This is a genomic window from Streptomyces sp. NPDC043726, from assembly GCF_056436565.1.
In genome coordinates, this window is the sequence record NZ_JBWKCI010000003.1 from 1 (window position 1) to 55,776 (window position 55,776).

The 55,776-nt window shown below is 71.7% G+C and carries 54 protein-coding genes (1 of these 54 only partly in view); 20 read left to right on the plus strand and 34 right to left on the minus strand.

The window, feature by feature from the left end; genetic code table 11:
• Nucleotides 1–605: 605 nt before the first annotated feature.
• Nucleotides 606–1,625, plus strand: coding sequence for a tryptophan--tRNA ligase (gene trpS, locus AC068Z_RS08955; protein WP_478553794.1), 1,020 nt, complete (start codon nucleotides 606–608; stop codon nucleotides 1,623–1,625).
• A gap of 49 nt (nucleotides 1,626–1,674) precedes the next feature.
• Here trpS and proC read toward each other — a convergent pair whose 3' ends face one another.
• The 3 genes from proC to AC068Z_RS08970 form a co-directional block, all read right to left on the minus strand.
• Complete coding sequence (gene proC / locus AC068Z_RS08960; RefSeq protein WP_478553796.1) at nucleotides 1,675–2,487, minus strand: pyrroline-5-carboxylate reductase; 813 nt, start codon at nucleotides 2,485–2,487, stop codon at nucleotides 1,675–1,677.
• A 120-nt stretch (nucleotides 2,488–2,607) separates the two neighbouring features.
• Complete coding sequence (locus AC068Z_RS08965; protein ID WP_478553797.1) at nucleotides 2,608–3,408, minus strand: ABC transporter permease; 801 nt, start codon at nucleotides 3,406–3,408, stop codon at nucleotides 2,608–2,610.
• Nucleotides 3,405–4,223 carry an ABC transporter ATP-binding protein gene (locus AC068Z_RS08970; protein WP_478553799.1) on the minus strand — a complete coding sequence of 273 codons (819 nt, stop codon included), beginning with the start codon at nucleotides 4,221–4,223 and terminating at the stop codon, nucleotides 3,405–3,407. The genes AC068Z_RS08965 and AC068Z_RS08970 overlap by 4 nt, the downstream gene beginning before the upstream one ends.
• Before the next feature lie 191 nt (nucleotides 4,224–4,414).
• Here AC068Z_RS08970 and AC068Z_RS08975 point away from each other — a divergent pair, with 191 nt between their 5' ends.
• The gene (locus AC068Z_RS08975) at nucleotides 4,415–4,648 is read left to right on the plus strand and encodes an STAS domain-containing protein (RefSeq protein WP_478553801.1); all 234 of its coding nucleotides are present in this window, start codon (nucleotides 4,415–4,417) and stop codon (nucleotides 4,646–4,648) included.
• Here AC068Z_RS08975 and AC068Z_RS08980 read toward each other — a convergent pair.
• The 5 genes from AC068Z_RS08980 to AC068Z_RS09000 form a co-directional block, all read right to left on the minus strand.
• Nucleotides 4,612–5,379 (minus strand): class I SAM-dependent methyltransferase, encoded by a 768-nt coding sequence (locus AC068Z_RS08980; RefSeq protein WP_478553803.1) that lies wholly within the window; start codon nucleotides 5,377–5,379, stop codon nucleotides 4,612–4,614. The two genes, AC068Z_RS08975 and AC068Z_RS08980, sit on opposite strands and share 37 nt — an antisense overlap.
• 57 nt (nucleotides 5,380–5,436) lie before the next feature.
• Nucleotides 5,437–5,949, minus strand: coding sequence for an EamA/RhaT family transporter (locus AC068Z_RS08985; protein WP_478553805.1), 513 nt, complete (start codon nucleotides 5,947–5,949; stop codon nucleotides 5,437–5,439).
• Nucleotides 5,950–5,990: 41 nt separating this feature from the next.
• Entirely contained in the window at nucleotides 5,991–6,332 is a 342-nt protein-coding gene (locus AC068Z_RS08990; protein WP_478553807.1) for an SH3 domain-containing protein, read from the minus strand.
• 26 nt (nucleotides 6,333–6,358) lie between these two features.
• Nucleotides 6,359–6,574 (minus strand): peptidase, encoded by a 216-nt coding sequence (locus AC068Z_RS08995; protein ID WP_478554528.1) that lies wholly within the window; start codon nucleotides 6,572–6,574, stop codon nucleotides 6,359–6,361.
• A gap of 106 nt (nucleotides 6,575–6,680) precedes the next feature.
• Complete coding sequence (locus AC068Z_RS09000; protein ID WP_478553809.1) at nucleotides 6,681–7,016, minus strand: SH3 domain-containing protein; 336 nt, start codon at nucleotides 7,014–7,016, stop codon at nucleotides 6,681–6,683.
• A gap of 181 nt (nucleotides 7,017–7,197) precedes the next feature.
• On the opposite strand from AC068Z_RS09000, the gene AC068Z_RS09005 reads away from it, so the two are divergent.
• Nucleotides 7,198–9,297 carry a serine/threonine-protein kinase gene (locus AC068Z_RS09005; protein WP_478553811.1) on the plus strand — a complete coding sequence of 700 codons (2,100 nt, stop codon included), beginning with the start codon at nucleotides 7,198–7,200 and terminating at the stop codon, nucleotides 9,295–9,297.
• A gap of 60 nt (nucleotides 9,298–9,357) precedes the next feature.
• Here the strand turns inward: AC068Z_RS09005 and ilvD are convergent, their stop codons facing one another.
• The 4 genes from ilvD to AC068Z_RS09025 all read right to left on the minus strand — a co-directional run bounded on the left by ilvD (nucleotide 9,358) and on the right by AC068Z_RS09025 (nucleotide 14,015).
• Nucleotides 9,358–11,211, minus strand: coding sequence for a dihydroxy-acid dehydratase (ilvD, locus tag AC068Z_RS09010; protein ID WP_478553813.1), 1,854 nt, complete (start codon nucleotides 11,209–11,211; stop codon nucleotides 9,358–9,360).
• Between the two features lie 121 nt (nucleotides 11,212–11,332).
• Nucleotides 11,333–11,947, minus strand: a complete 615-nt coding sequence (locus AC068Z_RS09015) for a TetR/AcrR family transcriptional regulator (RefSeq protein ID WP_478553814.1) — start codon at nucleotides 11,945–11,947, stop codon at nucleotides 11,333–11,335.
• Nucleotides 11,944–12,768 (minus strand): sugar phosphate isomerase/epimerase family protein, encoded by an 825-nt coding sequence (locus tag AC068Z_RS09020; protein WP_451722938.1) that lies wholly within the window; start codon nucleotides 12,766–12,768, stop codon nucleotides 11,944–11,946. The genes AC068Z_RS09015 and AC068Z_RS09020 overlap by 4 nt, the downstream gene beginning before the upstream one ends.
• Nucleotides 12,769–13,082: 314 nt before the next feature.
• Nucleotides 13,083–14,015 (minus strand): Ppx/GppA family phosphatase, encoded by a 933-nt coding sequence (locus AC068Z_RS09025; RefSeq protein ID WP_478553817.1) that lies wholly within the window; start codon nucleotides 14,013–14,015, stop codon nucleotides 13,083–13,085.
• 83 nt (nucleotides 14,016–14,098) lie between these two features.
• On the opposite strand from AC068Z_RS09025, the gene AC068Z_RS09030 reads away from it, so the two are divergent.
• A complete protein-coding gene (locus AC068Z_RS09030) occupies nucleotides 14,099–14,947 on the plus strand; it encodes a DUF3109 family protein (protein ID WP_478553819.1) in 849 nt (282 codons plus the stop codon).
• 12 nt (nucleotides 14,948–14,959) lie between these two features.
• Here the strand turns inward: AC068Z_RS09030 and AC068Z_RS09035 are convergent, their stop codons facing one another.
• Nucleotides 14,960–16,708, minus strand: coding sequence for a BACON domain-containing protein (locus AC068Z_RS09035; protein WP_478553821.1), 1,749 nt, complete (start codon nucleotides 16,706–16,708; stop codon nucleotides 14,960–14,962).
• A 248-nt stretch (nucleotides 16,709–16,956) separates the two neighbouring features.
• Between AC068Z_RS09035 and radA the strand changes: the two genes are divergently transcribed.
• Together radA and disA are read left to right on the plus strand one after the other, a co-directional pair.
• A complete protein-coding gene (gene radA, locus AC068Z_RS09040; RefSeq protein WP_478553823.1) occupies nucleotides 16,957–18,366 on the plus strand; it encodes a DNA repair protein RadA in 1,410 nt (469 codons plus the stop codon).
• 81 nt (nucleotides 18,367–18,447) lie between these two features.
• Nucleotides 18,448–19,572 (plus strand): DNA integrity scanning diadenylate cyclase DisA, encoded by a 1,125-nt coding sequence (gene disA / locus AC068Z_RS09045; RefSeq protein WP_451722929.1) that lies wholly within the window; start codon nucleotides 18,448–18,450, stop codon nucleotides 19,570–19,572.
• A 108-nt stretch (nucleotides 19,573–19,680) separates the two neighbouring features.
• Here disA and AC068Z_RS09050 read toward each other — a convergent pair whose 3' ends face one another.
• Nucleotides 19,681–20,505 carry a hypothetical protein gene (locus tag AC068Z_RS09050; protein ID WP_478553824.1) on the minus strand — a complete coding sequence of 275 codons (825 nt, stop codon included), beginning with the start codon at nucleotides 20,503–20,505 and terminating at the stop codon, nucleotides 19,681–19,683.
• Between the two features lie 226 nt (nucleotides 20,506–20,731).
• Between AC068Z_RS09050 and AC068Z_RS09055 the strand changes: the two genes are divergently transcribed.
• The 5 genes from AC068Z_RS09055 to cseC all read left to right on the plus strand — a co-directional run bounded on the left by AC068Z_RS09055 (nucleotide 20,732) and on the right by cseC (nucleotide 25,268).
• A complete protein-coding gene (locus AC068Z_RS09055) occupies nucleotides 20,732–21,658 on the plus strand; it encodes an HhH-GPD family protein (protein ID WP_478553825.1) in 927 nt (308 codons plus the stop codon).
• Between the two features lie 237 nt (nucleotides 21,659–21,895).
• Nucleotides 21,896–22,435: a SigE family RNA polymerase sigma factor gene (locus AC068Z_RS09060; RefSeq protein WP_478554529.1), complete on the plus strand. Its 540-nt coding sequence runs from the start codon at nucleotides 21,896–21,898 to the stop codon at nucleotides 22,433–22,435.
• Nucleotides 22,423–23,094, plus strand: a complete 672-nt coding sequence (locus AC068Z_RS09065; protein WP_478553826.1) for a hypothetical protein — start codon at nucleotides 22,423–22,425, stop codon at nucleotides 23,092–23,094. Before AC068Z_RS09060 ends, AC068Z_RS09065 begins: the two co-directional genes overlap by 13 nt.
• A gap of 120 nt (nucleotides 23,095–23,214) precedes the next feature.
• The gene (cseB, locus tag AC068Z_RS09070) at nucleotides 23,215–23,919 is read left to right on the plus strand and encodes a two-component system response regulator CseB (RefSeq protein WP_478553827.1); all 705 of its coding nucleotides are present in this window, start codon (nucleotides 23,215–23,217) and stop codon (nucleotides 23,917–23,919) included.
• Nucleotides 23,920–23,930: 11 nt separating this feature from the next.
• A complete protein-coding gene (gene cseC, locus AC068Z_RS09075) occupies nucleotides 23,931–25,268 on the plus strand; it encodes a two-component system sensor histidine kinase CseC (RefSeq protein ID WP_478553829.1) in 1,338 nt (445 codons plus the stop codon).
• A gap of 18 nt (nucleotides 25,269–25,286) precedes the next feature.
• On the opposite strand, the gene AC068Z_RS09080 is transcribed toward cseC, so the two are convergent.
• From AC068Z_RS09080 to AC068Z_RS09090, 3 genes are all read right to left on the minus strand, one after another.
• Nucleotides 25,287–25,718: a VOC family protein gene (locus AC068Z_RS09080; RefSeq protein ID WP_478553830.1), complete on the minus strand. Its 432-nt coding sequence runs from the start codon at nucleotides 25,716–25,718 to the stop codon at nucleotides 25,287–25,289.
• A complete protein-coding gene (locus AC068Z_RS09085) occupies nucleotides 25,715–26,197 on the minus strand; it encodes a helix-turn-helix transcriptional regulator (protein WP_478553832.1) in 483 nt (160 codons plus the stop codon). Before AC068Z_RS09085 ends, AC068Z_RS09080 begins: the two co-directional genes overlap by 4 nt.
• A gap of 82 nt (nucleotides 26,198–26,279) precedes the next feature.
• Entirely contained in the window at nucleotides 26,280–27,851 is a 1,572-nt protein-coding gene (locus tag AC068Z_RS09090) for an MDR family MFS transporter (RefSeq protein ID WP_478553834.1), read from the minus strand.
• A gap of 128 nt (nucleotides 27,852–27,979) precedes the next feature.
• Here AC068Z_RS09090 and AC068Z_RS09095 point away from each other — a divergent pair, with 128 nt between their 5' ends.
• Complete coding sequence (locus tag AC068Z_RS09095; RefSeq protein WP_478553835.1) at nucleotides 27,980–28,573, plus strand: TetR/AcrR family transcriptional regulator; 594 nt, start codon at nucleotides 27,980–27,982, stop codon at nucleotides 28,571–28,573.
• Here AC068Z_RS09095 and AC068Z_RS09100 read toward each other — a convergent pair.
• Nucleotides 28,570–29,184: a M23 family metallopeptidase gene (locus tag AC068Z_RS09100; protein WP_478553837.1), complete on the minus strand. Its 615-nt coding sequence runs from the start codon at nucleotides 29,182–29,184 to the stop codon at nucleotides 28,570–28,572. The genes AC068Z_RS09095 and AC068Z_RS09100 overlap by 4 nt on opposite strands.
• Before the next feature lie 380 nt (nucleotides 29,185–29,564).
• Here AC068Z_RS09100 and AC068Z_RS09105 point away from each other — a divergent pair, with 380 nt between their 5' ends.
• On the plus strand, nucleotides 29,565–32,672 hold the full coding sequence (locus AC068Z_RS09105; RefSeq protein WP_478553839.1) for an NACHT domain-containing protein: 3,108 nt from the start codon (nucleotides 29,565–29,567) through the stop codon (nucleotides 32,670–32,672).
• 112 nt (nucleotides 32,673–32,784) lie between these two features.
• Nucleotides 32,785–33,417, plus strand: coding sequence for an HAD family acid phosphatase (locus tag AC068Z_RS09110; protein WP_478553840.1), 633 nt, complete (start codon nucleotides 32,785–32,787; stop codon nucleotides 33,415–33,417).
• Between the two features lie 61 nt (nucleotides 33,418–33,478).
• Here AC068Z_RS09110 and AC068Z_RS09115 read toward each other — a convergent pair whose 3' ends face one another.
• Nucleotides 33,479–36,004, minus strand: a complete 2,526-nt coding sequence (locus tag AC068Z_RS09115) for an ATP-dependent Clp protease ATP-binding subunit (RefSeq protein WP_478553841.1) — start codon at nucleotides 36,002–36,004, stop codon at nucleotides 33,479–33,481.
• A 430-nt stretch (nucleotides 36,005–36,434) separates the two neighbouring features.
• Here AC068Z_RS09115 and AC068Z_RS09120 point away from each other — a divergent pair, with 430 nt between their 5' ends.
• Nucleotides 36,435–37,061 (plus strand): SCO3374 family protein, encoded by a 627-nt coding sequence (locus tag AC068Z_RS09120; RefSeq protein ID WP_478553843.1) that lies wholly within the window; start codon nucleotides 36,435–36,437, stop codon nucleotides 37,059–37,061.
• Here AC068Z_RS09120 and AC068Z_RS09125 read toward each other — a convergent pair.
• From AC068Z_RS09125 to AC068Z_RS09170, 10 genes are all read right to left on the minus strand, one after another.
• A complete protein-coding gene (locus tag AC068Z_RS09125; protein WP_478553845.1) occupies nucleotides 37,040–37,375 on the minus strand; it encodes a histone-like nucleoid-structuring protein Lsr2 in 336 nt (111 codons plus the stop codon). The genes AC068Z_RS09120 and AC068Z_RS09125 overlap by 22 nt on opposite strands.
• Nucleotides 37,376–37,589: 214 nt before the next feature.
• Nucleotides 37,590–38,138, minus strand: coding sequence for an amino-acid N-acetyltransferase (locus AC068Z_RS09130; RefSeq protein ID WP_478553847.1), 549 nt, complete (start codon nucleotides 38,136–38,138; stop codon nucleotides 37,590–37,592).
• A 9-nt stretch (nucleotides 38,139–38,147) separates the two neighbouring features.
• Nucleotides 38,148–38,588, minus strand: coding sequence for a BlaI/MecI/CopY family transcriptional regulator (locus AC068Z_RS09135; protein WP_478553849.1), 441 nt, complete (start codon nucleotides 38,586–38,588; stop codon nucleotides 38,148–38,150).
• Between the two features lie 125 nt (nucleotides 38,589–38,713).
• The gene (locus AC068Z_RS09140; RefSeq protein ID WP_478553851.1) at nucleotides 38,714–38,893 is read right to left on the minus strand and encodes a hypothetical protein; all 180 of its coding nucleotides are present in this window, start codon (nucleotides 38,891–38,893) and stop codon (nucleotides 38,714–38,716) included.
• A gap of 68 nt (nucleotides 38,894–38,961) precedes the next feature.
• Entirely contained in the window at nucleotides 38,962–39,621 is a 660-nt protein-coding gene (locus AC068Z_RS09145) for a hypothetical protein (protein ID WP_478554530.1), read from the minus strand.
• Between the two features lie 151 nt (nucleotides 39,622–39,772).
• A complete protein-coding gene (locus AC068Z_RS09150) occupies nucleotides 39,773–40,570 on the minus strand; it encodes a type III pantothenate kinase (protein WP_478553853.1) in 798 nt (265 codons plus the stop codon).
• 16 nt (nucleotides 40,571–40,586) lie between these two features.
• On the minus strand, nucleotides 40,587–41,564 hold the full coding sequence (gene nadC, locus AC068Z_RS09155) for a carboxylating nicotinate-nucleotide diphosphorylase (RefSeq protein ID WP_478553855.1): 978 nt from the start codon (nucleotides 41,562–41,564) through the stop codon (nucleotides 40,587–40,589).
• A gap of 5 nt (nucleotides 41,565–41,569) precedes the next feature.
• Complete coding sequence (locus tag AC068Z_RS09160; RefSeq protein ID WP_478553857.1) at nucleotides 41,570–43,282, minus strand: L-aspartate oxidase; 1,713 nt, start codon at nucleotides 43,280–43,282, stop codon at nucleotides 41,570–41,572.
• Nucleotides 43,279–44,280 carry a pantoate--beta-alanine ligase gene (panC, locus tag AC068Z_RS09165; protein WP_478553859.1) on the minus strand — a complete coding sequence of 334 codons (1,002 nt, stop codon included), beginning with the start codon at nucleotides 44,278–44,280 and terminating at the stop codon, nucleotides 43,279–43,281. The genes AC068Z_RS09160 and panC overlap by 4 nt, the downstream gene beginning before the upstream one ends.
• A complete protein-coding gene (locus AC068Z_RS09170) occupies nucleotides 44,277–45,197 on the minus strand; it encodes a Rossmann-like and DUF2520 domain-containing protein (RefSeq protein ID WP_478553861.1) in 921 nt (306 codons plus the stop codon). The genes panC and AC068Z_RS09170 overlap by 4 nt, the downstream gene beginning before the upstream one ends.
• 158 nt (nucleotides 45,198–45,355) lie before the next feature.
• Between AC068Z_RS09170 and AC068Z_RS09175 the strand changes: the two genes are divergently transcribed.
• Entirely contained in the window at nucleotides 45,356–46,552 is a 1,197-nt protein-coding gene (locus AC068Z_RS09175) for a threonine aldolase family protein (protein ID WP_478553863.1), read from the plus strand.
• Nucleotides 46,553–46,612: 60 nt separating this feature from the next.
• On the opposite strand, the gene AC068Z_RS09180 is transcribed toward AC068Z_RS09175, so the two are convergent.
• On the minus strand, nucleotides 46,613–46,813 hold the full coding sequence (locus tag AC068Z_RS09180; protein WP_478553865.1) for a hypothetical protein: 201 nt from the start codon (nucleotides 46,811–46,813) through the stop codon (nucleotides 46,613–46,615).
• Nucleotides 46,814–46,986: 173 nt separating this feature from the next.
• Here AC068Z_RS09180 and AC068Z_RS09185 point away from each other — a divergent pair, with 173 nt between their 5' ends.
• On the plus strand, nucleotides 46,987–48,099 hold the full coding sequence (locus tag AC068Z_RS09185) for a DUF5937 family protein (RefSeq protein WP_478553866.1): 1,113 nt from the start codon (nucleotides 46,987–46,989) through the stop codon (nucleotides 48,097–48,099).
• Nucleotides 48,100–48,179: 80 nt separating this feature from the next.
• Here the strand turns inward: AC068Z_RS09185 and AC068Z_RS09190 are convergent, their stop codons facing one another.
• Both AC068Z_RS09190 and AC068Z_RS09195 read right to left on the minus strand, forming a co-directional pair.
• Complete coding sequence (locus tag AC068Z_RS09190; protein WP_451722890.1) at nucleotides 48,180–48,851, minus strand: response regulator transcription factor; 672 nt, start codon at nucleotides 48,849–48,851, stop codon at nucleotides 48,180–48,182.
• Nucleotides 48,852–48,914: 63 nt separating this feature from the next.
• Nucleotides 48,915–50,117, minus strand: a complete 1,203-nt coding sequence (locus AC068Z_RS09195; RefSeq protein WP_478553868.1) for a sensor histidine kinase — start codon at nucleotides 50,115–50,117, stop codon at nucleotides 48,915–48,917.
• A gap of 118 nt (nucleotides 50,118–50,235) precedes the next feature.
• Here AC068Z_RS09195 and AC068Z_RS09200 point away from each other — a divergent pair, with 118 nt between their 5' ends.
• Nucleotides 50,236–51,438 carry an SAM-dependent methyltransferase gene (locus AC068Z_RS09200; RefSeq protein WP_478553870.1) on the plus strand — a complete coding sequence of 401 codons (1,203 nt, stop codon included), beginning with the start codon at nucleotides 50,236–50,238 and terminating at the stop codon, nucleotides 51,436–51,438.
• Here AC068Z_RS09200 and AC068Z_RS09205 read toward each other — a convergent pair.
• Complete coding sequence (locus AC068Z_RS09205; RefSeq protein WP_478553872.1) at nucleotides 51,403–52,551, minus strand: NADH-quinone oxidoreductase subunit D; 1,149 nt, start codon at nucleotides 52,549–52,551, stop codon at nucleotides 51,403–51,405. The two genes, AC068Z_RS09200 and AC068Z_RS09205, sit on opposite strands and share 36 nt — an antisense overlap.
• 31 nt (nucleotides 52,552–52,582) lie before the next feature.
• Here AC068Z_RS09205 and AC068Z_RS09210 point away from each other — a divergent pair, with 31 nt between their 5' ends.
• Together AC068Z_RS09210 and AC068Z_RS09215 are read left to right on the plus strand one after the other, a co-directional pair.
• A complete protein-coding gene (locus AC068Z_RS09210) occupies nucleotides 52,583–53,113 on the plus strand; it encodes a PH domain-containing protein (protein ID WP_478553873.1) in 531 nt (176 codons plus the stop codon).
• Nucleotides 53,110–54,444: a PH domain-containing protein gene (locus tag AC068Z_RS09215; protein WP_478553875.1), complete on the plus strand. Its 1,335-nt coding sequence runs from the start codon at nucleotides 53,110–53,112 to the stop codon at nucleotides 54,442–54,444. The genes AC068Z_RS09210 and AC068Z_RS09215 overlap by 4 nt, the downstream gene beginning before the upstream one ends.
• A gap of 108 nt (nucleotides 54,445–54,552) precedes the next feature.
• Here the strand turns inward: AC068Z_RS09215 and AC068Z_RS09220 are convergent, their stop codons facing one another.
• A protein-coding gene (locus AC068Z_RS09220) for a hypothetical protein (RefSeq protein WP_478553877.1) crosses the window boundary here: on the minus strand, nucleotides 54,553–55,776 show its 3' portion. The gene runs 213 nt beyond the window's last position; 1,224 of the gene's 1,437 nt are visible here — the last part of the coding sequence; its start codon lies beyond the right edge, outside the window; its stop codon occupies nucleotides 54,553–54,555.

Consider the following 55,776-nt stretch of genomic DNA (forward strand, 5'->3'; position numbering starts at 1 on the left):
CCCTTCGTTCTTGCGTTTCCGACTCTATCAGATCTTTCCGATCCGATTTCCTCGGTGCTTTCCAGGTTCTCGCTTTCGCGTTTCCCTTTCCGGCGGTTCTGACTCTATCAGATCCTTTCGGCGTCTGATTCCCAGTCAGTGGGGGTTGTCTTCCCGGCCGTTGCGGGCCCGTTCCGACGAGTGAGACTTTAGCGGATTCCCGGCTCCCGAGCTAATCGGGGGCTGCGTCCTTTCGAACGTGGATTCCTCATTTCGCAAATACGCATGCCAATGGCACGACGGCAGACAGTTCGACTGTCGTCGATTGTTGGTTGGGACTTGCGGAATGGCTGTCCGGGGACCGACCGGAGTCGACGCTCACGTCGGACAACTCGGAGAACAGTACGGACCACGTCGAGTCGTGTCAACTCCCGCCCGAGCGGGACCCTCGGGGCGTACTCTGAGGTCCATGACAACGCGTACGTGCACCCAGCTGTGGTGGGCCGCCTGACGGCGGCCGTACTCACGTATGCACTCAACGGCCGCCGCCCTCGGCGGCCGTTCTCGTTTCTCCCTCCAGAGGGTCGGCCGGCCGGGGACGGCGGTCTCGACCAGGAGGTGGAGAGATGACGCGGGTCTTCAGCGGGGTCAAGCCGACCGGGCATCTGACGCTGGGGAACTACCTCGGCGCCATGCGGCGCTGGGCGGAGGTCGACCAGCACCGGGCCGACGCGCTGTTCTGCATCGTCGATCTGCACGCCCTCACCGTGGAGCACGATCCGGCGCGGGTGCGCAGGCTGAGTCGGCAGGCGGCGACGCTGTTGCTCGCGGCGGGGCTGGATCCGGCGCTGTGCACGGTGTTCGTACAGAGTCATGTGGACGAACACGCGCGGCTGTCGTACGTGCTGGAGTGCGTGGCCACGGACGGCGAGATGCGGCGGATGATCCAGTACAAGGAGAAGGCCGGGCGGGAGCGGGAGCGTGGTGGGAGTGTGCGGCTGTCGCTGCTCACCTATCCGGTGCTGATGGCGGCGGACATCCTGGCGTACGGCAGTGACGAGGTGCCGGTCGGGGACGACCAGGCGCAGCATGTGGAGCTCACGCGGGATCTGGCGGTGCGGTTCAACCAGCGCTACGGGAACACGTTCGTGGTGCCGCGGGCCACGCATCCGGCGGTGGCGGCGCGGGTGATGAACCTGCAGGAGCCGACGTCGAAGATGGGCAAGAGCGATGACGTCGGGCCGGGGATCGTCTATCTGCTGGACGAGCCGGACGTGGTGCGGAAGAAGGTCATGCGGGCGGTCACCGACAGCGGGCGGGAGGTCGTCTACGACCGTGAGGGGCGCCCTGGCCTGGCGAATCTGCTGGAGATCCTCGCGGCGTGCACGGGTGGGAACCCCTCGGACCTGAGCGGTGTATATGAGTCGTACGGCGCACTGAAAAAGGACACCGCGGAGGCCGTCGTGGAGGTTCTCAGGCCCGTGCAGGAGCGGCACAGGGAACTGTGCGCTGATCCTGGCTATGTGGAGGGGGTGCTGCGTGATGGTGCGGAGAGGGCTCGGGCGATGGCCCGGCCGACCGTGGACGCCGCGTATCGGGCGATCGGGCTGCTGCCTGCGGCTTCGGATATCGCCGTGACCGCGTAGGGCTGCCGTTCCGGGCCGCCCTCGTCTCGGTGAGGGCGGCCTGGGGTCGTCAGCTGTTGTTGCCGGAGGCCAGTTCGCGGCTGCGGTCGCGGGCGGCTTCGAGGGCGGCGATGAGGGCGGCCCGTACGCCGTGGTTCTCCAACTCGCGGATGGCGTTGATGGTGGTCCCGGCGGGCGAGGTGACGTTCTCGCGGAGCTTGACGGGGTGCTCGCCGCTGTCGCGGAGCATCGTGGCTGCGCCGATCGCGGACTGGACGATCAGGTCGTGGGCCTTGTCGCGGGGCAGGCCGAGCAGGATGCCGGCGTCGGTCATGGCCTCGACCAGATAGAAGAAGTACGCCGGACCCGAGCCGGAGAGGGCGGTGCAGGCGTCCTGCTGGGACTCGGGGACGCGGAGGGTCTTGCCCACGGCGCCGAAGATCTCCTCGGTGTGGGCGAGGTGGTTCTCGGTGGCGTGGCTGCCGGGAGAGATCACGGACATGGCCTCGTCGACGAGGGCGGGGGTGTTCGTCATGACACGGACGACGGGGGTGCCCGCGGTGAGGCGCTCCTCGAAGAAGGAGGTGGGGATGCCTGCGGCGCCGCTGATGACCAGCCGGTCGGCGGGGACGTGCGGGGCGAGTTCGTCGAGGAGGGTGCCCATGTCCTGCGGCTTGACCGTGAGGATCAGGGTGTCGGCGGTCTTGGCGGCTTCCGGGTTGCTGACCGGGGTGACTCCGTAGCGCCGGTGGAGTTCCTCGGCGCGGTCCTGGCGGCGGGCGGTGACGAGGAGGTCGTCCGGGCCCCAGCCTGCTCGGAGCATTCCGCCGAGCAGGGCTTCGCCGATCTTGCCGGTGCCGAGGACTGCGACTTTCTGAGTCATGGCTGGGGTGCCCTCCGGGGTTGCGTCGTCCGGTGTTCATCCTCCCATCGGGGGCTTGAGTGTGGGTTGGGTGTCCGGTGGGCGGGACGTGGGTGGGGCGTCGGTGGGTGCTGTGGCCGGCTATGCCGTGCGGCGGCGCAGGGTGGCGGCGCCCAGGGTGAGGACGAGGAGCGCGCAGCCGGCCACGATCAGCGCGTCGCGGACGAAGGCGGCCGTCATGTCGGTGTGCTTGAGGACTTCGTTCATGCCGTCGACGGCGTAGGACATGGGGAGGACGTTGGAGATGGCTTCCAGGGCGGGGTGCATCTCGGAGCGCGGGGTGAACAGGCCGCAGAGGAGGAGCTGGGGGAAGATCACGGCCGGCATGAACTGGACCGCCTGGAACTCGGAGGCGGCGAAGGCGGAGACGAAGAGACCGAGTGCGGTGCCGAGGAGTGCGTCGAGGAGGGCGACCAGGAGGAGCAGCCAGGGGCTGCCGGTGACGTCCAGACCGAGGCCCCACAGGGCGAGGGCAGTGGCGAGGACGGACTGGACGATCGCGATGGTGCCGAAGGCGAGGGCGTAGCCGGCGATCAGGTCGCCCTTGCCGAGGGGCATGGCGAGCAGGCGTTCCAGGGTGCCGGAGGTGCGTTCGCGCAGGGTGGCGATGGAGGTGACCAGGAACATCGTGATCAGCGGGAAGATCCCGAGGAGTGATGCGCCGATGTTGTCGAAGGTGCGCGGGTTGCCGTCGAAGACGTAGCGCAGCAGGAAGAGCATCACGCACGGGACGAGGATCATCAGCGCGATGGTGCGCGGGTCGTGGCGGAGCTGGCGCAGGACCCGGGCGGCGGTGGCGGTGGTGCGGGAGAGGTTCAGGGCGCTGGTCGGGGCGGGGGTGACGGTGCCGGTCGTCCCGGGTGTGCGGGTGGTGGTGCTCATCGGGTGGTCTCTTTCTCGCGGGCGGCGGCCGCGACCGCCTCGTCGACCAGGTGCAGGAAGGCCGCTTCGACGGTTTCGGAGTCGGTGCGGGTGCGCAGGGCGTCGGGGGTGTCGTCGGCGAGGATCCGGCCCTCGCGCATGAGGAGGAGGCGGTGGCAGCGCTCGGCCTCGTCCATGACGTGGGAGGAGATGAGGAGGGTGGCGCCGCGTCGGTCGGCGATGTCGTGGAAGAGGTTCCACAGGTCGCGGCGCAGGACGGGGTCGAGGCCGACGGTGGGTTCGTCGAGGACGAGGAGTTCGGGGGTGCCGAGGAGCGCGACGGCGAGGGAGACCCGGCTGCGCTGGCCGCCGGAGAGGTTGCCGGCGAGGGCGTCGGCGTGGCTGGTGAGGTCGACGTCCTCGATGGCGCGGGTGACGTTCTCGTGGCGTTGGTCGGCGGCTCCGTGGCCGGGGGCGAGGATCGCCGCGAAGTATTCGAGGTTCTGGCGGACCGTCAGGTCGTCGTAGACGGAGGGGGCTTGGGTGACGTAGCCGATGAGGGTGCGCAGTTTGGGGTGTCCGGCGGGGCGGCCGAGGACGTCGAGGGTGCCGGTGACCTTGGCCTGGGTGCCGACGATCGAGCGCATGAGGGTCGATTTGCCGCAGCCGGAGGGCCCCAGGAGGCCGGTGATCTGGCCGCGCGGGACGGTGAAGTCGAGGGAGCGCAGGACGGTGCGCGGGCCACGGGCGACGGTGAGGCCTTCGGCGCGGACGGCTGGGGTGTCGCGGTCGGGGGGTGTTCCGGTGGCCGGTGGGTCGGACTTGATATTCATCATGTGCTGATTAACCCTCCGGCGGAGGGGTGCCGTCAAGTGGTGGCGCACGTTGGTCTGGGCGCGTGCAGGCGTGATCGGAGGCGGGTGGTCCGCTTTGTGCGCTCCGTCTTGGTCCGGCCGTCGGCCGGGCCTCGGTGTGTGGCGGGTCGGGGTGCGCGGGCTGTGGGAGTCGGTGCGGGTGTTATGTGCGGGTGGGGACCGGGGACGAGGGGGGCGCCGGGATCGTCGTACGGGTGCAGGGCCACGTCACGTTCCTGCGGCTGCCGAAGCTGTGGGACGCCTTGGAGGCGCTGCCCCGCGACCGTGCGGTGCGGCTGGAGCTGGGTGGGCTGCGGCATCTGGACCACGCGTGTGCCGCGGCCCTGGAGGGGTGGGCCGCGGCGCGCGGTCAGGAGTTGAGGGCGACGATCAGTTCGACGTCGTAGATCTCCTCGACGATGCCGTCCTGGAACGTCGTCAGGAGGCGCGCCCGCTCCTCGGTGAGGAAGGTGGCGCTCGCCTCCTCACCGGCGACCAGGAACATCGAGTGGCTGCCTATGTTGGCGAGATGGGTGTCGACGGGGACGCGGCGGCTCCAGCGGACCACGCGCCGGGTGAAGTCGAAGCGGCCGTCGGGGTCGGAGCCGCGGGCGCTGCTGCCGTTCTTCTCCACGACGGGGTCGACGCCGAAGAAGGTCTCGATGCGCTGGGCCTGGGCGACGATCCACGGGACGTCGAGGGCGTAGGTGTTCCACCACAGGGCGAGCGCGCCGCCGGGGCGCAGGACGCGTTGGGCCTCCGGGATCGACCGCGCCGGGTCGGTCCAGTGCCAGGCCTGGGCGGCGGTGAGGAAGTCGGCGCAGGAGTCGGCGAGGGGGAGGGTGTTGCCGTTGCCCCGGACGATCGGGATACCGGGGTGCGCCCGGCGGAACTGGGCCGCCATGCCGTCGCCGGGTTCCACGGCGATCACCTCGGCGCCGCGGGCGTGCAGCAGGGCGGTGGCGATGCCCGTGCCGGCCCCGACGTCCACGACGCGCGCTCCGGCGAGGGGGCGGCCGGCCAGTTCCTCGACGGTGTCGAAGAGGGCGGGCGGGTAGGAGGGGCGGTTGGCGGCGTACTGGGCCGCGGCCGCGTTGAAGGAGTGGGCGCGGGTGGAGTGGGAGGAGGCAGCCGTCATACGGCCATGGTGGAGGGGGGTGAGCCGTCGGGCGGTGAGTTTGCGTAAGAGGGCGGCTCAGGAGCGGCGGCGCTTCTTCGACGGGTTGCCGGAGCGGCGGGTGGTCCGCTTGGCGTACTGCTCCCGGGCCGTCTCGTACTCCTCGCGGTGGAGCTTCTCGCCGGGGGCCTCGGTGAGGGAGCGGAAGAAGTAGGCGAGGAGGGAGCCGACGAAGCCGATGGCCAGCAGGCCGCGGAGGGAAGCCTGGCGGGCGGGGTCGGGGCGTTTGCCGAAGCCATCCCAGGTGTTGCGGAAGGCGAGGGCGCTGCAGATCGCGAACATCACGATCATCAGCGTCGTGACGAGGCCGCCGACCGCGGCGATCTGGAGGCCCTGGTAGGCGAAGCGCAGGACCAGGCAGGAGATCACCGCGGCGGCGAGCGACCCGACGGCCACGCCGATACGGCGGCCGGTGTACCCGTCGGTGTGGTCGACCCAGCTCGTGCCGAAGAAGCGGATGGGTTCGGGCCGGGGTCCCGTGGTCGGGGCCGTGGCCGGGGCCGGGGCCGGGGTGCCTGTCTCGTCGCTCACCCGTCGATTATGACTCCGCCCGGCCACGGGCCCCGCGGGGGTCAGGCGCAGCGCGGACGGATGTAGCCGTCGGTGCCCGTCTTCACGTAGGCGTCCGAGACGTACTCGCCGTTGGCGATGTTGTCCCAGATGTTGGAGGTGCCGTACGGGCCCGTCACCGTCGTGCCCGGCGACTGACAGTAGATCGCGACCTTGGCGCCGACGGGCAGGGTGCGCACGATGGGGTACTCCGTGCCGGGGCCTCGTCGCACATTGAGCTGGACGCCCGGGGCGACGTCGTAGTACGTGACGGCGCTGGCGGTGGGCGACACCCCCAGCACCATGAGGAACGCCCCGGCGACGGTTCCGCCGAGGAGGAGGGATCTACGGCTGCGCGGTGTCATGTTCGGTGGGGTTCCTTGTCGTCGGTTCAGCCGCAGCGGGAGGCCACGTAGCCGTCACTGCCGGTTTTCACGTACGCGTCCGAGACGAACTCGCCGTTGCTGATGTTGTCCCAGATGTTCGAGGTGCCGTACGGGCCGGTCACGGTCGTACCGGGCATCTGGCAGTAGATCGGGACGCGGGAGCCCTCGGGCAGCACACGCACGATGTCGTAGTTGGTGCCGGGGCCGTTGCGGACGTTCAGCCGGGTGAAACGCCGAGCACCATGAGAAGGGCGCCGACGGCAGCCGCGAGCAGGGCGGCTGCCCGTCTGCGAGAGATCATGCGTGTCCTCTGATCGGCAGAGAGAGTCAGTTCGCGCAGCGCGGGCGGACGTAGCCGTCGCTGCCCGTGTTCACGTAGGCGTCGGACACGAACTCGCTGTCGTCGATGTTGTCCCAGATGTTCGTGGTGCCGTACGGGCCGGTCACGGTCGTGCCCGGGGTCTGGCAGAAGATCGGCACCTTGGCGCCCTCGGGGAGGACGCGGGTGACGGGATAGTTGGTGCCGGGTCCGCGGCGGACGTTCAGGCGGACGCCCGGGGCGACCGAGTAGTAGCGCAGCACGGTCTCCGCGGCCAGGCCTGCGGCTTCCTTCGCGTCCCCGGTCTCCGTCTCGGGCACCTCGTCGATGCGGTCAACAGACATGAGAGTCCTCCCCCGTTGCGTCCCATGGAAGTCATGGGCCCCGTTGATTCCCCCGAATCACGCCAAGAAACACGCGTACGTAATTCGCACACAGAGGCTAGCAAGCCGCCTCTGTCTCGTACGTGTCATCGACTAGGCTCCCTGCGTCGCGCGCGCGGACGAACAGCACGGGGGTGGTCCCATGGCGCCACAGCGGAACGCCGGAGCGGGCGCGGAAGCGGAACTTCCCGAGTACGCCGGTCACTACCGTCTTGAGTCCTGCCTCGGCTCCGGCGGCATGGGAGTCGTACACCTGGCGCGCAGCACCTCCGGGATGAAGCTCGCGGTGAAGGTCATCCATGCCGAGTTCGCCCGGGACCGCGAGTTCAGGGGGCGGTTCCGGCAGGAGATAGCCGCCGCCCGACGCGTCAGCGGCGCCTTCACCGCGTCCGTCGTGGACGCCGACCCGGAGGCCGAACGGCCTTGGATGGCCACGCTGTTCATCCCCGGGCCGACACTCTCCGACCAGGTGAAGCGGAACGGTCCGATGTCCCCGGAGCAGTTGCGCCGGCTGATGGCCGGGCTGGCCGAGGCGCTGCGGGACATCCATCGGGTCGGGGTCGTGCACCGGGACCTGAAGCCGAGCAACGTGCTGCTCGCCGACGACGGGCCGAAGGTCATCGACTTCGGCATTTCTCGGCCAAAGGACAGCGAACTGCGGACCGAGACGGGGAAGTTGATCGGGACGCCGCCGTTCATGGCACCCGAGCAGTTCCGGCGGCCGCGCGAGGTGGGGCCGGCCGCGGACATCTTCGCGCTGGGGTCGGTCATGGTGCACGCGGCGACGGGACGGGGGCCGTTCGACTCGGACAGTCCGTACGTCGTCGCCTACCAAGTCGTCCATGACGAGCCCGACTTGACCGGCGTACCGGAGAATCTCGGGCCGCTGATCCAGCGGTGTCTGGCCAAGGAGCCCGAGGACCGTCCCACGCCGGACGAGTTGATGCGGGAACTGCGGTCGGTGGCGGCCTCGTACGACACACAGGCGTTCATCCCGGCCCAGCGGGCGAGTGACGAGCCGGGACCGCCGCGCCCCCCGGCTGCCGAGAAGCCTGAGGTGCGGCGCTTCGGGAAGTTCCTGGGTCGGCGGGCCGCCCTGGCCGCGGTCGTCGCGGCGCTCATGGTGGGCGGGACGATCACGGCGGTGCATCTGGTCGGCGGCAGTGCCCCGGCCCCGGACGGAGGCGCTGCCCGAAAGGCCTCGGCCCTGTTCCGTCCCTGGGAGACCGAGTCGGTGTCCGGCACGCCGAACGCGCCCCACTGCTCCTACGGCGCCGGCCAGTTGCTCTGTGCGCAGGCAGGCGTGGTGTTCGCCCTCGATCCGCTCGACGGGCGGCTGCTGTGGCGCCACACCGTCCCGGGGGAATGGACCGGGCCGCCGGTCGTCGCCGGTGGCCTCGTGCAGCCGTGGGCGGACATGAGCCGCAGGCTGGAGGCGCTCGACCCGGCCACGGGCACGTCCCGCTGGCGGCAGGACATGCCGGCGTACAGCGGGCTGACGTACGCGGGCGACAGCCTCCTGCTCACCCGTACCGACGGCACGGTCACCGGTGTCGACGGCACGTCGGGTGTCCAGCGGTGGAGCCGCCGGATACCCGGGCACAAGATGCCCTACTTCGTCTCCTATCCCGGGGACCCGCTGGCCTACGCCGTGACCAGGGCAGAGAACGGCACGACCACACAGGTCACGGCGGTTGATCCGGAATCCGGCGAGGTGCGGTGGGAGGCGCGGCTGCGCGGTGCGCTGGAGCCGGTCGGCACGGCCGACGGGTCGGTCTTCTTCACGTCCCTCGGCAAGGTCTACGGCGACGCACAGGCAGTGCTCCGCTACACGCCCGGCACCACGACCTCCCAGCGTGTGAGCTTGCCCGTACCGGTCGAGCAGGCGCATGCCACCGTGCGGGAGAACGTCGTCTACCTGATGGGCGGCGGCGGATCGCTGGTGGCCGTCGACATGGCCGCGGGCAAGCAGCGGTGGAGCCTGGAAACCGGGGTGAGCCGGGGCTCGACCCCGGTGGCCGACGATCGGCACGTGTACGTCTCCGCGCCGGACGGCCGGCTGATCGCCGTGGCCGTCGACGACGGCAGGCTCGCCGGACAAACGTCCCCGCGGCTCGGCACGGGCACGGAGCAGGTCGCGGCCGGACTGCCCGTCCCGGTGGTGGTCGGCGACCGCGTCTACGCCTCCGCCCCCGACGGCACCGTCTTCGCCAAGGACACCCGGGACCCCGCCGCCTGGTGACATGGCGAGGGGCCACCCGGAAGAGCGGGTGGCCCCAGACCGTCGAGGTGCCGGAGGTGTTCAGCCCAGCTTGGTCACGTCGCGCACCGCGCCCTTGTCCGCGCTGGTGGCCATCGCGGCGTAGGCCCGGAGAGCCGCCGAGACCTTGCGTTCGCGGTTCTTGGGGGCGTACACGCCGTTCAACGCCTGCTCGCGGCGGGCGAGTTCCGCGTCGTCGACGAGCAACTCGATCGAGCGGTTCGGGATGTCGATGCGGATCCGGTCGCCGTCCTCGACGAGCGCGATCGTGCCGCCGCCCGCCGCCTCCGGGGAGGCGTGGCCGATGGACAGGCCGGAGGTGCCGCCGGAGAAGCGGCCGTCGGTGACGAGGGCACAGGCCTTCCCGAGGCCGCGGCCCTTGAGGTACGAGGTCGGGTAGAGCATCTCCTGCATGCCGGGACCGCCCTTGGGGCCCTCGTACCGGATGACGACGACGTCGCCCTCCTTCACCTGCTGCGCCAGGATCTTCCGCACGGCCTCTTCCTGCGACTCGCAGACGACCGCCGGTCCCTCGAAGGTCCAGATGGACTCGTCGACACCGGCCGTCTTCACGACGCAGCCGTCGACCGCGAGGTTGCCGCGCAGCACCGCGAGGCCGCCGTCCTTCGAGTACGCGTGCTCCGCGCTGCGGATGCAGCCGCCCTCGGCGTCCTCGTCCAGCGCCTCCCAGCGCTCGGACTGCGAGAAGGCCTCCGCGGACCGGACGCACCCGGGCGCCGCGTGCCACAGCTCCACGGCCTCCGCCGAGGGGGAGCCGCCCCGCACGTCCCACGTCTTCAGCCAGTCCGCCAGTGACGGGCTGTGCACGGCGTGCACGTCCTCGTTCAGCAGCCCCGCGCGGTGGAGTTCGCCCAGCAGGGCGGGGATACCGCCCGCGCGGTGCACGTCCTCCATGTAGTACGTGCGGTCCTTGGCGACGTTCGGGGCCACCTTCGCCAGGCAGGGGACCCGGCGGCTGACCGCGTCGATCTCCTCCAGGCCGAAGGGCACGCCCGCCTCCTGGGCGGCGGCGAGCAGGTGCAGGATCGTGTTGGTGGAGCCGCCCATCGCGATGTCCAGGGCCATGGCGTTCTCGAAGGCCCGGAAGGTGGCGACGTTGCGGGGCAGGACGGTGTCGTCGTCCTGCTCGTAGTAGCGGCGGGTGATGTCCATGACCGTCTGCGCCGCGGCGACGTACAGCTGTTTACGGGCCGTGTGCGTCGCCAGGACCGAGCCGTTGCCGGGCAGGGACAGGCCGATGGCCTCGGTGAGGCAGTTCATCGAGTTGGCGGTGAACATGCCGGAACAGCTGCCGCACGTCGGACAGGCGTTCTCCTCGATACGGAGGATGTCCTCGTCCGAGATCTTGTCGTTCACCGCGTCGGAGATCGCGTCGACCAGGTCGAGCGTACGGACCGTGCCGTCGACCAGCGTCGCGCGGCCGGACTCCATGGGGCCGCCGGAGACGAAGACCGTGGGGATGTTCAGCCGCAGTGCGGCGTTCAGCATGCCCGGGGTGATCTTGTCGCAGTTGGAGATGCAGACCAGGGCGTCGGCGCAGTGGGCCTCGACCATGTACTCGACCGAGTCCGCGATCAGGTCGCGGGACGGGAGGCTGTACAGCATGCCGCCGTGGCCCATCGCGATGCCGTCGTCCACGGCGATCGTGTTGAACTCGCGCGGGATGCCGCCCGCCTCGCGGATCGCCTCGCTGACGATCCGGCCGACCGGCTGCAGATGGGTGTGACCCGGCACGAACTCGGTGAAGGAGTTCGCGACCGCGATGATCGGCTTACGGCCGATGTCCGCACCCGGTACACCGGAGGCGCGCATAAGGGCGCGGGCGCCCGCCATGTTGCGGCCGTGGGTGACTGTGCGGGACCTCAGCTCGGGCATCGTCGCTCGCTCCTTCAGACAGATAGGGCTGCTATCGAGCGTACGCCGCTCGTCCAGGCCCCGGACACGGTGTCCGGAATACGGGACACACGTCTCGCCATGCCGACTGCGGGTCAGGCACCTACGGCCTGGTGAGGTGCCCCTGCACGACGGGGGCCACCCGCGCGACGATCTGCTCGGGATCCGCCGAGGCCAGCGGCTCGATCTTGATGACGTACCGCAGCATGGCGACGCCCACGAGCTGGGCGGCGGCGAGTTCGGCGCGCAGGTCGGCGTCCGGGAGGTCGAGCTGCTCCACGATCCGGCGGAGCAGCTGCGCGGAGATCAGCTTGCGGAAGACGGCGGCCGCGGTCTCGTTGTTCACGGCCGAGCGCACGATCGCCAGCAGCGGCGCCCTGGTCACCGGGTTCTCCCAGAGACCGAGGATCATCCGGGTCAGCCGTTCGCCGACGCCGTCGAGGGGGCCGTCGAGGATGGAGTCGCGGGCCCTGAACGCGGGCGCGAAGGCGACCTCCACGGCCGCCTCGAAGATCTGTTCCTTGGTGCCGAAGTAGTGGTGCACCAGCGCGGAGTCGACGCCGGCCGCCTTGGCGATCCCGCGCACGGAGGTCTTCTCGTATCCCCGCTCGGAGAACTCCTCGCGGGCCACGGCCAGGATCCGGGCACGGGTGTCGGCGGCTTCGCTGCGCGTACGGCGGCCCCGGCCCCTGCGCGGTGCCGCTGCGGTGTCGCTCACGGCCGGGGCACCTTCACCGCGGAGGCCAGATGCAGCCGGGTGAACGCCAGGGCCTCGGCGAGGTCGGCCTCCCGCTCGGCGCTGGACATGGCGCGACGGGTGTTGACCTCGATGACGACATGGCCGTCGAACCCAGTGAGGGCGAGCCGCTCCAGCACCTCGGCGCACGGCTGGTCGCCCCGCCCGGGAACCAGGTGCTCGTCCTTGGCCGATCCCCGCCCGTCCGCGAGGTGCACATGCCCCAGCCGGTCGCCCATACGGTCGATCATATGAAGGGCGTCGGTGCGGGCGGTCGACGTATGGCTGAGATCGATCGTGAAGTGACGGTAGTCGTCCTTCGTGACGTCCCAGTCGGGCGCGTACGCGAGCATCTCGCGGTCCCGGTACCGCCACGGGTACATGTTCTCGACGGCGAACCGCACATCCGTCTCGTTCGCCATGCGCCAGATTCCGGCGACGAAGTCCCGCGCGTACTGGCGCTGCCAGCGGAACGGAGGGTGCACGACGACCGTGCTCGCGCCGAGCTTCTCGGCCGCGGCCTGGGCCCGCTGGAGCTTGGTCCACGGGTCGGTGGACCACACGCGCTGGGTGATGAGCAGGCAGGGGGCGTGCACGGCGAGGATCGGGATCCGGTGGTAGTCGCTGAGCCGGCGCAGCGCCTCGATGTCCTGGCTGACGGGATCGGTCCACACCATGACCTCGACACCGTCGTACCCGAGGCGCGCGGCGATCTCGAAGGCCGTCGCCGTCGACTCCGGATAGACCGAGGCCGTCGACAGAGCGACCTTCGCATCCGGGATGCGCACCACTGGTTCTGCCACGAGGGACAGAGTACGGGGCCTCACCGGACACCGGGGAGCGCGAGCCCGAGCGATGCCGACGGCCCGCGAGAACCGGCCAGTAAGCCCCTGCACACGCGCATACAGGGCATTTGCCTCGCACACACGTGCCCCGGCAGCACCCGAGCCGACGGCTCACGAGGACCCACGGGGTGGCACACCTCACGCACCGAGCACGGCTCCGGGTACCGAGCACGGATCCCGGTGTCGAGCACGGATCCCGGTGTCGAGCACGACTCCCGGTACCGGGCAGCGACTCCAGGCTCAGGGCACAGGTCCGGGCACCCGCCAAGGCGTCACACGGCGGGCATATGGTCCAGCCGCCGGAGGATGACGCCCTCCCGCAGCGCCCAGGGGCAGATCTCCAGCGTCTCCACGCCGAACAGATCCATCGCGCCCTCCGCGACGAGCGCCCCCGCGAGCAGCTGCCCCGCCCGTCCTTCGGACACCCCGGGAAGCTCCGCCCGCTCCGCCGTGGTCATCCCCGAGAGCTGCGGCACCAGGGCCTCCAACGACCCCCGCTTCAGCTCGCGCTGGACGTACAGCCCCTCCGCGGAACGGGCCGCTCCGGCGATACGGGCGAGCTGCTTGAACGTCTTCGACGTGGCCACGACATGATCGGGCCGCCCGAACCGGCTGAACTCCCCCACCGTCCGCGCGATCTGGGCCCGGACGTGCCGACGCAGGGCCCGTATGTCCTCGGCCGCCGGCGGATCGCCCGGCAGCCACCCCGCGGTGAGCCGCCCCGCCCCCAGCGGCAGCGACACCGCCGCGTCCGGCTCCTCGTCGATCCCGTACGCGATCTCCAGCGACCCGCCCCCGATGTCCAGCACCAGCAGCTTCCCCGCCGACCAGCCGAACCAGCGGCGAACGGCCAGAAACGTCAGCCGGGCCTCCTCGGCCCCCGTGAGGACCTGGAGCTCCACGCCGGTCTCGGCCTTCACGCGCGCGAGGACGTCGTCCGCGTTGCTCGCCTCCCGCACCGCGGACGTGGCGAACGGCAGCAGGTCCTCCACGCCCTTGTCCTCGGCGGCCTGCAGCGCCTCCTTCACCACGGAGATCAGCTTGTCGACCCCGTCGGACCCTATGGCCCCGCTCTCGTCGAGCAGCTGGGCAAGGCGCAGGTCCGCCTTGTGCGAGTGTGCCGGCAGCGGGCGCGCGCCGGGGTGCGCATCCACGACCAGCAGATGCACCGTGTTAGATCCCACGTCGAGGACACCGAGTCTCATGTACGGCACGCTACTGCCCGCCGAGCCGGGCACCTCCCCCGGAGCTGTCCCTGCCGAGGTCTCGGGCGACTTACCCTGGACGCGTGCCAAAGACGAAAAAGGCGAAGGACCAGAAGACGGCCAAATCATCCGGCGATTCGTCGAAGGTGAAGCCGTCGAAGAGGGCGCAGCAGGCCGCGGCTGCCGACGAGAAGGGGCTGGACTTCGCCCGCGCATGGGTGGAGTTCCCCGATCCGGCAGACGACGAGCAGATCTTCCGGTGCGATCTGACATGGCTGACCTCTCGTTGGAACTGCATCTTCGGCAGCGGCTGCCAGGGCATCCAAGCAGGCCGCGCGGACGATGGCTGCTGCACTCTGGGCGCCCACTTCTCGGACGAGGACGACGAGAAGCGGGTGGCCGAGCATGTGGCGAGGCTCACGCCGGAGATCTGGCAGCACCACGACGAGGGCCTGGAGCACGGCTGGATCTCGGAGGACGAGGACGGCGACCGCCAGACCCGCCCCTACAACGGCTCGTGCATCTTCCAGAACCGCCCCGGGTTCGCGGGCGGGGCGGGCTGCTCGCTGCACATCCTCGCCCTGAAGGAGGGCCGCGAGCCGCTGGAGACCAAGCCGGACGTCTGCTGGCAGCTGCCGGTCCGGCGGACCTACGACTGGATCGACCGCCCCGACGACACGCGTGTGCTCCAGGTCTCCATCGGCGAGTACGACCGCCGCGGCTGGGGTCCGGGCGGCCATGACCTGCACTGGTGGTGCACGTCGGCGACCTCGGCACACGGCGCCGGCGATCCGGTCTACGTCTCCTACCGCGCGGAGCTGACCGAGCTGATGGGCAAGGCGGGCTACGACCGCCTGGTCGAGCTGTGCGAGGAGCGGCTGGCCTCGCAGCTGCCGTTGCTGGCACCGCATCCCGCGGACCCGGTGGTCTGAGGGCCCGAAGGGCTAGGACGTGGACGGGCTCGGGTCGCCGCTGCCACTGGGCGGCGGCGACGAGCCGGACGGATCCCCCGACTCGGACGGCGGCGGGTCCGGGTCCGACGAAGAGGGCGGCGGATCGCTGGGCGTGGGCTCGGTGGGCGCCGGATCGGTGGGCGTGGGGTCCGGGGACGTCGGCGGCGGGTCGCTGGGCGTGGGCTCGGTGGGTCCGGTCGGCTCCGGATCTGGGCTCCCCGGCCCGGGGTCGGAGGGCACCGGATCGGACGGGCCGGGCGCGGTGCCGTACCCCTCGATACGGACGACGGCACCGGCGGGCGCCACGGCGACCCGCGCGGTCCAGTACCCGGACGGTTCGCGCAGCGGATCGACGTACACCTTGATCGTCAACGACTCGCCCGGGTCGAGGGTTCCCGAGGAGCGGCTCAGGTAGAGCCAGGCGGCACCGGTCGTGGCGGACCACCGCACCGGAGCGTCACCGGTCGCCCGGAGGGTGATGAGCGTGGTGTCCCCAAGGTGGTCCGCCGTGACGTCGAGCTGTCCCGCGCCCGGCTTCCCGGCGCCGGTGACGCTGATGACCTCGACGGTGACATCGGGCCCGCCGTCCTTGGCGTGCCGGCCGCCGGGGCGGGCGCTGGCGTTGCCGGCGTTCTCGTAACCGCCGTCCGTGGCCTCGCCGTCGAGGGCGTCCGGGCCGTGCGCCTCGCTCGCGCTGGCCGAGTGCCCCTCGGCGCCCTCGCCGGTCGGCGTCCCCCGGTAGGCGGCCCACAGGGCGAGCACGGGCGCGGCGACGACGGTGGCGACGACGGTCGTGGTGACGGCCCGCGCGCGGAGGCGGTCCCTGCGGGCGGCCCGGTCCTTGGGGTCCATCGGGAAGCCGCGCCGGTCGAAGCGGGGGGCGGTGCCCCGCGCGCGGGGGACGTGCGCCATGGCGACGTGCAGGGCCGCGCGGGGTGCCTCGAGGACGGGCAGTTCGGCGGGGGTGACGGAGGCGCCGGGCCAGCGGCCGGGCACGGCGCGCTCGGCCGTACGGCGGCAGCGGGGGCAGTCGTCGACGTGGCGGACCAGCTCCCGGCGCAGGGCCGTGCTGAGGACGAGCTGGTGGTCGCCGGTGAGGCGGGCCACGCTCGGGCAGGTGCCGGTCTCGACCACGGCGAGGGCCGCGCGGGTGCGCTCCACCTCGCAGGCGGCGGAGGCGAGGAGTTCGCGCGCGACGGCGAGGTCCATGCCGAGGACGGCGGCGACCTCGTGGGCGGCGAGGTGGTGGCGTACGGCGAGTTCGAGCGCCTCGCGCTGTTCGGGGGTGGTGCCGGCCGCCTCCGGCCAGGCGAGCAGGGCGAGTTGGCGCCTGCGGTCCTCCTGGACCTGCTCGGAGACGGGCGGGACGGGGGGCCTGCGGTGCGCGTCGGTGCGGCCGGCGGCGTGCGTGGCCTGACGTTTCTGCTTGGCCTCGGCCAGCTTGCGCAGGCAGGACCAGCGGGCGAGCGCGTACAGCCAGGCGCGGCGGTCGGCGGCGGACTCCGGGACGCGCTGTCCGCGGCGCTCGGCGAGGGCGAGGACGTCGCCGAGGGCGGCGGTGGCCGCGTCGTGGTCGCACAGCACGGAGAGGCAGTAGGTGAACAGGCCGTCCAGGTACGGCTCGTACCTGGCGGGCGGTCGCTGTGCCAGAGTGCGCGCGGCCCGCCGGTCGCGCGCCTCCCGGTGCGCTCGGTGTGCGCCGGTGGTGCGGGTGGTGGTCTCCGGACTGCTGCTCTTCACCCGTGGACCGTAGGCGGGTCGGGGTGGCGGCTTCTTCCACCTTGAGCACTTTTAATCCGTACGGGTGAAACGATCCCTCAATAGGGGACAGGAGCGCCGGATTCCGTGGCCGGAACGGGGTGGCGGTGGCCGGTTCCGCGTGGTGAACGGGGTGGACGCGGGGGCCGCCCCCGCGGCACGACCGCCCGCGGGCCTCGTCGGACACGGCGACGACGGCGTTGTCAGTGGCGCCCTATACCGTTCCGTCCATGGCTGCCCGTACGAAGACCGCCAAGGAGCGTCCGTCCTACCGCTGCACCGAGTGCGGCTGGCAGACGGCCAAGTGGCTCGGTCGGTGCCCCGAGTGTCAGGCCTGGGGGACGATCGAGGAGTACGGCGCGCCCGCGGTCCGTACGACGGCGCCGGGGCGTGTCACGACGTCCGCGCTGCCGATCGGGCAGGTCGACGGGCGGCGGGCGACCGCCCGCTCCACCGGCGTGCCCGAGCTGGACCGGGTCCTCGGCGGCGGTCTGGTGCCCGGCGCCGTCGTGCTGCTCGCGGGCGAGCCCGGCGTCGGCAAGTCCACGCTGCTGCTGGACGTCGCCGCCAAGTCGGCCAGCGACGAGCACCCCACCCTGTATGTCACCGGCGAGGAGTCGGCGAGCCAGGTGCGGCTGCGCGCCGACCGCATCAAGGCCCTCCACGATCATCTCTATCTCGCCGCCGAGACCGATCTGGCGGCCGTGCTCGGGCACTTGGACGCGGTCAAACCGTCCCTGCTGATCCTCGACTCCGTGCAGACCGTGGCCTCGCCGGAGATCGACGGCGCGCCCGGCGGCATGGCGCAGGTGCGGGAGGTGGCGGGCGCCCTGATCCGGGCCTCCAAGGAGCGCGGGATGTCGACGCTCCTCGTGGGCCATGTCACCAAGGACGGCGCCATCGCGGGCCCCCGCCTGCTGGAGCACCTGGTGGACGTCGTCCTGCACTTCGAGGGCGACCGGCACGCGCGCCTGCGCCTGGTCCGCGGCGTCAAGAACCGCTACGGCGCCACCGACGAGGTCGGCTGCTTCGAACTGCACGACGAGGGCATCACGGGCCTCGCCGACCCAAGCGGACTTTTCCTGACCCGTCGTGACGAACCGGTCCCCGGCACCTGTCTGACGGTCACCCTGGAGGGCCGCCGCCCCCTGGTCGCCGAAGTGCAGGCGCTCACCGTCGACTCGCAGATCCCCTCCCCCCGCCGCACCACCTCGGGCCTGGAGACCTCCCGGGTCTCGATGATGCTCGCCGTCCTGGAACAGCGCGGCAGGATCAGCGCCCTGGGCAAAAGGGACATCTACTCCGCGACGGTCGGCGGAGTGAAGCTCTCCGAGCCCGCCGCCGACCTCGCCATCGCGCTCGCGCTGGCCAGCGCCGCGAGCGACACCCCGCTGCCCAAGAACCTCGTCGCGATCGGCGAGGTGGGCCTCGCGGGCGAGGTCAGACGGGTCACCGGGGTCCAGCGCCGGCTGGCCGAGGCGCACCGTCTCGGCTTCACGCACGCGCTCGTGCCGGGCGATCCGGGCAAGGTCCCGGCCGGGATGAAGGTGCTGGAAGTCGCGGACATAGGGGACGCCCTCAGGGTCCTTCCGCGCTCGCGTCGACGAGAGGCCCCACGGGACGAGGAGGACCGCCGGTAGACTTTGCCCTGGTCTCGCCCGTCCGTACGAACCGAGTGTGCGAAACGGGAGCGCCCCAGAACCTGCGACCGGAGGAGTGCAGTGGCAGCCAACGACCGGGCAGCGGCTCCCGGAAAGTCCGGTGGGAGCGCCGGTACCGATGGCCTGATGCGCGCCTCACTGAGCGCCGTGGCACCCGGCACGGCCCTGCGCGACGGCCTCGAGCGGATCCTCCGCGGCAACACCGGAGGGCTCATCGTGCTGGGCTCCGACAAGACCGTCGAGGCCATGTGCACGGGCGGATTCGTGCTGGACGTCGAGTTCACGGCGACCCGGCTGCGGGAGCTGTGCAAGCTGGACGGCGGCATCGTGCTCTCCTCGGACCTGTCGAAGATCCTGCGCGCGGGCGTGCAGCTGGTGCCGGATCCGACGATCCCCACCGAGGAGACGGGCACCCGGCACCGTACGGCGGACCGGGTCAGCAAGCAGGTGGGGTTCCCGGTCGTCTCCGTCTCGCAGTCGATGCGGCTGATCGCGCTGTACGTCGACGGGCAGCGGCGCGTGCTGGAGGACTCCGCGGCGATCCTGTCCCGCGCGAACCAGGCGCTGGCCACCCTGGAGCGCTACAAGTTGCGGCTCGACGAGGTCGCGGGCACGCTGTCGGCACTGGAGATCGAGGACCTGGTGACGGTCCGGGACGTCTCGGCGGTGGCGCAGCGTCTGGAGATGGTGCGCCGGATCGCCACCGAGATCGCCGAGTACGTGGTGGAGCTCGGTACGGACGGGCGGCTGCTCGCGCTGCAGCTGGACGAGTTGATCGCGGGCGTGGAGCCCGAGCGCGAGCTGGTGGTGCGGGACTACGTGCCCGAGCCGACGGCGAAGCGTTCCCGTACGGTCGATGAGGCGCTGTACGAGCTGGACGCGCTGAGCCACGCGGAGCTGCTGGAACTGTCCACGGTGGCCCGGGCGTTGGGTTACACCGGGTCGCCCGAGGCACTGGACTCCGCGGTGTCGCCGCGTGGGTTCCGGCTGCTGGCGAAGGTGCCGCGGCTGCCCGGGGCGATCATCGACCGGCTGGTGGAGCACTTCGGCGGCCTGCAGAAGCTGCTCGCCGCGAGCGTGGACGACCTCCAGACAGTGGACGGCGTCGGCGAGGCCCGCGCGCGGAGCGTGCGCGAGGGGCTGTCGCGGCTGGCGGAGTCGTCGATCCTGGAGCGGTACGTCTAGCCCGCGCAACTCACGGGCGACCGGCCCCCGGCCTGCGCTCAGTCCGCCTGAGCCCAGCACCCCGGCCTGCGCTCAGTCCGCCTGAGCCCAGCACCCCGCGGCCTGCGCTCAGTCCTTCTCCAGCACGAACGACGTCTGCGCCTTCGCGAAGCCCGGAGTCGTGGCTTCCACCAGGTAGGTGCCCGCCACGGCCGAACCCGCCGGAGGTGTGGCGCACTCGGGGGCGCTCGGCTTGCGGTCCCACTTCACCGTGTAGGTGACGCTGCTGTCGGCGGCGACCCGGAAGACCAGACTTCCCGCGGTCCTGGGGCAGTCCGCGGAGGACCAGTAGTCGTCATCGCCGCCGGCCTCAGTGATCGTCAACACCGCGTTCTTCGGGCCGAGATCGACCTTGCAGTCGCCGCCGGAGGAGTTCGTGGCGGTGAGTTCGAGGGTGGGGGTCTCGCCGGGCCCGTACGTGTTGCGCGCGCTGCGCACCGTCAACTTCACGGCACCGGCGGTGCAGTTGGGCAAGGAGGAGCCCGCCGGAAGCGCGTCGCCCGCCCCGACACCCGTACCGGCCGCCGAACCGCCGCCGCCCGCGCTGCCGTCGGAACCCGAACCCGTACCGGAGCCGCCGTCGGAACCGGAGCCGTCGCCCGGCCCGGACCCGGAGCTGTCCCCGGACCCCGACCCTTCGTCGTCCGACTCGTCCCGCCCGCCCGGCGCTTCACTGATCGCGGGACCGGAGCCGGAGGGGCCCGGCGTGATCGTCGAGGGGGCGGGATTCTTGCCGTTGCTTCCATCCGCGCCGTTCTTGTCTCCCCCGCCGCCCGAGGTGACCACCCAGGCGATCAGCAACGCCAACAGGGCGAGCACGGACAGCAGTACGGCCCTCCGTCGCCAGTAGATGGAGGAGGGAAGCGGCCCGACCGGATTGCGCAGAGATCCCACGGCGCAAACTGTACGAGAGATCGGCGCGTTACCTTGCCCCACCCGCCGCCCCGGCCACAACTTTTCCGGATCATCATCCCGGCACGCCGCCCCAACGGGCGCTCCCACCCGCGTTCTTCGTCGGGGCACGCCCCACGGGGGGCCGCCGCCGAGGGACGCCGCCATACCCCCAAGGGGTGGCGGTGCCGCCCTCCGGGGCGTCGCGCATGGCAGGATCGGTAAGGCCATGACTGTGCCCACGAAGCCCCACGTTCACCCGGAGCACGCCGATTCGCCCAAGGGCGAGCCGCTGCACGCTCCTGTCATCGACTGGTTCGACGAGCACGCCCGGGATCTGCCCTGGCGGCGGCCCGAGGCCGGGCCGTGGGGGGTGATGGTCAGCGAGTTCATGCTCCAGCAGACCCCGGTGAACCGCGTCCTGCCCGTCTACGAGCAGTGGCTGACCCGCTGGCCGCGCCCCGCCGACCTGGCCGCCGAGGCGCCCGGCGAGGCCGTCCGTGCCTGGGGCCGGCTCGGCTATCCGCGCCGCGCGCTGCGGCTGCACGGCGCCGCGGTGGCGATAGCTGAACGGCACGGCGGTGACGTACCGACCGATCACGCGCAGCTCCTCGCGCTGCCCGGCATCGGCGAGTACACGGCGGCCGCCGTCGCCTCCTTCGCGTACGGGCAGCGGCACCCGGTGCTCGACACGAACGTCCGCCGGGTCTTCGCCCGCGCGGTCACCGGCGTGCGGTACCCGCCGAACGCCACCACCGCCGCCGAGCGCAGGCTCGCCCGCGCGCTGCTGCCCGAGGACGTGCCGACGGCCGCGCGCTGGGCCGCCGCCTCCATGGAACTGGGCGCGCTGGTGTGCACGGCGAAGAACGAGTCGTGCCACCGCTGTCCGATCGCCGCGCAGTGCGCCTGGCGGCTCGCGGGCAAGCCGGAGCACGAGGGCCCGCCGCGCCGCGGCCAGACCTACGCCGGCACCGACCGCCAGGTCCGCGGCAAGCTGCTCGCCGTACTGCGCGAAGCCCACGCGCCCGTGCCGCAGGCGGCCCTGGACCGCGTGTGGCACGAGCCGGTGCAGCGGGCCCGCGCGCTGGACGGGCTCGTCGCCGACGGGCTGGTGGAGCCGCTGCCCGGCGCTCTGTACCGGTTGCCCGCCGGCTGACCGCCCCGCGTTCTGTATCGGTTGCCCGCCGGCTCACCGCCCGGCAAATCGCCCCGAACCGGAGCGATCCGGTGCCCTCCTTTACCCCTGGCCTACTTCCGTTACACAACCGACGGACAGCCGATTGCCAGCCGCAGGCTGCTTCGGACAGCGCCGTGACAACGCCTCCGTAGCTTCTGTTGCGTGCCCGACGGGGTGGCACGCAACGAAGTTCACGGGGAATCGGAGGCGGTCAACATGGCGCAGGGCGAGGTGCTCGAGTTCGAGGAGTACGTCCGCACCCGGCAGGAGGCGCTGCTGCGCAGTGCCCGCCGGCTGGTCCCGGACCCCGTGGACGCCCAGGACCTCCTCCAGACGGCGCTGGTACGGACGTACGGCCGCTGGGAGACCATAGAGGACAAGCGGCTCGCGGACGCCTACCTGCGCCGCGTCATGATCAACACGCGGACCGAGTGGTGGCGGGCCCGCAAGCTGGAGGAGGTCCCGACCGAGCAGCTCCCGGACGCCTCGGTCGACGACTCCACCGAGCAGCACGCGGACCGCGCCCTGCTGATGGACATCATGCGGGTGCTCGCCCCCAAGCAGCGCAGTGTGGTCGTGCTGCGACACTGGGAGCAGATGTCCACGGAGGAGACGGCCGCCGCCCTCGGCATGTCGGCCGGAACGGTCAAGAGCACGCTGCACCGGGCGCTCGCCCGGCTCCGTGAGGAGCTGGAGAGCCGCGATCTGGACGCACGCGCGCTGGAGCGTGAGGAGCGGGAGCGTTGCGCGGCCTAGCCACTGAGGCCACACGGGCGGCCGGGGCACGGGGGACTTCCCGGGCGGTGATCACGGCGCTGGCCGTGTTCGCCGCCCTCGGCCTTTTCGTGTCCGCCTGCGCCACGGGCGGCACCGGCGCCCGCGACGAGGGCCCGGCGCACGACGAGTCGGCGGCGGGCGCCGCCGTCGTCCCCTCGGCGTCCCCCGCCCCCGCGTCGACCGGCCGTCCCGGGCAGGCGGAGGTGGTCCGGCTGATCAAGTCGGATCCGCGGGTGTCGCAGGAGGTCAAGAGCGACCTCCAGCCGTGCGTCGCGGACGACTACCCCATCGACACCTCCTACGGCGACCTCACCGGCGGATCCTCCGAGGACGTCGTGGTCAACGTCCTGACCTGCGGAGACGGCGTCGGTGTGGGCTCGTACGTGTATCGCGAGCAGAACGGCACGTACGAGAACGTCTTCAAGGCCGAGGAGCCGCCGGTCTACGCGCAGATCGACCGGGGCGATCTGGTGGTGAGCAAGCAGGTGTACGAGAAGGGCGACCCGGTGTCGAGCCCGTCCGGCGAGAACGTGATCACGTACCGCTGGCGCGAGGGCCGCTTCGCCCAGGAGTACTTCTGGCACAACGACTACGGCACGGTCGTCGGCGAGGAACCCTCACCGGTTCCGGAGACCTGAGTGAACCGATCGGACCACCTGGCCCGATCATCTTGTACGACTCACTTGTACGACTCTCTCGCACCACTCTCTTGAACGACAACACCACACGCCCCCCACACGAGGACTGAGAGCACCGGGATGGCAGACCAGACCCACGTTCTGTTCGTCGAGGACGACGACGTCATCCGCGAGGCCACCCAGCTCGCCCTGGAGCGGGACGGTTTCGCGGTCACCGCCATGCCCGACGGACTGTCCGGTCTGGAGGCGTTCCGCGCCGACCGGCCCGACATCGCGCTGCTGGACGTCATGGTCCCGGGTCTCGACGGCGTCAGCCTGTGCCGCCGTATCCGCGACGAGTCGACCGTGCCGGTGATCATGCTGTCGGCGCGCGCCGACTCCATCGACGTGGTGCTGGGCCTGGAGGCGGGCGCCGACGACTACGTGACCAAGCCGTTCGACGGCGCGGTGCTGGTCGCCCGGATCCGGGCGGTGCTGCGGCGCTTCGGACACGCGAGCGGCGGAGTCCAGGCCGAGGAGCCGGGGGCGACGGCGGCCGGCGGGGTGCTGACCTTCGGCGAACTGGAGATCGACACCGAGGGCATGGAGGTGCGCCGGGCCGGCCGGCCGGTGGCGCTCACGCCCACCGAGATGCGGCTGCTGCTGGAGTTCTCCTCAGCGCCGGGCACCGTGCTCTCCCGCGACAAGCTGCTGGAGCGGGTGTGGGACTACGGCTGGGGCGGGGACACCCGGGTCGTCGACGTCCATGTGCAGCGGCTGCGCACCAAGATCGGCCAGGACCGGATCGAGACGGTCCGCGGCTTCGGCTACAAGCTCAAGGCCTGAACGGGGCGGGCATGCGGGGGATCACCTGGCGCCGCGCGGACATCCGCGCGGCCGACATTCGTACCGGGCTGAAGTGGAAGCTCAGCGCGGCCATCGCGCTGGTCGGCGCGCTGGTGGCGGTCGCGCTCAGCCTGGTCGTGCACAACGCGGCGCGGGTCTCGATGCTGGACAACGCCCGCGATCTCGCCGACGAGCGGATCAAGATAGCGCAGCGCAACTACGAGCTGTCCGCGCGGCCGAACTTCCCCAACGTCAAGGTCGACGACCCCGACCTGCCGGCACCCCTGCGGGAGAAGGTGCGGGAGGGGCGGCGGGCGACGTACGTCACCGACTCACCCGGCGGCGGGCCCGACATATGGGCGGCCGTACCGGTGCAGGACGGGCATGTGCTGTCGCTGCACACCGGGTTCACCGACCGCAGCACCGACATCCTCAAGGACCTCGACCAGGCCCTGGTGATCGGTTCCATCGCGGTCGTCCTCGGCGGCAGCGCGATCGGCGTGCTGATCGGCGGTCAGATGTCGCGCCGGCTGCGCAAGGCGGCGGTCGCGGCGGGGCAAGTCGCCAAGGGCGAGCCGGACGTACGGGTGCGGGAGGCGATCGGCGGAGTCGTCCGGGACGAGACCGACGACCTGGCGCGGGCCGTGGACGCCATGGCGGACGCGCTCCAGCAGCGGCTGGAGGCCGAGCGCCGGGTCACCGCCGACATCGCGCACGAGCTGCGCACTCCGGTCACCGGTCTGCTGACCGCGGCCGAGCTGCTGCCGCCGGGGCGGCCGACCGAACTGGTCCTGGACCGGGCGAAGGCGATGCGCACGCTGGTGGAGGACGTCCTGGAGGTGGCCAGGCTCGACAGCGCCTCGGAGCGGGCCGAGCTGCAGGACATCATGCTGGGCGAGTTCATCACCCGGCGGGTGGCGGCGAAGGACCCGGACGTCGAGGTACGGGTGGTGCACGAGTCGGAGGTCACCACCGACCCCCGGCGCCTGGAGCGGGTGCTGTTCAATCTGCTGGCCAACGCCTCCCGGCACGGCAAGCCGCCGATCGAGGTCACCGTCGAGGGCCGGGTCATCCGGGTCCGTGACCACGGCCCCGGTTTCCCCGAGGCGCTCCTCGCGGAGGGCCCGAGCCGCTTCCGCACCGGCAGCAGCGACCGCGCGGGGCGCGGGCACGGCCTGGGGCTGACCATCGCGGCAGGTCAGGCGCGGGTGCTGGGCGCCCGCCTGACCTTCCGCAACATCCGCCCGGCGGGCGCGCCGGAGGGCGTCCCGGCGGAGGGGGCGGTGGCGGTGCTGTGGCTGCCGGAGCACGCGCCGACGAACACCGGCAGCTACCCGATGCTGCCGTAGGAGTCCGGGCCCCTTGGGCTAGAACTCCTTGCCCATGTCCAGCTCCTCGCTCCGCTCCGTCAGCGAGTACCAGTTGCCGTTGTCGTCGCGGAAGATCGCCTCGATGCCGTACGGCCGTTCCTGCGGCTCCTGGATGAACTCGACCCCGCGTGCGGTGAAGGTCGCCCAGTCCGCTCGGCAGTCGTCCGTGCGGAAGGCGCCCGCGCCGATGACGCCCTTGCCGACCAGCGTCTTGAGCGCCTGCGAGGACTCGGGGTCGAGACCGGGTCCGTCCAGGCTCATCAGCGCCAGCTCCACGTCCGGCTGGTCCTTGGCGCCGACGGTCACCCAGCGCATGTCGCCCATCGCGACCTCGCTGCGCACCTCGAAGTCGAGCTTCTCCGTGAAGAAGGCCTTCGTGCGCTGCTGGTCGAAGGTCCACACGGTGGTGATGCCCAGGCCCTTGATCATGGTTCCGCTCTCCTGTCCTGCGGGCTGCTTTCCCGGTCACCGTAGGCAGGGGCGGACCCGGGGCGCTTCTCCGATGTTGCGGAGCTCGTCCGGGGGAAACCGCCGGCCCAGAGCATGGCGTAGCAGCCGGGTATGAGCGAGGCACCGGCGCGGACGTACCTGCTGCGGTACTCGCTCGGGGAGAGCCCGGTCCGCGTCTTGAAGCGGGCCGAGAAGGTGCCGAGGCTGCTGAAGCCGACCAGATGGCAGATCTCCGTGACGGTCAGGTCGGCGCCCCGGAGCATCTCCTTCGCCCGCTCGATCCGGCGGTGCGTCAGGTACTGGCCGGGGGTCTCGCCGTACGACGCCTTGAAGGCCCGTACGAAATGGAAGCGGGAGTACCCGGCGTGCGCGGCCACGGTGTCGAGGTCGAGACCGGGGTCCGCCCAGTCCCGGTCCATCGCGTCCTTGGCCAGCCGCAGCTGCCGGGTCCTGTCCATACGGCCGATGGTGGCACGCGCCACTGACATCGACGCGCACCACCTGCGAGGGCCCGCTGCACAAGGCCGCCGTCGAACCGGATCAGACGGTCTCCGCCACCGGCGCCTTCGGCGCTCCGGCCCCGTCCTCGGGCTTCGGTCCCGCCCCCTTCAGCGGGACCTCCTTCACGAACACCGCCGCGACCAGTGCGATCACCGTCACCGCGGCGCCCAGCAGGAAGGCGGAGTGGGTGCCCGCGGACACCGCGTGCTGGTAGGCCTCGCGAACCGCCTCCGGCAGCTTCGCCAGGCTCGCCGCGTCCAGCTGCGCGGACTGCTCGGTCATCCTGGAGCCGAGCTCCCCGCCCCGCTCGGCCATGACGTCCTGGACCCGGCTGTTGAACAGCGCGCCCATGATCGCGACACCGAAGGAGGAGCCGAGGGTGCGGAAGAGGGTGGTGGAGGAGGACGCGACGCCCATGTCCTTCATCTCCACGCTGTTCTGCGCGACCAGCATGGTGATCTGCATCAGACAGCCCATGCCGAGTCCGACCACGGCCATGTACACGCCGGAGGTCAGCCGCGAGGTCCCGGTGTCCATCGTGGACAGCAGGTACAGGCCGATCACCATGAGGACGCTGCCGGCCACCGGGAAGACGTAGTAGCGGCCGGAGTTGGTGGTCACCCGGCCCGCGACCATCGAGGTCACCAGCATCGCGCCGAGCATCGGCAGGAGCAGCAGCCCGGAGTTGGTGGCGGACGCGCCCTGCACGGACTGCTGGTACAGCGGCAGGAAGAGCGTGGCGCCGAACATCACGAAGCCGACCATGAAGCCGATGACCGACATCAGGGTGAAGTTGCGGCTGCGGAAGATGTGCAGCGGCAGCACCGGCTCGGCGGCCTTGGTCTGCCAGAACACGAACCCGACCAGCGCGGCGACGCCGATGCCGATCAGCTCCATGATCCGCGCGGAGGTCCAGGCGTACTCCGTGCCGCCCCAGGTGGTGACCAGCACGATCGCGGTGATGCCGACGGTCAGCAGCCCGGCGCCGAGGTAGTCGATACGGGCCTCGGACCGCTTCTTCGGCAGGTGCAGCACGGCGCTGATCGCGGCGAGGGCGACGATGCCGAGCGGCAGGTTGATGTAGAAGGCCCAGCGCCAGCCCCAGTGGTCGGTGATGGTGCCGCCGACCAGCGGACCGCCGATCATCGCGAGCGCCATGACGCCGGCCATCATGCCCTGGTACTTGCCGCGCTCCCGGGGCGGGATGAGGTCGCCGATGATCGCCATCACACCGACCATGAGTCCGCCGGCGCCGAGTCCCTGCACCGCGCGGAAGCCGATGAGCTGGCCCATGTCCTGGGCCATGCCGCTGAGCGCGGAGCCGAGCAGGAAGAGCACGATCGAGGACATGAAGACGCCCTTGCGGCCGTACATGTCGCCGAGCTTGCCCCACAGCGGGGTGGAGGCGGCGGTGGCGAGGGTGTAGGCGGTGACCACCCAGGAGAGGTGTTCGAGGCCGCCCAGCTCACCCACGATCGTCGGCATCGCCGTACCGATGATCATGTTGTCGAGCATCGCCAGCATCATCGTGATCATGAGCGCGAGGAGCACGACCCGAACACTCTTGGGCTGTTTCTCCGGTACCGCGTCCAAGGCCTGCGTCTGCGCCATGACTCCCACTCCCCCAGCTACTTACTTGCCGACCGGCTAGTTGTCTACACTGCAGGAAAGTAGAGGCGTAACTAGCCGGGCGTCAAGTAAGTTTTTGGAAAGCGCGAGGGACCACGAGGATGGGCGGCATGGACGGCACCAGGCAGCGGCGCCGCGGGGACACCCGCCAGCGCATCCAGGACGTGGCGCTCGAACTCTTCGCCGAGCAGGGCTACGAGAAGACCTCGCTGCGCGAGATCGCCGAGCGCCTCGAGGTCACCAAGGCGGCGCTCTACTACCACTTCAAGACCAAGGAAGAGATCATCGTCAGCCTCTTCGAGGATCTGACGAAGCCGATCGAGGACCTGGTCGCCTGGGGGCGGGAGCAGCCCCACACCCTGGAGACGAAGCAGGAGATCGTACGGCGCTACGCCGCGGCCCTCGCGGAGGCGGAACCGCTGTTCCGCTTCATGCAGGAGAACCAGGCGACGGTACGGGACCTCAGCATCGGCATGATGTTCAAAAACCGCATGATGGGCATGCGGGAGATCGTCATCGACCCCGGCGCGGACATGGTCGACCAGGTCCGCTGCATCAGCGCGCTGTTCACCATGCACGCCGGGATGTTCGTGCTGAAGGAACTCGAAGGCGACCCCGAGGAGAAGCGCGCAGCTGTCCTGGAGGTCGCCATCGATCTGATCACTCAGGCGCACGGCGGCGCCCGGAAGTCACAGGAGCCTTAGATCGACAGGCCCTTGCCGCGCAGGAAGGACACCGGGTCGATCGCCGTGCCGTAGTTGGCGGTCGTGCGGATCTCGAAGTGCAGGTGCGGGCCGCTGGAGTTGCCGGTGTTGCCGGACAGGGCGATCTTCTGGTTGGTCTTGACGATCTGACCGACCTTCACCTGGATCTTCGACAGGTGGGCGTACTGGGAGTACGTGCCGTTGCCGTGCTTGATCACGACGGCGTTGCCGTAGGCGGGGCCGTCACCGGCGCCGTTGGAGCCGGCCTTGACGACCGTGCCGCCGTGGGCGGCGTAGACCTGGGTGCCGCTGGCGACGGCGAAGTCCTGGCCGCTGTGGGTGGACTGCCACATGGCGCCGTTCGCGGCGAAGCTCGCGGACTTCGTGTACTTCTTCACCGGCTTGACCCAGGAGACGGCCTTGGCCTTCTTCGCGGCCTTGGCGGCCGTGGCGGTCTTGGCGGTGGCGACGGACTTCGCGGCGGCGGGCTCCGCGGCCGAGGCGACTCCGGCCCCCAGCACGACCGTCGCCCCCAGGGCGGCGGCCACTGCGGCGACGCGGGTGCGGAGCAGGGACGTACGGGAAGAACGGACGGAGACGCGCTGGGACATCAGAACCTCGGGGTGTCGGGGACAAGAGAACCACCCGGCGCTCAGGCGGCTGCCGGGCGGTGCCAGTCCTTGGTACCCCCACCGCCCATCAGCTCTCAAACGTGTGATCTACGACCGAAACTAGTACTTAATCCCAAAACCGCAGCCTCCTTGACAGAGCCCCCATCTGGGACGAATACGCCCATCCTGGCGGAGTCGACACCGGAGGACTGGACCAAAAGTCCGTTTTGCCCTGAAGGGCGTTTCAACTATTCCTCCTAGTACGTGACGCACGTCCTGTGCGCCATGTCACCGGTGCCCAAGATCCAGGGACGCCTGAATGTGACCGGCGCTACGCTGACCTGCGTTCATGTGACGACGGGGGAGGAGTGGGCGCCGACATGGAACCCGCGGTCATGGGTGTCCGGCTGGCCTCCTCGCTGGTCGTCCCGCTGGTCAGGAAGCTCTTCGTCACCGAGTCCGCCGGAGCCGCCCTGGTCGACCGGCCGGTCCGGATCTCCGGGTTCGTCTCTTTCAAGGGCGAGAAGCGTGCCCTGGACCGCTCCGACCTGCACAAACTCTCCGCCGAGCTGGTCCGTCAGGCCCTCGGGGGCGGCGAACGGCCCCTCCCCGCCGACGAGGAGCCGGCCGTCGTGCACGCCCTCGCCGACACCCTGTACGCCCTGGGCGACCTCACCATGACCGACGTACAGGCGGTGGACCTCGGGCACGGGTCCCTGGCCGCGAGCCTGCGGAAGGCGGCGGGCCACCCGGACCGGGAGCTGTCCTACGACGCCGGACAGTTCTACGAGCGGCTGCTGGCCACGGCCTGTCTGCACATCGTCCACTTCTTCACCCAGCGCTCCGCCTTCGTCGCCCGCACCCTCGTCGAACAGTCCCGCCGCCAGCGCGAGCTCATCGCCAAGGTCGACGAGCTGATCGCCCGCACCCCGCCCACCGGAGGCACCGACACGGTCTTCGAGCGGCGCTATCTGCGGTACGTCACCACCAGGCACGGCAAGCTCACGATCTACGGCATCGACCTGGCCGACTCCCCCGACCGCTGGCCCCTGGACGCCGCCTATCTCAGCCTCCAGGCCCTCGGCCCGGCCGAGGACGACCGCGCCACCGGCCCCGGCGGGCCGCGCTTCGCCTCCGCCGCCGACGCGCTCCCCGCCGAGCAGGCCATCGCCGAGCACGACCGGGTGCTGCTGCGCGGGGTCGCCGGGTCCGGCAAGACCACGCTCGTGCAGTGGCTGGCGGTCACCGCGGCCCGCGGCGAGCGCGGCGACCGGATCCCCTTCGTGCTGCCGCTGCGCACCCTGGTCCGGCACGGCCTGCCGGCCCCGGACGCCTTCCTGTCCGCCGCCCACGTCCCCTTCCACGCCGGCCAGCCGGACGGCTGGACCGACCGGGTGCTGACCGCCGGACGCGGGCTGCTGCTGGTCGACGGCATCGACGAGATCCCCGAGCGGGAGCGGGAGCGCACCCGGCGCTGGCTGCGCGAGCTGCTCGACGTCTACCCCGGCAACCAGTGGCTGGTCACCTCCCGCCCCTCCGCCGTACGCGAGGACTGGCTCGCCGCCGACGGCTTCACGGAGCTGGCCCTCACCCCGATGAGCCAGGACGACGTGGCCGCGTTCATCGAGCGCTGGCACACCGCGGCCGGGACCGACGCGCCCGACCCGGAGCGCCTGGACGGCTACCGGCGCTCCCTGCTGGACGCCGTGCGCACCAAGCCGGACCTCGGGCGGCTCGCCACCAACCCCCTGATGTGCGGCCTGCTGTGCGCCCTGCACCGGGACCGGCGCGGCTATCTCCCGCACGGGCGCAAGGAGTTGTACGACGCGGCCCTGTCGATGCTGCTCGCGCGGCGGGACGAGGAACGGGACATCCATGTCCCCGGGGGCGTGTTCCTCACGGAGCCGCCGCAGATCCAGCTCCTGCAGCGGCTGGCGTACTGGCTGATCCGCAACAACCAGTCCGAGCTGGACCGCGACCGCGCCGAGCGGATCATCGCCGACGTGCTGCCGTCGCTGCCGGTCGCGGCGGACCAGGGCGACGCCGCACAGATCCTGCGGTATCTGCTGGTCCGCAGCGGTCTGCTGCGCGAACCGGCCGCGGGGACCGTGGAGTTCGCGCACCGCACCTTCCAGGACTACCTGGGCGCCAAGGCCGCCGTGGAGGACGGCGACTTCGGACTGCTGGTGCGCGGGGCGGCGGACGAGCAGTGGGCGGACGTGGTCCGGCTGGCGGTGGCGCACGCGCGGCCGCGGGAACGGGCGGAGCTGCTACGGGACCTGAGCGCGGCGGCGGAGCGGGCCGAGGGCGCGGTCAGTGCGCGCATACGGCTGCTCGCGCTGGCCTCGCTGGAGCACGCCACGGAGCTGGATCCCCGGGTCCGGGAGGAGGTCGAGCGGAACGCGGCCTCGCTCATCCCGCCCCGGACCACGGAGGAGGCCCGCGCCCTGGCCTCGGTCGGCCCGCTCGCCCTGGAGCTGCTGCCCGGCCCCGAGGGGCTCAGCGAGGAGCAGGCGCGGGCGGTCGTGGTCACCGCCTCGCTCATCGGGACGGAGGCGGCGCTGCCGGTGCTGGCCCGGTTCCGGAACCATCCGGGGCTGGACGTGCGCGCCCAGCTCTCCTGGACCTGGTCCCGGTTCGCGACCCGGCGCTACGGCGAGGAGATCGTCGCCCATCTGCCCGAGGAGGGGCTGTTCTTCAGCGCCCGCTCGGCCGACGAGCTGCGCTTTCTGCGCGGGCTCGGCGGCAGGCGTTCCGTGCAGCTGTCCGGCGCGGTCGCACCGGAGGTGATCGGCGCCGGCCTCAACCCCGCCACGACGACCGAGCTGGTCCTGCGCGACAACCACGAACTGCGGGATCTGAGCTGTCTGTCGGAGCTGCGGCTGCTGAGCTATCTGGATGTGAACAGGTGCCCGCGGCTGGAGAGCCTGGCCGCGGTGGCGCCCCTTCCGCTGATCTGGCTCTCCCTGGACCTGCTGCCCGCCGGCCTCGACCTCTCCGCCCTCTCCGGCTCACCGACCCTTGACCAGCTCGACCTCGGGATCCCGCTGAACGGCGACTCCCTCGACGAGGCCCTGCCCCGGGACCTGAGCCTGCGTTATCTGCGCTTCACCAAGCACGCGCTGGAGCGGACCGGCCTGCGCGGACTGCACCGCTTCCCCTCGCTGAAGCGGCTGAGCCTCGCCAGGCTGACCACCGCGCTGTCGCCCGCCGACCGCGAAGAGGTCGCCCGGCTCCCGGAGTTGCGGCATCTGCACATCGACTGGCGGCACAACGGCGGCTGGCCGGGCCCGCCCCTGCCCGGGGTCACCCATCTGCGGCTCAACAACGTCCAGGGCACCGAGGACTTCACGGCCGTCCCCGCCCTGTTCCCCGGCCTGCGCTCGGTCACCGTCGTGCACGCCCCGGACGTCACCGAGATCCCCGAGGACGTCCTCGCCGGCCTCCCGGCGAACCGCGCCTTCGAAAGAATCCGCCGCGTCGTGTGACGCACACCTCTGGCCACCTACCGTTCAGTAACCCTACGGTTTCCCTCGCGCCACCCAGCTCGACGAACATGCACACGACACGCTGGCCGTTCGCGAAGGGACCCCCACACACATGACCACCCGACGCCCCTGGGCGCTCCGCATGGGCACGACCGCCGCCGCAGCCGCCGCTCTCGTCGCCGTCACCGGCCCCGCCCAGGCCGCGCCGACCACCGCCGTGACGACGATCGCGACCGCCGCCGCCACGGCGGACGTCGACTACGACACCTGGCAGAAGGACTGCCGACTCGTCATGGACCAGGCGCTGCCCCAGCTGAAGCAGCGGATCGCGAACACCAAGCCGGGCGAGAAGCAGGCGATCGTGTTCGACATCGACAACACCACGCTGGAGACCGACTTCGGCTTCAGCTACCCCCAGCCGGCGAACCAGCCGGTCCGGGAGGTCGCCCAGTACGCCCAGGAGCACGGCGTCGCCCTGTTCTTCGTGACGGCCCGCCCGGGCATCATCTACTCGGTCACGGACTACAACCTCAAGTACCGCGGCTACAAGGTCGCCGGGCTCTACGTCCGCGGCTTCTTCGACCTGTTCAAGAACGTCGGCGACTACAAGACGGCCCAGCGCGTCGACATCGAGAACAAGGGCTACACGATCATCGCGAACATCGGCAACAGCGCGACCGACCTGTCGGGCGGCCACGCGGAGAAGACGTACAAGCTGCCGGACTACGACGGCCAGCTGTCGTAGATCCGCGCAGGGCATGCGAAAGGGGCCGGTGCTGAGAGCACCGGCCCCTTTCCGCCGAGGCTTACGCCTCCTTGCTCAGGTTCGGTCCGGCACCGCCGGCCGCCTGCTCGATCGGCGGGACGTCGGGCAGCGCCGACTTCTCCTCGCCGCGGAAGGTGAAGGTGGCGGAGTCACCCTCGCCCTCGGTGTCCACGACCACGATGTGACCGGGACGCAGCTCGCCGAAGAGGATCTTCTCCGAGAGCGAGTCCTCGATCTCGCGCTGGATGGTGCGACGCAGCGGACGCGCACCCAGCACCGGGTCGTAACCCTTCTTGGACAGCAGCTCCTTGGCGGACTGGGAGAGCTCGATGCCCATGTCCCGGTCCTTCAGGCGCTCGTCCACCTTGCCGATCATCAGGTCGACGATCGCGAGGATGTCGTCCTGGGTCAGCTGCGGGAAGACGACCACGTCGTCGACGCGGTTGAGGAACTCGGGCCGGAAGTGCTGCTTGAGCTCGTCCGAGACCTTGTTCTTCATGCGCTCGTAGTTGGACTTCGTGTCGCCCTGGGCCGCGAAGCCCAGGTTGAAGCCCTTGGAGATGTCCCGGGTGCCGAGGTTGGTCGTCATGATGATGACCGTGTTCTTGAAGTCCACGACCCGGCCCTGGGAGTCGGTCAGCCGACCGTCCTCCAGGATCTGCAGCAGCGAGTTGAAGATGTCCGGGTGGGCCTTCTCGACCTCGTCGAAGAGGACCACGGAGAACGGCTTGCGGCGGACCTTCTCGGTCAGCTGGCCGCCCTCCTCGTAGCCCACGTAGCCGGGGGGCGAACCGAAGAGCCGGGAGACCGTGTGTTTCTCGCTGAACTCCGACATGTCGAGGGAGATCAGCGCGTCCTCGTCGCCGAAGAGGAACTCGGCGAGCGCCTTGGACAGCTCGGTCTTACCGACACCGGACGGACCGGCGAAGATGAACGAACCACCGGGACGCTTGGGGTCCTTCAGACCGGCGCGCGTACGGCGGATCGCCTTCGAGAGCGCCTTGACGGCGTCCTTCTGGCCGATGACCCGCTTGTGGAGCTCGTCCTCCATGCGCAGCAGGCGCGAGGACTCCTCCTCGGTCAGCTTGAAGACCGGGATGCCGGTGGCGGTCGCGAGGACCTCGGCGATCAGCTCGCCGTCGACCTCCGCGACGACGTCCATGTCGCCGGCCTTCCACTCCTTCTCCCGCTTGGCCTTGGCGGCCAGGAGCTGCTTCTCCTTGTCGCGCAGGGAGGCGGCCTTCTCGAAGTCCTGCGAGTCGATCGCGGACTCCTTGTCCCGGCGGACACCGGCGATCTTCTCGTCGAACTCGCGCAGGTCCGGCGGCGCGGTCATCCGGCGGATGCGCATCCGGGAACCGGCCTCGTCGATCAGGTCGATCGCCTTGTCCGGCAGGAAGCGGTCCGAGATGTACCGGTCGGCCAGGGTGGCGGCCTGGACCAGCGCCTCGTCGGTGATGGAGACGCGGTGGTGCGCCTCGTACCGGTCGCGCAGACCCTTGAGGATCTCGATCGTGTGCGGCAGGGACGGCTCGGCGACCTGGATGGGCTGGAAGCGGCGCTCGAGGGCCGCGTCCTTCTCGAGGTGCTTGCGGTACTCGTCCAGGGTGGTGGCACCGATGGTCTGCAGCTCACCGCGGGCCAGCATCGGCTTCAGGATGGAGGCCGCGTCGATGGCGCCCTCGGCGGCACCCGCACCGACCAGCGTGTGGAGCTCGTCGATGAACAGGATGATGTCGCCGCGGGTGCGGATCTCCTTGAGCACCTTCTTCAGGCGCTCCTCGAAGTCACCGCGGTAGCGGGAGCCGGCGACCAGGGCGCCGAGGTCGAGGGTGTAGAGGTGCTTGTCCTTGAGGGTCTCGGGCACCTCGCCCTTGACGATGGCCTGGGCGAGGCCCTCGACGACGGCGGTCTTGCCGACGCCGGGCTCACCGATCAGGACCGGGTTGTTCTTGGTACGGCGGGACAGCACCTGCATGACCCGCTCGATCTCCTTCTCGCGCCCGATGACCGGGTCGAGCTTGGACTCACGAGCGGCCTGGGTGAGGTTCCGGCCGAACTGGTCGAGGACCAGGGACGTCGAGGGGGTGCCCTCGGCAGGCCCGCCGGCGGTGGCGGTCTCCTTGCCCTGGTAACCGGAGAGCAGCTGGATCACCTGCTGCCGCACCCGGTTCAGATCTGCGCCCAGCTTGACCAGGACCTGGGCGGCGACCCCCTCGCCCTCACGGATCAGGCCGAGCAGGATGTGCTCCGTGCCGATGTAGTTGTGGCCCAGCTGAAGGGCCTCGCGGAGCGACAGCTCCAGGACCTTCTTGGCACGGGGGGTGAAGGGAATGTGCCCGGACGGGGCCTGCTGGCCCTGCCCGATGATCTCCTCCACCTGCTGGCGGACCGCCTCGAGCGAAATCCCGAGGCTCTCAAGGGCCTTGGCGGCGACACCCTCACCCTCGTGGATCAGGCCCAGGAGGATGTGCTCGGTGCCGATGTAGTTGTGGTTGAGCATCCGGGCTTCTTCCTGAGCCAGGACGACAACCCGCCGCGCGCGGTCGGTGAACCTCTCGAACATCGTTAATCGCTCCTCAGAGCGGTCAGGCAGTGGGGGGAACTTCCCCTCCCTGTCCTTCCGCAGCTTAGTCCCGCAAGCGGGGACCGCTCATTCCAACTGCCGACACCGTCGATGGCCTCCTGACCCCGAACGCCGACATCTGCTCCAACCCGATGGTGCGAGACGATGTTCCCGCAGGCCAGGCAGTTACCCGCTTCGCCAGTACGCCGATGGCGAACGTGAGACGCCCTGTCCTGCGTGTCGCCCCCTCCCACTAGGGATGTCTTACCCGCTGTCACTGACAGTCCATGCCGCGCACCCCTGTCGGCTCCGCTACGGGCGAACAACCTCGCGCCTCCCCGCACCCCCGCACGCCCCCTCCGTCGACACTCTTCGCATGCGTAAGAACACACAGCGTAACCCGCGCGTTCTTTCGGCGGTTGCACTTGGCATGGTTGGCACCCTCCCCCCGGTCTCCGGGTTCCCGCTCCCCCGGCGGCCGCTGGATCCGGGTGATCCGAGCGATCAGGTCCGCCGGTGGTACGAGAACGAACTGGGATGGGCGACGGTGCCCGGGGATCCGCCGGGGCTGCGGCTGGGCCTGCGCTTCGACGTCCTGGACGTGCCGGCCGAGGCGGGCCGGGCGGCCCTGCGCCATCTGGCGCCGGCGACGCCGGTGGCCGCCCGGGGCGAGCGGCTGCTGCTGCTGGTGGCCGCGGGCAGCGCGGAGGAGCTGCCGGGGCTGCTGGCCTGGCTGGAGTGGGGCGCGCTGGCCCTCGATCTCACGGCGACCGGCGAGGGCGGCGTCATGGAAGCGCCCGATCCGCACCGGGCAGGCTTCGGGGCGGCGGACGGGCGGCCGCTCCCCCTGGGCCGTACGGGCATGCCGCAGGGGGCCGCCGTATGGCTGCGGCCCCCCGAGCCGGGGTGCGAGGTCGAGGCCTCGCTGCCGACGCTGTCGGCCTTGGGGGGCGGTGGGGGCGCCCCCGATCTCGTACGTCTCGTGGACACGGTGGCCACGCAATGCCACCGGCTGCGGCTGCGCCGCGCGTGCGCTCAGCCGTTGGCCTTCTCGTAGGCCTCACGAATGGACGCGGGAACACGGCCGCGGTCGTTGACCTCGTAACCGTTCTCCTTCGCCCACGCGCGGATCTGGGCGGTGTCCTGGCTGCCGCCGGCAGCGGCACGCGCCTTTCCACGCCCACCCGATGCACGGCCTCCGGTACGACGACCACCCTTCACGTAAGGCTCGAGAAGGCCACGGAGCTTGTCCGCATTGGCGGTCGTGAGATCGATCTCGTACGTCTTGCCGTCCAGCGCGAACGTCACGGTCTCGTCCGCCTCGCCGCCGTCGAGGTCGTCGACAAGAAGGACCTGAACCTTCTGTGCCACCGGATTTCCTTTCATCGATAACTTGAGGGCTGGGGTCTGCGGCGTCCCGCCGTTTCGCCGTCCCCCTGTTATATGCAGTACTGCAGTACGTCGGAAAGCAAACCGCTTTTGCTGGAAAAACACAAACCCCTGGGAGAGACCCACAGCCGTCTCCCGGCCCGGAAACATGCGCGTTTCGGACATAGGGCACTGGGGCGGTCCGATTGGCCGGCGATCACAGATGCAGAAGCATCCGGCTGTTGCCCAAGGTGTTCGGTTTCACTCGTTCGAGACCGAGGAACTCCGCGACGCCCTCGTCATAGGAACGCATCAGCTCGGCGTAGACATCGGTGTCCACGGGTGTCTCGCCGATCTCGACGAAGCCGTGCTTGGCGAAGAAGTCCACTTCGAAGGTCAGGCAGAATACCCGGCGAACACCCAGCCAACGCGCGGTCTGCAGCAACTTCTCCAGCAAGTGGTGACCGACACCCGCGCCCTTCAGTCCCGGCTTCACGGCGAGAGTGCGGACTTCCGCGAGGTCTTCCCACATCACGTGCAGGGCGCCGCAGCCGACGACCTCCGCGTTGTCGTCACGTTCCGCGACCCAGAACTCCTGGATGTCCTCGTAAAGCGTCACCATGGCTTTGTCGAGCAGGATGCCGCCGCGGACGTACGCGTCAAGGAGCCGGCGCACCGCGGGGACATCGCTGGTGCGGGCCCGTCGGACGGTGAGGGCTTTTGCGGTGACTTCGGGGCTCTCTGCCGGGGAGCTCTGTGCGGACATGAGCGGACGCTATCGCTCGTCGGCCTCCGGCGCCGAGCCGGGGTTCTCGGCGGCCGTATCCGAACCGCTATCCCCTTGCGCGGCTTCTTCCGGCCCTTGAACGATGCGCACCGCGTCCCGGAGGGCTGTTCGCTGTTCCTCGCTCATCATGCCGAAGAAGGCGACGAGGGCGGCGGCGGGGTTGTCGCTCTGCGACCAAGCGTCGTTCATCAGGGCGGCGGCGTAAGCGGCCCGAGTGGACACGGCCTCATACCTATAGGCCCGGCCTTCGGCTTCCCGCCGGACCCAGCCCTTCTGATGAAGATTGTCCAAAACGGTCATGACCGTCGTGTACGCGATGGACCGTTCCTGCTGCAGATCTTCGAGGACTTCTCGAACCGTCACCGGGCGGTTCCACTTCCACACCCGCGTCATGACCGCGTCTTCGAGTTCTCCCAATGGGCGAGGCACAGCTCAGCACAATAGTGGGAGATGCCGGGATTGGCCTGGCGGACGTGCGCTTTCAGCGACAAACAGGAACAAAAAGGGCGTACGACTCAAGAATGAGAGTCGTACGCCGGAACAGCGCGACCGGGTCAGCCGTCGCCGCGCGCGGAGCTCTGCCGGGCCCCCTCGACCCGAGCGAGAGCGGCGTCGACGACGGCGTCCTCCTTGGCCTTGTTGGCCCCGCCCTGGGTCTTCACGATCACCCTGATCACACCGATGAAGAACACGGCCATGACGACCGGGGGCACGAGCGCGGAGACGTAGTCCATGGATTCAGGGTAGCGACGGGGCGGTCGGGGAGAGGGGGCGGGGCCGGCAGAGGGGCACGCCGTGGCGCTCAGCCCGCGGCCAGCTGCTGGGGCGGGTGCTCGGGCGGAGGGGCCGGCTTGCGGCGCGGGAAGACCTCGCCCGGCGTCGGGATCGGGCGGCGGGACGGCTGCGGGGCCGCGGGCTCGGGGGCGCCCGGCTTCTCGGCGGGCCGCGTGGCGGGCTTCTTCGCGGGTTTCTGGGCGGGGTTCCGTTCCTCGTCGGCCGCGCGCTCCGCCGAGAGGCCCCCAGGGAGGGCCAGAAGGCGGGTACGGGAGGCCGGGACGGCCGGGGCGACCGATACGGCCCGCCGGCCCGCGCCGCGCGCGAGACGGGCTCTCACGTCCTGTTCGGCCAGCAGCCGGCAGCGGCTCAGCAGGGTGGCGGCGACCGGGTTGCCGCGCAGGGCTCGCAGAGCGGCGAGATCGTCCGCCTCGGGCCGGTACCCGGCGCCGAGTCCTTCCTCCAGGAGGGCGAGATAACCGGCGGCGGTGCCGGGGAGGGCTGCGCGGTACCGGGCGAGGTCGGCCAGCAGGAAGGCGCGCAGCCGGGCGCCCTCGCGCAGCGCTTCGTCCAGCGACTCGGCGAGGCGGAGACACTCCTGGACGTCCTCGGCCGAGGCGGGGTCGGGGTTCAGGGCGAGGGCGAGCGCGCGGCGGAGCACACGCAGCTCCTCCACGCCGAACGCCATGCCGCCGCGGGATCCGTATGGCGTGGGCATGCGCCGACGATACGAGCTAATCAGACAAAATCGACATACGGAGAGGGCGTGGCGCGACGGAGACACCCGGTTGAGCCGCCCGCGAGGTTTCCGGGGGCGGCCTCAGGGGCTCGCGGGCCGGTCACATGCGGGAGACGTTCCGCTCGTACACCAGACGCAGGCCGACCAGCGTCAGCCAGGGCTCGTGCTCGTCGATGACCGACGACTCGCCCAGGACCATCGGCGCGAGGCCGCCCGTCGCGATCACCGTGACCTCGTCGGGGTCGTCCGCCAGCTCCCGCGCCATCCGGCTCACCACGCCGTCCACCTGCCCGGCGAAGCCGTAGACGATCCCGGACTGCATCGCCTCGACCGTGTTCTTCCCGATCACGCTGCGCGGCCGGGCCACCTCGATCTTCCGCAGCTGCGCGCCCTTGACCCCGAGCGCCTCGACCGAGATCTCGATGCCCGGCGCGATCACGCCACCGACGTACTCCCCGCGCGCGCTGACCGCATCGAAGGTCGTCGCCGTGCCGAAGTCCACGACGATCGCCGGACCGCCGTACAGCTCGACCGCCGCGACCGCGTTGATGATGCGGTCCGCGCCGACCTCCTTGGGGTTGTCCGTGAGGATCGGCACGCCCGTCTTCACCCCGGGCTCCACCAGCACCGCCGGCACATCGCCGTAGTACCGCCGCGTCACCTCCCGCAGTTCGTGCAGCACGGACGGCACGGTCGCGCAGATCGCGATCCCGTCGATGCCGTCGCCCAGCTCGTCACCGAGGAGGGGGTGCATCCCCATGAGCCCCTGCAGCAGCACCGCCAGCTCGTCCGCCGTGCGGCGGGCGTCCGTGGAGATGCGCCAGTGCTCGACGATGTCCTCGCCGTCGAAGAGGCCCAGGACGGTATGGGTGTTGCCTACGTCGATCGTCAGCAGCATGGCCGGATCCCGCTCCCTACTCCGCCGCTCGCAGGTCCAGCCCGATGTCCAGGATCGGCGAGGAGTGCGTCAGGGCTCCTACGGCCAGGTAGTCCACGCCCGTGTCCGCGTACGCCTTGGCGTTCTCCAGGGTGAGGCGCCCGGAGGCCTCCAGCGCGGCCCGCCCGTGCACGAGCGCCACCGCCTCCTCGCACTCACCGGGCGTGAAGTTGTCCAGCAGGATCAGGTCCGCGCCGGCGTCCACCACCTCGCGCAGCTGGTGCAGGGTGTCCACCTCGACCTCGATCGGCACCTCGGGGAAGGCATCCCGCACGGCCTTGAAGGCCTGCGCGACACCGCCCGCTGCGACCACATGGTTGTCCTTCACGAGCGCCGCGTCCGACAGCGACATCCGGTGGTTCACGCCGCCGCCGCAGCGGACCGCGAACTTCTCCAGCGAGCGCAGGCCCGGCGTCGTCTTCCGGGTGTCCCGCACGCGTGCCTTCGTGCCCTCCAGCACGTCGGCCCACGCGCGCGTGGCCGTCGCGATGCCCGAGAGCCGGCACAGCAGGTTCAGCGCGCTGCGCTCGGCGGTCAGCAGGTCGCGCGTGCGCGTGGTGACCGACAGCAGCTTCTGCCCGGCCTCCACCCGGTCCCCGTCCTCGACATGGCGCTCGACCTCGAACTCGTCGGTGCAGACCACGGAGAGCACCGCCTCGGCGACCCGCAGACCAGCCACGACGCCCGCCTCGCGCGCGGTGAAGTCGGCGGTTGCCACGGCCTCCTCGGGGATGGTCGCGACCGTCGTCACGTCCACCCCGTGGGCGAGGTCCTCCTGGATGGCGACGTTCGCGATGTCCTCGACCTCCACGGGGTCGAGCCCCGCGTCGGCCAGGAGCGCGGCGAGCGCGGGGTCGAGCCCGCACTCCAGATACGTCTCGTCGGTGTCCGCCCCGCAGGCGCAGCCGTCGCCGCAGCCGTCGTCCTGGACGAGGGGGAGGTCGGGGGTGCTCACGTCTGTCACTGCTCCTGGGGCTGCCGGGTCGGGGGGAAGTCTGCGGTATCGGTGGGGTGCACGGCGAGTGTGCGGTCCGGATTCAGCCGTACGACGATGTGGCGGCGCCAGTCGGTGTCGTCGCGCTCGGGCCGGTCCTCGCGCCAGTGGCAGCCGCGGGTCTCCTCGCGCAGCTCGGCGGCGGCGACCAGGACGCGGGCCACGCACAGGAGGTTGGTGGCCTCCCAGGTGTCGACGCCGGGCTCGGCGGTCTTGCCGTTCTCGTCGAGGGCCTCGCGCGCGTCGGCGTGCAGCCGCTGGAGCTGCTCGGCGGCCCGCGCCAGGGAGTCGGCCGAGCGCAGGACGCCCGCGCCCTCCGTCATGATCCGCTGAATGGCGAACCGGTCCTCGGCCGCGAGCAGCGGGTGCGCGGGCACCTCCGGGTACGGCGCCGGGTGCGGCACGCGCGCGTGGAGGCCGTTCTCCGCGTGGCGCGCGGCGATGTCGGCGGCGATGCGCTCGGCGTAGACCAGGCCCTCCAGGAGGGAGTTGGACGCGAGCCGGTTCGCGCCGTGCACGCCGGTGCACGCGACCTCGCCGCACGCGTACAGGCCGGGGACGGTCGTGCGGCCGTGGGAGTCGGTGCGCACGCCGCCGGAGGCGTAGTGCGCGGCCGGGGCGATCGGGATGGGCTCGTGCACGGGGTCGATGCCGTTGGCCCGGCAGGCGGCGAGGATCGTGGGGAAGCGGTGCTCCCACATCTCGGCGCCGAAGTGCCGGGCGTCGAGGAACATGTGCTCGGCGTCCTGCTCCTGCATGCGGCGCATGATGCCCTTGGCGACGATGTCCCGGGGCGCGAGCTCGGCCAGCTCGTGCTGGCCGACCATGAAGCGCACGCCGTCGGCGTCGACCAGGTGGGCGCCCTCGCCGCGCACGGCCTCGGAGACCAGCGGCTGCTGGCCCTCGGCGTCCGCGCCGAGGAACAGCACGGTGGGGTGGAACTGCACGAACTCCAGGTCGGAGACCTGCGCGCCCGCGCGCAGGGCGAGCGCCACGCCGTCGCCGGTGGACACCGACGGGTTGGTGGTCGCGGAGAAGACCTGGCCCATGCCGCCGGTCGCGAGGACGACCGCGGGGGCGTGCACGGCGCCCACGCCGTCGTGCTGGCCCTCACCCATGACGTGCAGGGTGACGCCCGCGGTACGGCCGTCGGCGTCCGCGAGGAGGTCCAGCACCAGCGCGTTCTCGATGGTGCGCACGCCCCGCGCGCGCACCGCCTCGACCAGCGCGCGGGAGATCTCCGCGCCGGTCGCGTCCCCGCCCGCGTGCGCGATGCGGCGCCGGTGGTGGCCGCCCTCGCGGGTGAGCTCCAGGCCGCCCTCCTCCGACTCGTCGAAGTGGGCGCCCGTCTCGATGAGCCGGCGCACGGCGTCGGGGCCCTCGGTGACGAGGAGCCGCACCGCGTCCTCGTCGCACAGACCGGCGCCCGCGACCAGGGTGTCGGCCAGGTGCTGCTCGGGGGTGTCGCCCTCGCCGAGGGCCGCGGCGATGCCGCCCTGCGCCCAGCGGGTGGAGCCGTCGTCCAGGCGCGCCTTGGTGACGACGACCGTCGTCAGCCCCGCCGCCTCGCAGCGTAGGGCCGCGGTCAGACCGGCGACGCCGGAGCCGACCACGACCACGTCCGCGTCGATGGACCATCCGGGCGCGGGGGCGTGCAGTCGTATGCCTGTGCTGGTCACGAGGCGGCTCCGAGGGTTCCGAAGGTCAGGGGGATGTTGTCGATCAGCCGGGTCGTCCCGACCCGGGCGGCGACCGCGAGGACGGCGTCGCCGGTGAAGTCCTCGCCGATCTCGGTGAAGTCGGACGGGTCGACGAGGGCGAGGTAGTCCAGGACCAGCGGGGGGTTCATGCGGGCCGCCTCGTCCAGGACCAGGCGGGCGGCGGCGCGGACGGCGGCCGGGCCGCCGGGGGCCGCCTTGGCGACGGCGTGCGCGTCGGCGGCGGCGCGGGACTCCCCGAGGGCGCTGAGCGCCTCGGCACGCGCGTGCGTGGCGGGGACTTCGCGGGCACGCGCGCGCAGCGCCTCCTGCGCCGCGTGCCGGTCCTGGCCGGCGAACAGCGCGTGGGACAGCGCGAGCGCCGTGCGCCGGTCGGCGGGCGAGAGGTAGCGGTTGCGGCTGGACAGGGCCAGGCCGTCGTCCTCGCGCACGGTCGGCACGCCGACGATCTCGATGCCGAAGTTCAGATCACGGACCATACGGCGGATCAGGGCCAGCTGCTGGGCGTCCTTCTGCCCGAAGAGCGCCACGTCGGGGCGGGTGAGGTGGAGCAGCTTGGCGACGACGGTGAGCATGCCGTCGAAGTGACCGGGGCGCGTGGCGCCCTCCAGGCGCTCCCCCATGGGGCCCGCGCTGACGCGGACCTGGGGCTCGCCGCCCGGGTAGACCTCGTCCACGGAGGGCGCGAACACGGCGTCCGCGCCCGCCTCCTCGGCGATCTTGAGGTCGGCCTCGAGGGTGCGCGGGTAGCGGTCGAGGTCCTCGCCCGCGCCGAACTGCAGCGGGTTCACGAAGACCGTGGCCACGACCTCGCCGTCCGGTCCGGCGATCTCCCGGGCGGAGCGGATCAGGGTGGCGTGGCCCTCGTGCAGGGCGCCCATGGTCATCACGACGGCACGGCGGCCGGCACGCGCGCGTGCGGACAGTTCGGCGGCGGTGCGCAGCAGGGTGATGGTCATCCCGCGTCTCCCTCGGTGCTGTCGGCGAGCACTCCGAGCAGATCCTCGGCGAGTTCCGGCTTGAGCAGCCCGTGCGCGAGCGCGCGGTCGGCGGTCGCGCGCGCCATCGCCAGGTAGCCGGCGACGGCCTGCGGGGCGTGCTTGCGCAGCTCGGTGACGTGCGCGGCGACCGTGCCCGCGTCCCCGCGCGCGACAGGGCCGGTCAGGGCGGCGTCGCCGGAGCGCAGGGCGTTGTCCAGGGCGGCGCCGAGCAGCGGGCCGAGCATCCGGTCGGGGGCCTCGACACCGGCCGCGCGCAACAGCTCCATGGACTGGGCGACCAGCGTCACCAGGTGGTTGGCGCCCAGGGCGAGGGCCGCGTGGTAGAGCGGGCGCATGTCCTCGGCGATCCACTCCGGTTCGCCGCCCATCTCGATCACGAGGGCCTCGGCGGCGAGGCGCAGTTCGTTGGGGGCGGTGACGCCGAACGAGCAGCCGGCCAGGCGCTGGACGTCCACGGGGGTGCCGGTGAAGGTCATCGCCGGGTGCAGGGCCAGCGGGAGCGCGCCCGCGCGCAGGGCGGGGTCGAGCACCCGGGTGCCGTACCGCCCGGAGGTGTGCACGAGCAGCTGGCCCGGCCGTACGGCGCCGGTCTCGGCGAGGCCGGTGACCAGGCCGGGCAGGGCGTCGTCGGGGACGGTCAGCAGGACCAGGTCGGCGCGCTCGAGGACGTCGGCGGGGGTCACGAGGGGCACGTCGGGGAGGAGTTGCGCGGCCCGTCGCCGGGAGGCGTCGGAGACCCCGGAGACGGCCACCGGGCGGTGCCCGGCGAGCTGGAGGGACGCGGCCAGCGCGGGGCCCACCCGGCCGGCGCCGACGACGCCGACGGTGAGCCGCGCCGGGCGGTCCCTCGGATCTGGCTGTTGGCTTGTACTCACGCGACGGCGGCCTTCCCGTTCCAGTCCGCTCCGGGTACCGGACGATTTCTCGTCATGTTAACGCGATCGGTTGGAGGGGCGTCCGGTTGTCCACAGGCTGTGGGCGCCTTCACGAAATGCGGGTGCCCGCGCGAGGCGGAGCGCGACATCATCCCGGCATGAGTGATGCGGCGGAGCAGGGTGCACGGTCAACGCGAGACATGTCGGACGAGGAACGGCGCACGCGCCTGAGAGAGCGGCGCATCAGCGCCTCAAGGGGCGCACAGCGCCTGCTGGGGCGCGCGGTGGCACAGCGCACGCTCCGGGAGCGCCTAGCGCTGATGGACCGCGCGGCCGACGTGTACGACCTCGACCAGCAGGCCGACATGTACGGCGACGGCGTCGTCGAGGCCCTGGAGGACAAGGTCGCCGGGCTGCTCGGCAAGGAGGCCGCCGCGTTCTTCCCGACCGGCACCATGGCCCAGCAGGTGGCCCTGCGCTGCTGGGCGGGCCGGACCGGGAACCCGGTCGTCGCCCTGCACGCGCTGGCCCATCCCGAGGTCCATGAGCGCAACGCGTTGAGCCAGGTCAGCGGGTTGCGGCCGGTCCGGGTGACGAGCGAGCCGCGGCAGCCGACGGCCGAGGAGGTGCACGGCCTCGACGAGCCGTTCGGCACGCTGATGCTGGAACTGCCGCTCCGGGACGCCGGTTTCGTCCTGCCGTCCTGGGAGGAACTCACCGAGGTCGTGGCGGCGGCACGGGAGCGCGAGGCGGTGGTGCACTTCGACGGCGCGCGCCTGTGGGAGTCCACCGTCCACTTCGGCCGCCCCCTGCCCGAGATCGCCGACCTCGCGGACAGCGTCTACGTCTCGTTCTACAAGTCCCTCGACGGCTACGGCGGCGCGGCCGTCGCCGGGCCCAGGGCGTTCGTCGACGAGCTGAAGGCCTGGCGGCACCGGTACGGCGGCACCGTCTTCCAGCAGTTCCCGACCGCGCTGTCGGCACTGGTCGGCCTCGAGGCGGAGCTGCCCCGGCTGCCCGAGTACGTGCGCCACGCGCGCGTGGTGGCCGACGCGCTGCGCGCGGGGTTCGCGGCGGCGGGCGTCCCCTGGTCCCGCGTCCACCCCGAGGAACCGCACACCAACGAATTCCAGCTCTGGCTGCCGTACGACGCGGATGTCGTCGCCGAGGCGGCCGTCCGGCACGCCGAGGAGACGAAGACGCTGCTGTTCGCCCGCCCCTGGGCCGCCCCGGTACCGGGTCTCGCCGTCACGGAGATCGACGTACGGGCCGCGGGCCTCGAGTGGACGGCCGACGACGTGCGGGCGGCGGTCGCGGAGTTCGCGGCGCGGCTGAACACGCAGGTCAGCGGCTGAAGGGGGCGGCGGCTGAAGGGGGGCGGCGGCTGGGGCTCGGTCCGTGCCGGCTTGAGCAGGTCAGCGGCCGACCCGCCCTCCGCGGCGCAGGATGCCGCGCATGCCGCGCACCGGGCGCCCGGCGAGGACGGCACGGAAGCGGCGGTCCTCGCGCCACTGCCGTACGACCTGGCGGTCGTGGGTGCCCGGCGCGGGCGGGGCGGGCTCGCCGTGCTGCCGGGCGCGGTAGGTGTCGAGCAGGTACTGCTGGGTGATGCTCATGGCGTTCGCCTCTTCGGGACGGGGTGCGGGATCCGCCGGGCTCCGCGGCAGCCCCGGAAGGCCGCGGCTGCCCGGTCCTCCCAGCCTGCGCCGGTCGCGCCCCGGCGTCGCGCCGATTGACGGCGGACGTCAATCGAGGGGGCGTTGTCAGTGGCGGGGTGCACCATGAGGGCATGAGCGTGAGTGTCGACATCGCGGGGCTGCGGCCGGAGAGGGTCGCCGTCGTCCCCTCGCCCCTGGCCGAGCTCGGCATGGCGCTGCACGCGCTGTCCGAACCGGGGCACCATCCCGGCCTGCAGGGCTGGGTGACGAGCGTGACCGCGGGCCTCGATCCGCATCTGGCCGACCGGATGTGCGAGGCCGACTTCCTGTGGCGTACGACCTTCTCGGACCTGTTCCTGGCCTGTGCGGGCATCCCCGGCGGGCCCACTCCTCCCCTCCCGGGGGCCACCCTCGCCGAGGAGCTGGACCTGCTGGACAAGCTGACGGACGAGCAGTTCGTGGACGCCGCCCTGGAGTTCACCTGCGCGCCGCCGTATGCCACCCCGGGCCCCGCCGTGCTCGCCGACGCCGAACTGCGCCGCCGCTCCCTGGAGCTGGCCGCCGCGCGCGGGCCGCAGCAACTGCGCTTCACCAAGCGGCTGCTGGAGGACCCGCCGCGGATCCGGGCCTGGCTGCGGCAGTTCCTGGAGGACTGCGACGAGGCGTTCTTCGCGGACGTCTGGGCGCGCGTACGGCATCAACTCGCCACCGACGCCCGGCACAAGACCGATCTGCTGCGGCACAAAGGGCTCACCGACGCGCTGGCCGCCGTCTCCGCGGCGGTGACGGTCGACGAGGCCGGCGGCCGGCTCGTCATCGACAAGCTGCGCCAGGGCCACACCGTCATCCGTGACCAGAGCCTGCTGCTCATCCCGACGAGCCTCGGCTGGCCGCATCTGATGGTGCTGCACCGGTACGGCTGGCAGCCGCTGCTGCACTATCCGGTCAGCTCGCCCGAGCTCTCCGCGCCGCCGGCCGTCGACCAGCTCGTCCTGCGCATGACCGCGTTGTCCCACCCGGTGCGGATGCAGCTGTGCCGGAACCTCGCCCGCAGCACGTACACCACGAGCGAGCTCGTCCAGATCCACGGCATGACCGCGCCCGAGATATCCCGGCACCTGGGGGTGCTGAAGAAGGCGGGCCTGATCATCACCCGCCGGCGCGGGCGGTACGTCCTGCACCAGCTCGACGTCCCGGCGGTCGCCCGGCTCGGCAGCGACTTCCTGGAGGCGCTGCTGCGGTGAGCGGCCCGGCGCGGCGCCGGTGCGAGGCGCCGCCTACGCCTCGTCGCTCGGCGTTGCCCGGCGCCGACGAGAGGTCTCGTCTACGCCTGCCCGCCGGCCCGTACCAGTCCCGTCTCGTAGGCCAGCACCACCACCTGCACCCGGTCCCGCAGCCCGAGCTTGGTCAGGATGCGCCCGACGTGCGTCTTGACGGTCGCCTCCGACAGCACCAGCCGGGCCGCGATCTCGCCGTTGGACAGCCCCTGGGCGACCAGCACCATGACCTCGCGCTCACGGTCGGTGAGCCGGTCCAGCTCCTTGTGCTGCGGCTCCTTGCCGGTGCTGGGCAGCATCGGCGCGAAACGGTCCAGCAGACGGCGCGTGGTCGAGGGGGCCACCACCGCGTCGCCGCTGTGCACGGCGCGGATGGCGGCGAGCAGTTCGCCCGGCGGCACGTCCTTGAGCATGAAGCCGGACGCGCCCGCCTTCAGCCCGGAGAAGGCGTATTCGTCGAGGTCGAAGGTGGTCAGGATGAGCACCTTCGGCGGGTTGGGGTCCGAGCAGACCCGGCGGGTGGTCTCCACCCCGTCCAGCTTCGGCATGCGCACGTCCATCAGGACCACGTCGACGGCGGTCTCCCGCAGCACCTGCAGGGCCTCGACGCCGTCGCCCGCCTCAGCGACGACCTCCATGTCCGGCTGGGCGGCGAGCACCATCCGGAACCCGGTGCGCAGCAGCACCTGGTCGTCGACGAGCATTACGCGGATCGTCATCGGGTCCTCTTCCGTGTCCGTCTACGGGGCCGTTACAGGTGTCAACGCGGGCCATGGCCCGGCTCAGTGCGCGGGTTTGAGCGGCAGCAGGGCACTGATGCGGAATCCTCCGCCCGGGCGGGGGCCCGCGTCCAGGGTGCCGCCGACCATGCCGACCCGCTCCCGCATGCCGATCAGGCCGTGGCCCTGGCCGTCGACGCCGCCCTCCTCGTACAACTCGTGCGGCGCGCCCTTGCCGTCGTCCTCGACGAGCAGGCCGAGACCGTCGTCGAAGTAGACCAGACGCACGCTCGCGCCCGCGTTCGGGCCCCCGTGCTTGCGCGTGTTGGTGAGCGCCTCCTGCACGATGCGGTACGCGGTGAGCTCGACGCCGCTGGGCAGCGGGCGCGGGGTGCCCTCGACCTTGAAGTCGACGGGGAGTCCCGAGGTGCGGCACTGCTGGATCAGCTCGTCGATCTGCTCGACGTCGGGCTGCGGGACGTACTCCCCGCCCTCCTGGTGCTCGCCGGTGCGCAGTACGCCCAGCAGGCGGCGCATCTCGGCGAGGGCCTGGCGGCCGGTGGAGGAGATCGTCTCCAGGGCCTTCTTCGCCTGGTCGGGGGCGGCGTCGAGGACGTAGGCGGCGCCGTCGGCCTGCACCACCATCACCGACACGTTGTGCGCGACCACGTCGTGCAGCTCGCGCGCGATCCGGGCGCGCTCCGCGGCGACCGCGACCTTGGCCTGCGCCTCGCGCTCCTTCTCGAGCCGGGTCGCGCGCTCCTCCAGCTGCTCGTAGTAGGCGCGCCGGGTGCGTATCGAGTCGCCGAGCACCCAGGCCAGCGCGAAGGGGACCGAGGTGAAGATCATGATGGCGACGTTGCCGAGGGCGCTCGACTCGGTCTCCGGCCAGCGCAGCTGCGCCAGGGGCGCCGCGCACAGGCCGACGGCGAGCGCCAGCCGGGAGGCCCAGCGGGCTCCGGTCGCGGCCACGGTATAGGTGATCACCAGCATGGCGAAGTCGGCCGGCATCGTCTCGACGTCCAGCACCAGCTGCGCCGCGCCGAGGGCGACGGCCAGCAGCAGCATCCGCTCCGGCATGCGCCGGCGCAGCGCGACCACCAGGCTCAGCAGCAGGGCGATCGGGACGGCGGCCACCGGGTAGTCGACGCGCTCCACTTCCTGCTGCACGACCCCGGAGATCACCGTGATCCCGAACAGGAACACGGCCCAGGCACTGTCGACCCATGTCGGGTGCCTGCGGAGGAAGTCATAGAGGCGCTGCACGTAACCCAGCGTAGGGAAGCGTGACGTGTGCAGGGGTCAACCGGAGGACCGATCCGGAGCGGGCGCGCGTACTCCCCAAGGTGGAGGCACCGTTCCCCAGTGCGCTTAGCCTGAGCCCGTGACGCGAGACGCTGGCGAGGAATGGCTGGGGTGGCGGGCGGCGGCTCAGGAGGCGCTGTACGGACCCCGTGGCTTCTACCGCGGGCCCGAGGGCCCGGCCGGACACTTCCGTACGTCCGTGCACGCCTCGCCCCTCTTCGCCGGGGCCGTGGCCCGGCTGCTGTGCCGGGTCGACGAGGCGCTGGGCCGCCCCGCGACGCTGGACTTCGTCGACATGGCCGCGGGCCGCGGCGAACTGGTCACCGGGGTCCTCGCCGCGCTCCCCGCGGACGTGGCCGCCCGCGCGCGGGGGTACGCCGTCGAACTCGCCGACCGCCCGCCCGGTCTCGATCACCGGATCGAGTGGCTGCCGGAACCGCCGCGCGGGGTCACGGGGCTGCTGTTCGCCAACGAGTGGCTCGACAACGTGCCCCTGGAGGTCGCCGAGGTCGACCCCGAGGGCGTCCCGCGCGTGGTCCTCGTACGGCGCGACGGGACCGAACGCCTCGGCGAACCGGTCACCGCCGCGGACGCCGAGTGGCTCGCGCGCTGGTGGCCGCTCGCGCCGGACGAGGGGCTGCGGGCCGAGATCGGGCGGCCCCGGGACGAGGCGTGGGCGGCCGCGGTCGCGTCCGTCGAACGGGGGCTCGCGGTCGCCGTGGACTACGCGCACGCGAGGGGCGCGCGCCCTCCGTTCGGGACGCTGACCGGCTTCCGGGAGGGGCGTGAGACGGCGCCCGTGCCGGACGGGTCGTGCGACGTCACGGCGCATGTGGCGCTGGACGCCTGTGCGCGGGCGGGTGTGGAGGGGGTCGTGGGGGCCAGTGTGGAGGGGGTTGTGGGGGCGGGCTTGGAGGGGGTTGTGGGGGCGGGTGCGGAAGGCGTCGTGGAGGCGGGTGCGGAAGGTGTCGTGGAGGCGGATGTGGAGGCGTGCGCGCCCGCGCGCGTGCTGCCGAGCGCGCGGCTGATCGCGCAGCGCGACGCCCTGCGCGCCTTGGGCGTCGCGGGCACGCGCCCCCCGCTCGCGCTCGCGACCACCCAACCCGCCGCCTACGTACGCGCCCTCGCGAGCGCCGGCGAGGCCGCCGAGCTCACCGCACCCGGCGGGCTCGGCGACTTCGGGTGGCTCCTCCAGCCCGTGGGGATGCCGGACGCGGCCCTCGCCGGGCCCGGCCCCCTCCGGGAGCTACTTGTCGATGTCCCCGACCACGAAGAACATTGACCCCAGGATCGCCACCATGTCCGCCACGAGGGTGCCCGGCAGCAGCTCCACCAGCGCCTGGATGTTGTTGTACGAGGCCGAGCGGAGCTTGAGCCGGTACGGGGTCTTCTCGCCCTTGCTGACGAGGTAGTAGCCGTTGATGCCGAGCGGGTTCTCGGTCCACGCGTAGGTGTGCCCCTCGGGCGCCTTGAGGACCTTGGGCAGCCGCTGGTTGATCGGCCCGGGCGCCAGCTCCGCGAGCCGGTCGAGGCAGGCGTCGGCGAGGTCGAGGGAGTTGTGGGTCTGCTCCAGCAGGCACTCGAACCGGGCGAGGCAGTCGCCCTCTTGGCGGGTCACCACCTTCAGGGTGTCCTGGAGCTCGCCGTACGCGAGGTACGGCTCATCGCGCCGCAGGTCGAAGTCCACGCCCGAGGCGCGCGCGATCGGCCCGCTCACGCCGTAGGCGTGCGCCGTCTCCGGCGCGAGGACTCCCACGTCCCGGGTGCGCCCGCGGAAGATCTCGTTGCCGACGACGAGGTCGTCGAACCGGTCCATGCGGGAGCGCACATCGGCCACCGCGGCACGCGCGCGTGCCATCCAGCCGGCGGGCAGGTCCTCCTTCAGGCCGCCCACGCGGTTGAACATGTAGTGCATCCGCCCGCCGGAGACCTCCTCCATCACGTGCTGGAGCTCCTCGCGCTCCGTGAAGGCGTAGAAGATCGGCGTGATCCCGCCCAGCTCCAGCGGGTACGACCCGAGGAACATCAGGTGATTGAGCACCCGGTTCAGCTCCGCGAGCAGCGTCCGCGTCCACACCGCGCGCTCGGGCACCTCCATGCCGAGCATGCGCTCCACGGCCAGGACGACGCCCAGCTCGTTGGAGAAGGCCGACAGCCAGTCGTGGCGGTTGGCCAGCATGATGATCTGGCGGTAGTCGCGCGCCTCGAACAGCTTCTCCGCGCCGCGGTGCATGTAGCCGATCACCGGCTCGGCGCTGGTGATGCGTTCGCCGTCCAGGACGAGCCGCAGGCGCAGCACGCCGTGCGTGGACGGGTGCTGGGGCCCGATGTTGAGCACCATGTCGGTGCTCTCCGCGGCTCCGCCGATACCGACCGTGGTCTCCGTCGTAGGCATGGACACAGTCTCTCCTACGTAGGCTGACCATATGGAGACGGGGAGCCGGGAAAACGCGGCGGATACCGGGCAAAGGGGCGCCGCGCCCGCCACGGAGCTCGAGCCGGAGTGGACCGGGCTGCCACCGGGGCTGTTGCGGATGCGGCGGCTGTTGCTGGTGGTGTGGCTGGGTCTGCTGACGATCGGCCTCGCCCTGCTGCTCGCGCTGCTCGCCGGCCCCGCCTGGACCGCCTTCGCGCTGCTGCCGGTGGCGGTGGCGGGGTGGGGCTGGGTGATGCTCGGCCGCAACTGGCGTTCCTGGCGCTACGCGGAGCGCGCCGACGACCTGCTGATCAGCCGGGGCGTGCTGTGGCGCGAGGAGACCGTCGTGCCGTACGGCCGCATGCAGCTTGTGGAGGTCACCTCCGGGCCCGTCGAGCGGCACTTCGGTCTGGCCAGCGTGCAGCTCCACACCGCGGCCGCCGCGACCGACGCCACCATCCCGGGCCTGGACCCGGCCGAGGCGGAGCGGCTGCGCGACCGGCTCACCGAGCTCGGCGAGGCCCGATCGGCGGGGCTGTGACGGCCTCGGAGGTGGACGACGCCGTCCGCGCGAAGCCGTCCGTCACCGAGCGGCGGCTGCACCCCGTGACGCCGCTCAGGCGGGCCTGGGCGCCGGTGGCCGTGGTCATCGGCTGGGCGGTGCACGACCCCGACCAGGCACAGCGCCAGCTGACCCGGCTGACGACGACCACCCTGCTGGCCGCGGGTGCCGCCGCCGTACTGGCCGCCGCCCTGTACGGCTTTCTCACCTGGTGGTTCACCCACTTCGCGGTGACCGACAGCGAACTGCGCATCCGCACCGGGCTGGTGTTCCGGCGCACCGCGCACATCCGGCTCGAACGCATCCAGGCCATCGACGTCACCCAGCCGCTCCTCGCGCGCGTGGCGGGCGTCGCCAAGCTGAAGCTCGACGTCGTCGGCACCGACAAGAAGGACGAGCTCGCCTTCCTGGACGCGGAGGAGGCGAGAGCGCTTCGCGCGGAACTCCTCGCGCGCGCCGCCGGGTTCGCGCCCGAGACGGCGCACGAAGTGGGCGAGGCTCCGGCGCGCGAGCTGATGCGCACGCCCCCTCGCGAGCTCGCGCTCTCCCTCGTGCTGACGGGCGCCACCTGGGGCACCCTGGCCGCCGCCCTCGTCGTACCGCCGCTGCTCTGGCTCGCCACCCACAGCGTGTGGACGGTCCTCGCCACCGCCCTTCCGCTGCTCGGCGCGGCGGGCGCGAACAGCGTGGGCCGGTTCGTCGCCGAGTACGACTGGACGGTGGCCGACTCCCCCGACGGACTGCGCATCGACCGCGGACTGCTGGACCGCGTGCACGAGACGGTGCCGCCGGGCCGGGTGCAGACGGTACGGGTCGTACGGCCGCTGCTGTGGCGGCGGCGCGGGTGGGTGCGGGTGGAGCTGGACGTGGCGGGGTCGTCGAACTCCGTCCTCGTGCCCGTCGCTCCGCGCGAGGTCGCCGAGGCCGTCATCGCGCGCGTGCTGCCCGGGGTGGCCGTACCGCGGGAGTCGGCGCTGTCCCGGCCGCCGCGGCGCGCGCGGTGGTGCGTACCGGTGTGGTGGCGGGGCTACGGACTGGTCGTCACCGACACGGTGTTCGCGGCGCACGAGGGGCTGTTGCGGCGGAGCCTGGCGCTGGTGCCGCACGCCAAGGTGCAGAGCGTCCGGCTGGCGCAGGGGCCCTGGAAGCGCGCTCTGGGGCTCGCGGCCGTCCATGTGGACACCGGGGCGAACAAGACCGTCACGGCCCGCCTGAGGGACGCTCAGGAGGCCGCGGAGCTGCTCCGCGCCCAGGCCGAGCGGTCACGGACGGGGCGGCGGGACGCGCGGCCGGACCGGTGGATGGCGTAGAGCCGGGTTTGTACCTGTGTGCGGGGCACCGTCAGCCGACGTGGACCTGACCCGCACGCGCGAAAGGGCCGGCCCTGAGGCCGGCCCTTGACGGACACCTTCCCGGCGTCAGGACACCGCGCTGCGCAGCCCCTGCACGTCGATCTGCTCCGTCTCGTCGTGCGCGGTCAGGTCGATGACCTGGCCGATGCCGCGGGACTCCGCGTCGGCCGGCTTGAACTCCGCCTCCGACTCGGCCTTGTGCAGGGCGAGCGCCTCCTGGCCGACGACGTCGGCGAGGTCCTCGTTCTGCACGGCCTCCAGGGCGGCGGGCGCCTCCTCCTTGTGCGTGCCGAAGAAGTCGAAGCCGCCCTCGACCATCGGGCGCCGCGCGGGCGAGGACGGTACGACGGCCACCGCGGTCGGCGCGACGAAGTGACCGGCGGGCTGCTGGGCGGGCAGGGCCGGCTTGCCCGGGGTGGCGGCGGCCGCGCGCACATGCTCCTGCCCGTCGACCGCCTCGGGCTTCCCCTGCGCCTCGTCCTCCTGCGCGACCGAACCGGCCTGTGCGACCCGGTCGTTCGAGGAGCCGTTGTGCTGCGCGGGCACGTCGATCCGCGCGTCGCCCTCGGACCTGGCCACGGCTTCGCCCTTGACCGGGCCCTCGGACTTCGGCGCCGCGTCACCCTTGTCGGGGCCGTCGCCGTTATCGGGACCGTCACCGTTGCCGGGGCCGTCGCCGTTGCCGGGGCCGTCGCCGGGGCCGTGGCCCTTTTCGGGCCGGTCATCGTTGTCGGAATCCTCGCCCTTGAGCTCGCCGTCCGCCTTCGGGGGCTCCTCCACGTCGAACTTGGACAGCGCCGCCCGCGCGCGCAGGAACAGCCTCGACCCCTCCGGCGAGAAGATCGCGGAAGTCAGCGGCTCCGGGGACTCCGGCTCGTCCTCGGCGGCCGGGGCTGCCACGGCCCCCGCCTCGTCCACGGCGTCACCCTGGACATGCGCGGCATCCTCGACGTTCGCGGCATCCTCGACGTCCGCGACATCCTCAACGTGCGCGGCCTCCGGAGCCGACGCGGCGACCGGCGCCGGCGGCAACGCGCGCGTGGGCTCGGCCGCTTCTATCTCCAGCAGACGGCGGCCCTCCAGGGCGGTCGCCCGCTCGGTCTCGGCGGTGGCGTACCGCCGCAGCAGCGCCGCGTGTTCGTTGCGCAGCCCCGCGAGCTCCGCGCGCTTGGCGCGCAGCCGCTGTTCCAGCTTGCCGCGCAGTTCGCGCGACTCGTCGAGGTCGGTCTCGAGTTCGGCGACCCGCTCCTCGAAGCGCCACTCGTCGCTCGCACGCGCGCGTGTCAGATC

Coding starts and splice junctions, on each gene's coding strand:
- trpS (WP_478553794.1), top strand. CDS start 606: ATGACGCGGGTCTTCAGCGGGGTCAAGCCGACCGGGCATCTGACGCTG.
- proC (WP_478553796.1), bottom strand. CDS start 2,487: ATGACTCAGAAAGTCGCAGTCCTCGGCACCGGCAAGATCGGCGAAGCC.
- AC068Z_RS08965 (WP_478553797.1), bottom strand. CDS start 3,408: ATGAGCACCACCACCCGCACACCCGGGACGACCGGCACCGTCACCCCC.
- AC068Z_RS08970 (WP_478553799.1), bottom strand. CDS start 4,223: ATGATGAATATCAAGTCCGACCCACCGGCCACCGGAACACCCCCCGAC.
- AC068Z_RS08980 (WP_478553803.1), bottom strand. CDS start 5,379: ATGACGGCTGCCTCCTCCCACTCCACCCGCGCCCACTCCTTCAACGCG.
- AC068Z_RS08990 (WP_478553807.1), bottom strand. CDS start 6,332: ATGACACCGCGCAGCCGTAGATCCCTCCTCCTCGGCGGAACCGTCGCC.
- AC068Z_RS09000 (WP_478553809.1), bottom strand. CDS start 7,016: ATGTCTGTTGACCGCATCGACGAGGTGCCCGAGACGGAGACCGGGGAC.
- AC068Z_RS09005 (WP_478553811.1), top strand. CDS start 7,198: ATGGCGCCACAGCGGAACGCCGGAGCGGGCGCGGAAGCGGAACTTCCC.
- ilvD (WP_478553813.1), bottom strand. CDS start 11,211: ATGCCCGAGCTGAGGTCCCGCACAGTCACCCACGGCCGCAACATGGCG.
- AC068Z_RS09025 (WP_478553817.1), bottom strand. CDS start 14,015: ATGAGACTCGGTGTCCTCGACGTGGGATCTAACACGGTGCATCTGCTG.
- radA (WP_478553823.1), top strand. CDS start 16,957: ATGGCTGCCCGTACGAAGACCGCCAAGGAGCGTCCGTCCTACCGCTGC.
- AC068Z_RS09055 (WP_478553825.1), top strand. CDS start 20,732: ATGACTGTGCCCACGAAGCCCCACGTTCACCCGGAGCACGCCGATTCG.
- AC068Z_RS09060 (WP_478554529.1), top strand. CDS start 21,896: ATGGCGCAGGGCGAGGTGCTCGAGTTCGAGGAGTACGTCCGCACCCGG.
- cseB (WP_478553827.1), top strand. CDS start 23,215: ATGGCAGACCAGACCCACGTTCTGTTCGTCGAGGACGACGACGTCATC.
- cseC (WP_478553829.1), top strand. CDS start 23,931: ATGCGGGGGATCACCTGGCGCCGCGCGGACATCCGCGCGGCCGACATT.
- AC068Z_RS09080 (WP_478553830.1), bottom strand. CDS start 25,718: ATGATCAAGGGCCTGGGCATCACCACCGTGTGGACCTTCGACCAGCAG.
- AC068Z_RS09085 (WP_478553832.1), bottom strand. CDS start 26,197: ATGGACAGGACCCGGCAGCTGCGGCTGGCCAAGGACGCGATGGACCGG.
- AC068Z_RS09090 (WP_478553834.1), bottom strand. CDS start 27,851: ATGGCGCAGACGCAGGCCTTGGACGCGGTACCGGAGAAACAGCCCAAG.
- AC068Z_RS09095 (WP_478553835.1), top strand. CDS start 27,980: ATGGACGGCACCAGGCAGCGGCGCCGCGGGGACACCCGCCAGCGCATC.
- AC068Z_RS09100 (WP_478553837.1), bottom strand. CDS start 29,184: ATGTCCCAGCGCGTCTCCGTCCGTTCTTCCCGTACGTCCCTGCTCCGC.
- AC068Z_RS09105 (WP_478553839.1), top strand. CDS start 29,565: ATGGAACCCGCGGTCATGGGTGTCCGGCTGGCCTCCTCGCTGGTCGTC.
- AC068Z_RS09110 (WP_478553840.1), top strand. CDS start 32,785: ATGACCACCCGACGCCCCTGGGCGCTCCGCATGGGCACGACCGCCGCC.
- AC068Z_RS09115 (WP_478553841.1), bottom strand. CDS start 36,004: ATGTTCGAGAGGTTCACCGACCGCGCGCGGCGGGTTGTCGTCCTGGCT.
- AC068Z_RS09120 (WP_478553843.1), top strand. CDS start 36,435: ATGGTTGGCACCCTCCCCCCGGTCTCCGGGTTCCCGCTCCCCCGGCGG.
- AC068Z_RS09130 (WP_478553847.1), bottom strand. CDS start 38,138: ATGTCCGCACAGAGCTCCCCGGCAGAGAGCCCCGAAGTCACCGCAAAA.
- AC068Z_RS09140 (WP_478553851.1), bottom strand. CDS start 38,893: ATGGACTACGTCTCCGCGCTCGTGCCCCCGGTCGTCATGGCCGTGTTC.
- AC068Z_RS09145 (WP_478554530.1), bottom strand. CDS start 39,621: ATGGCGTTCGGCGTGGAGGAGCTGCGTGTGCTCCGCCGCGCGCTCGCC.
- AC068Z_RS09150 (WP_478553853.1), bottom strand. CDS start 40,570: ATGCTGCTGACGATCGACGTAGGCAACACCCATACCGTCCTGGGCCTC.
- panC (WP_478553859.1), bottom strand. CDS start 44,280: ATGACCATCACCCTGCTGCGCACCGCCGCCGAACTGTCCGCACGCGCG.
- AC068Z_RS09175 (WP_478553863.1), top strand. CDS start 45,356: ATGAGTGATGCGGCGGAGCAGGGTGCACGGTCAACGCGAGACATGTCG.
- AC068Z_RS09180 (WP_478553865.1), bottom strand. CDS start 46,813: ATGAGCATCACCCAGCAGTACCTGCTCGACACCTACCGCGCCCGGCAG.
- AC068Z_RS09185 (WP_478553866.1), top strand. CDS start 46,987: ATGAGCGTGAGTGTCGACATCGCGGGGCTGCGGCCGGAGAGGGTCGCC.
- AC068Z_RS09190 (WP_451722890.1), bottom strand. CDS start 48,851: ATGACGATCCGCGTAATGCTCGTCGACGACCAGGTGCTGCTGCGCACC.
- AC068Z_RS09205 (WP_478553872.1), bottom strand. CDS start 52,551: ATGCCTACGACGGAGACCACGGTCGGTATCGGCGGAGCCGCGGAGAGC.
- AC068Z_RS09210 (WP_478553873.1), top strand. CDS start 52,583: ATGGAGACGGGGAGCCGGGAAAACGCGGCGGATACCGGGCAAAGGGGC.